We start from the raw sequence: 52581 nt of genomic DNA on the forward strand, positions 1-52581 counted from the left end.
GGTTCACGATCAGGGGAGGTGCTTCGGATGTTCTACTTTCGATCGTCGCAAAGAGCGAGAGCAAGCCATGAGTGAATTTGCCCGCGAATTGACCGACCTCATCCGGAATCTCGCTGAAGACGCCGGGAAGAAACTCGACGACTACACCGATTCGGTGTGGGCTCAGGTCCGCGAGCTAGGCCTCGCCGGAATTGGCATGTCCGAGGAACAAGGTGGTTCGGGCGGGAGCCTGGTCGATCTGATGGTCGTTATTCAGGAATTGGCGCGTGCGGGGGTGAGCACCCCGATCGTCGAGGCATCCACGGCCGCATACGCCATTGGCGCCACGCCGCGTGAGGGTTTCGAAACGATCGTCGTGATGCCTGATTGGGATGTCCTATCGAACGCCGTCACCGCTAGCTTCGCGGGAGTGCCATTCGCGGACACGGCCAGCGGGCTCGTCATTGTCACCGCCTCCTCGGTCGTGACGGTCCCGCTGGCGGGGGAGACGGTCACCGTGGAGCCAGGCCACGACATCGCGGGCTTGCCCTATGGATGTGTGCGCCTCGACGACGCATCTGTCGCGCACATACCGCTGGGATCCGCCCCCCACGTGATCGACCGTCTGGCTCTTGCAAGGTCGGCTGCGTTGCTCGGCAGTGCCTGGGGTGCATACGAACTCACCCGGAGGTACGTGACGGAGCGCGAGCAATTCGGTGCGCCCTTGATCAAGATTCCCGCGGTGTCGACGGCTCTGGCGCAGATGGCGGTGCAGATCAGGTCCGCCCAGTCGGCACTGGGCCGAGCGACCACGGCGTGCGCGGACGTCCAGACACCCGCGCTGCGCCGATTCGGCGCCGTGTCGGCGGCACGCATCAGCACGGCCACTACGGCGAGCCTGGTGGCACGCACCTCCCACCAACTGCACGGCGCCGTCGGCATCACGGCCGAGTATGGCCTGCACCGCTACACCAGCACATTGTGGGCCTTGAGAGACGCCGACGAATCTCAATCGGCCTATTGCCGGCGGCTCGGGGCCCGGACCCGCTCGGAAGGCGAAATTCAACTGTGGGAGAACATCTCGGCTTAGCCGCCGGCAACACTGGCAAAAACTCAGGAGGCAGACAGTGACTGACACCGTCATCGTCGACACAGCGGACCGAATCATGGTGATCACGATCAACCGCCCAGAAGTCAAGAACGCGGTCGACATCTCGGTCGCCACCCGTATTGCCGCGGCGATCGACGACCTGGAGGCCCGCGACGACCTCACCGCTGCGATCCTGACGGGTGCTGGCGGAACATTCTGTGCCGGTATGGATCTCAAGGCCTTCCTGCGGGGCGAGTCACCGTCTATCCCGGGCCGCGGCTTTGCCGGGCTTACCGAAAGTCCCCCGACAAAGCCGTTGATCGCGGCGGTGGAGGGCTGGGCGCTCGCCGGTGGCTGCGAACTGGTCTTGAGCGCGGACATCGTGGTGGCGAGCACGGAGGCCAAATTCGGTTTGCCCGAAGTCAAACGAGGGCTGGTTGCCGCCGCCGGCGGGCTGCTGAGGCTTCCGAAAGCCCTGCCGTACTCGCTGGCGATGTTAACCGCGTTGACGGGCGAACCGATCACTGCCCAAGATGCCGAGCGTCACGGACTTGTCTCGGTGCTCGCTGAACCGGGCCAGGCATTGGCAACGGCGCGTGAGGTCGCGACCAAGATCGCCGCGAACGGACCGCTTGCCGTCAAGGCCACGAAGGAGATTCTCTCCCATCAGAGCAACTGGACCGACCTCCCGGCGTTTGAATGGCAGCGTGAGATCACGGCTCGGGTAAGGGAATCGGCCGACGCCAAGGAAGGCGCGTCCGCGTTTGCAGAGAAACGCCCACCACGTTGGCAGGCCAGGTAGGCAGCCGAAAGACATCCCGCAGCGAGAGTGATGTGCCGGCTGTGGTGGCGACCGGATCCTAGCCGCCCCTATGGACGGCACCGGGCTGATCGGCGGCGCTCTGCCCGTCCCCCCCAACTGTCAGTCCGCTGGGATCCTGTGTGAGATCAATATCGTGGTCGAGGTCAGGCGCAATCGGGATCATGTGGCAGATGAATATGGGAAGAGTGCCACATGGGTCGGGGTCGGCGCCGGCGGGAATTGCCAGAGAAAGAACGGTCGTCACGGCGCCCAACGCGACGATCGCGGCCTTTTTCAAGACGGACATCAAGACACTCCCTCCCCTGCCGCTAGCGCCCTAGTCTTGCCGTTAGCGCCCTAGTGGCCGTACCTGTGAGACCCCGCTAGCTTATTGAGACGCACAATGTCACACAAGCCCGATGTAGACCTTGACCTCTAGGTGGAGCTGGTTTCGCGACTCAGCAGCACTTGGCCGTCGGTCGCCCCGGCAGCAAGTGTTTCCTCGGCTTCGGAGTTGATGGCCTTGAGAACCCATATCGAGTTGACGATGAATGTGGCGCCGAACACCACGGCCGGTATCCAGAAGACGAACAACCCATTCCAGGCGAACGGACCGGATTTGAAGAACGGCAAAACGATTGCCGGCGTGAACATCAACTCGGCCCAGATGTTGAAATACGCCAGCCAGCGCGGAAACAACGGCTGGGGCCTCGGGTCGGAGAGAATCGCAAAGGCGAACGAAAAGTACTGTGCCATGAAGGGCGCCCAGGGCATTACCAAAATGATCCAGCTCATGTCGTTGAGGAGCAGGGTCGAATCGGGTGAACGGTCGGGACGGAACGCCGTGACGACGAACAGCAGCGCCGGCACCAAAAACGTCAGACACCCGAACGCCCCACCGGCCAGCACCGCGTTGACGACGGTGGGATGCACGCCGGGGATGCGCCGCGTCTGCCCCGCGATGACCGCGGTGAACCACACGTAGAACGTTGAGCTGAGAAAGATCAGCCCGGCGCCGAACCGGATTCCGCTGGTGTGAGCCTGGTAATGCGCCGCGACTTGTGCCGCTGACATGGACGGGGACAGCGGCGGCAGAAAGCCGGCGGCGACAAAACCGCCGAAGAACAGCAGCACGCAGACGATGCCGCTGTATGCGCAAAATCGCTGGAAAGTCGCTTGCGCGTTCATGTTACTGGCCTCGATTCCCGATAAAGCTGGTCGCGATTCCGGTGGGTGCCGGCAGGTCAAGGAGCTTCGCGACGAGTTGGCTTGCCGGATTGCTTTGCGCCATCGGGGAGTCCGCCGGCATCATTCCGGCGGCGATCATCATGTGCGCGGCGCGGACCATCAGGATCGCCAGCCGGGTGCCGGCCAGGATCTCGTAGTAGTCGAGGTTGCGCAGTTTGTGGCCCGTCGCCCGTTCGTAATAGTCGATGGTTTCGCCGTGGTCGGGGATACCCGCCGGCAAGGGAAGGCCGACCCCCTCGGTGTGGTGTCGCATCAGGAACAGCCACCAGCCGAGGTCTTGTTCGCGGCTGGCCAGCACCACCATCTCCCAGTCGAGCACACCCGCCGGGGCAAGGTCGTCGGAGAAGATGATGTTGCCCACCCGTGCATCGCCCCAATTGAGGACATTGGGTTCATCTTGCTCTGGACGGTGCTCGTCCAACCAGCGCAGCGCCGCCTCGATCGTCGGGTTCGGCTCGCCCTCGGCCGCCCACTCGAAGGTGCGTCGCCATTTGGCCAGACCCGCGTCGAGACCGCTGTGGTTCTCGGGTGTATCGAGGAACTCCAGTCCCAGTGCGCGCCAGTCGACGCTGTGGATCTGCGCGAGTACGTCAATGGTGTTGTGCCACATTCGGCGTCGCTCATCCGGCGTCAGGTCCAGCACCCACCCGGCCGCGGTGAACGGCGGATCGTCGGCAGGAATTCGACCGTCGATCCGCTGCATTGCCAGAAATGGCGCACCGAGGACGGATCGGTCCTCTTCGAAGAAGTACACCGGGGGCACCGGGACCGGCGAGTGCTCACCGAGCGCCCTGATGACGTTGGCTTCCTTAGCCAGGTCGTAGTCGGGAAACACACCGGGGCTGTCGGGTTGCACGCGGGCAGCCATGCCCTGGGTCTGCTCACCGTCAGCATCACGCCAGTTCGCCGTAAAGAGAACTGTTTCATTGGAGAGCCCACCCGCGCCGGGCACTTGCACGTCAGTCACGGTTATGCCCTGCGCGTCAGGCCATTTCGACGCCAACCAATTTGCGAGCCGCTTGGCGGCCAGCTCTGTGTCGATAGTGTTCTTCAAGGCCATCGTTTGCTCCTTTTGCACCAATATGCCAACGAGACAAGGCTTTCGACTCTTATAAGTGCGAAGATGCCAACGTCCGGCGTTTCATCATCTGCTGGTATTCGTCGAACCACAGCTCTTGATACGTCGCGTAAGTGGTTCGACCCTGTTCGTCGGTCCAGCGGTACACGCTGTCGTGAAACGAGGTGTTGGGCCACGCCGGCAGCGACGCGCAGGCGATTGCCTCACCCTGGAACCGGTAAAGCTCCCCGTTTTCGTCCTCAGCGGTGATCTCCTGGCGGATCGGCAGATGAATGCGCGGGTGGTACTCGAGGACGTTGCGGCGCACCCACTTGATCGACCGGGTCTCGTCGCCGCGCTGAATCCAGGCGAAATGATGTGATGGACGGTCCCCGACGTTGTACAGCCCGGCCCAGGCTGGGTTGGTGTCCAGCGGCTCGAAACTGATTTGGTTGAAGATGAGATCGGGGCCGAAATACATCGGTGACCAGCCGACCGGCGGAACCGGGACCGCGCCGCGGCGTTCCACCCGGATCTGGCGCCAGGAGCGGTCCCGCGGGGCATAGCAGTCGACCGGATACGTCGTGCCGTCCAGCAGCAACTCGCCGGTCATGCGCATGAACTGCTCGGTGCCGCCCGGTTCGCGGGCCACATCGTGGTGGTCTTCCTCGCCCGGCATGACATGCCCGCGGGCCAGTAGCGGGGTCACACCCTCGGCGAGGACGTCGATGGCGGTGTTCCCGTCACTGCTGCGGTAGGTGATGCGCGCGGTCTGGCCGGGCTCGAGGAACTCGATCTTCAGGCCGTTGTCGGTGGTGATCGTGCTGCCCTCGACCCGCGGCCAGGGCATCGTGATCTCGTAATCGAGGAACGCCATGTCGGTGTACTCGACATTGTCGGTGCCCTGGAAGATGCACACACCGCCCTGCGACAGCGGGAACGCCGGCTGGTAGCGCACGTACAGGAAGGCGCCGATCGCCGCTTCGGGAACGGAGAAGCCGAAGTAGTGGGTGTGGATCAGGTGCGGATCCCACTGCTCCCCGGCCGCAGGCAGCGGCAGTAACAGATCGGTGTCACCGGAATGCGTTGCTATTGCCATGCCCGCTCCTAAGCGGTGACCGGGTCAAGAACCGCGGACTGCGAGGGTGGCGCTGCGATCGCTTTCAGCTTCTGCCACAACGTCTCCGACTCCGGGTGGGCCACCTCGCCGCGACCGACAACGGACAGCCCGATGATCCACACCGAGAACAGCGCCAGGCCGAGGGTGACGAAGGATGCCAGGTAAGTCCAGACGTAGGACACATTCGCTTGGTTGAGTGACGCCCACATCGGCCAGGCGGTGGCGCCGTTGGCGATGCCGTCGGCCATTGGGACGCACGCGATCACCGCGGGCAGCTTCCACGCGGTGTTGAGATGCGGGCGGATGTGGAAGATCAACGCGCCGGCCACCATTGGCATCACCGGGTTGACGAATCCCCACCACAGCGGAAATCCCCAGAAATTGAACGGTTGATGGCCGTAATACAGATAGGTGCCCGCCAGGATGCCTGGGCTTTCCAGCACCACGTCGACCAGGAAGTCGCACGCCCACAACAGGAACATATCCCGCATCGTGACGCCGCGTTTGAACAGCTTGTAGGCGAAGTAGCCCAGCCCGCCGACATACCAGGGGTAGACGAAACAGATATAGAGCGGCATCGTGCGATCCAGGATCGTGAACGTGCCCAGCGCACCCCGCTCCTTCAAAAACACCAAACCGAGCACGTCGACGATCGGCTCGAAGGAGGCCGCCAACGCCCCGCCAAGGATGCAGTACAGCAGCAGCGGTCCCTGTCCCTTGAGCAGCTTGCGCAGTGCCAGCGCCAACGCGATGCCCAGTGGAATGAAGATGAAGACGTTGAAGATCGTCTCCGCCGTTTTGGGCATCACCGCGTCGACCGGCGGCTGTGGAATCGTCGCCGCCAAGACCATCGTTACCATTGCCGCGCCCTCCCTATTTGTGAGCCAGTTCACGTCGGCATGGCCAAACTAGCATCGGATGAATATAGTTTCAAGAGTGAAAATCTATTCATCGGGGAAGAATCCGGGTGTGACGTCCGAAACCGATGGCAAGGCGACGCGCACCGAACGTCAGCGGCTGCGCACCCGGCGGTTGCTGCTGGACGCCGGCCGAACGCTGATCGCCGCCAAAGGGGTGGCCGGCCTGCGCATCCAGGACATCACCGAAGAGGCCGACGTGGCGCTGGGCTCCTTTTACAACTATTTCCAGTCCAAGGAGGAGCTCCTGGAGGCGGTGATCACCGAAAGTCTTGCCGACTTGACGTCCGCGATCATCGCCAATGTCGACGACGACACCGACCCTGCCGAGGTCGTGGCCCTGGCCAACCTTCAAGTCATTCGGCTCGCTTACGACGAACCCGACTTCGCCCGCCTGATCGTCAACATCGGCCACTCCGAAGCGCTGTTCGGCGACGCCGTCCACCCGTATGCGCGCATCGCCGTGGAACGCGGAATCCAAAGTGGGCGCTTCGTTGTCGGCGATATCGAGGTCCTGCTGACGGCGGTGATCGGCGGCGCGTTCGCGCTGATCCGAGAAATCCTTGACGGTCGTCACGGCGGGGGTGCCCACCACGCTTTCGCCCGCCACGTGCTCGCATCACTCGGGCTTCCGCCGGACGAGGCTGAAGCGATCGTTCGCGCGGCAGTCGGTCGAGAGCGAGGAGGACGAACCAACTAGGCCGTCGTCAATCGCGCCTCGCTGCTGTCAGCGCTTCTTCTGGTCGCGAATGGCGGTCTGGGCGGCGAGCTTGCCCGGCAATGCGCACACACCGCCGACGGGGTGGGTGCCTGCGCCACTGAGGTACAGGCCCTCGACCGGTGTCCGATAGCCGGCCAGCCCGGCTGCCGGCTTGAGTGGCCCGAACCGTGAGATCAGCGGGTCGACGTGGTAGACGTTGCCCGCAGGGGCGTTGAACCTGGTTTCGAGATCAGGTCCGCCGAGTACGGCCCTATCGATCTCGAGTCGGTCGAGTCCTTCGTAATACTGGGCGGAGTCACGTAATACGGCGTCGCCGACCTTGTCACGCACGTCGTCCCATGGCTCTTCCGGTGTCACCGGGATGACACCCGACCACAGCCACAGGTTGTCGCGGCCCTCGGGGGCTTGGGTGGGATCGACCGCGGTGGGGATGATGGCGCAGCTCACCGGAACCGGGTCGGGCCACTGTCCGCGCACCACGGCATTCCATGCGGTGTCCTGTTCTTCCAGGGTGTGCCAGGCGATGAGGTACTTGCGCAGGTCCAGACCGTCGCCGCGCCAGTCCTCGTGCTTCTTCATCGTCACGCGGCCCTCGAGGGCGACGTTGATCTTGAGCGATGTGGCGTGCGTCTTGCGGATCGGAATGTCCTTGGCGCGCACCGATAATTTGGTATCCAGCGTGCCAGCCGGCAGCAGCTCGTTGAGCGTCACGACGGGGTTACAGGTGGTCAGGACGCCATTGCGGGCAGTGACGAGTTGGCCGGATTCGAGACGCACCCCCGTCACGCGGTCGTTGGATACCACGAGCTCCTGCACCCGGCTGTTGGTGTGCACCGTGCCGCCGAGCGCGCTGAGGCAGCGATGCAGTGCGGCGGGTAGCGCGCCGGTGCCGCCGACCGGCATCGCATTCGAAACCTTCTGTACGACACCGAGATAAATCATTGCCCAGGCGGTTGCATCCAAGCGCATTTGCGAAAACGCTGCCATGGCTGCCAGCGCGCCCTTGGGTAACTCGGTCTCGAAGGTCTCTTCGAGGAACTCGGTGTGCGACGCGGTCACCATATTCCGCAGGCTCCACGCACCCTTGAGATGACGCGCGGCGCCCAGCAGCGAGCTGGCCATCTCGCGGTTGAACGGTCGCAGCGGGTGCGATTTCATGTAGGCCACCACCAGGTCCATGATCGGATCCAGCGCATTGGCCAGGTCCAGCCAGGCCCGAGCGTCCTTGGGTGAGAACCGTCGCAGCTCATCAGCGGTGCGACTGGCATCCTTCCAGATCGCCAAGGAGCTTCCGTCCGGAGCCAACTGGATGTGTGCGGGATCCACCGAAATCTGCTGCAGCCCGTACTTGTGCAGTTCGAGGTCCTCGGCGACCCCAGAAAGCCGGAAGATTCCGGTCAGTTGGATCGCGCCCTCATTGAAGTAGTGGCCCGGCGCCTTCGACAGGATGGCGTTGGTGGAGGTCATGCCGCCCACGGTGGGCGATGCCTCCAGGACGGCTACGCGGTGTCCGGCGCGGGCCAGATAACACGCGGCGGTCAGCCCGTTGTGCCCGGCCCCGATGACCAGGTAGTCGGCTTCGGTGGGGAGAGTGGTTTCCGTCATATCTGCAATCTTCATCGAACTCGATTACAAAATCAAGATTGAGATGTCGATCGAATGCGATACTGCTCTCGTGAGTGTGTCTCCTGCCCCGATGGGACGCCGCGATCGCCGTAAGGCCGAGGCCCGGCAACGGCTCCTGGCCGCAGCCCACCAGCTGATCGCCGAGAACGGCGTGTCAGACCTTCGAATTGGCGATGTCACCGACCTGGCCGACCTCGGCTTCGGCACCTTCTACACGTATTTCCCGTCAAAGGAGGCGCTCATCGAGGCGGTGGTGGCCGACGTGCTTGCCGGACTCGCGGCAAGGATCGGCGGGGACGCCCTCGAATTCACCGATCCCGCCGAGGCGGCCTCGGCGTCTTACCGGCGTTTCCTCCGCTTCAGCCGCGACGAACCCGAAGTGGCGCGGGTTCTCGTCGAACTCGATCGCGTCAACGCGATTTTCGAGGACGCCGTGACGCCCTGGGCCATGGAGACTCTGTCCCGTGGCCGGAAATCGGGTCGATTCGCCGTTGACGATCTACACCTGGCGCTTACGTCGGTCACGGGTGCCGCGCTGGCCGCCATTCGGGCGATTTTGGCCGGCCGCATCCCAGCGGGTCCAAAGACCGAGTCGCGAGGCGCGGAGATGATGCTGCGCGGCTTCGGCCTCGATGCGGCTTCCGCGAAAGAGATTGCCCGCCGCCGACTACCGTAGCTGCACCCGGGCCGAGCCCGCGCCGCCATCGATGGTCCCCGATCCCCGGTGCGCCGTCTGCGGCTGCCATCCACAGTATGGATGACACAAGGGATTACGAGTTCATCGGCATCTTGTGCGGGTCTGACGTTCTTGACGATCGGCCTGCTCGTTACCGGTCATGGCCGGTACGATATGGGACCCATTGAATCTCGGCTCACCATTGAAAGTCATTTCACCGTAGGTTAGTTTGGCCAATATCTGGGTGATCCGGGTGCCCAGACTCGGAAAGTGGGCGGTGTTGACAATTGTTCAGTGCCCGCGCGTGCGGCAGGTCTTGCGGGGCCGCGTCATTGGGCACGGGCAAGGCTTTGCCGGCCATCGCCGCTCATTGAGCGCTCCGACATCTGGTTTCGAGCTGCCCGACCTGTCAGCCCAATCGTAGGGAGTAATCGTCATGGCACTGCAGCACGACATCGGTGGCGGGACTGACTTTGAAGGCGGGACGACGGCGATGTCCGTCGAGGCAGCCGGTGCTTCGGGATCTTCGGCGATCAGGGTTCAGCAAACCTTCCAGCGGCTATGTGCGATTAGCGGTGTGGTGTGTCCCTTGTTGTTCTTCGGGGGCCTGCTGTTTTGTGGGTTCTTGCCGCCGTTGCGGCCCGGTGCGTCGGCGATCCAGATCGCTGCGCACTATCAGCAGCACGCGACCGGTATCCGGTTCGGTGCGGCCTTGATCCTTCTCGCGTCGATGTTCTACATCGTCTACTCGGGAGCGATTTACGGTCAGATCCGCCGCATTCCGGGGTCTGGACACACCGCCGCGGGGGTTGCGCTAGCCGGCGGTGCGGTGGCCGCGGTGACGTTCATGATGCCGGCGATGCTGTGGGCGGTGACCGCGTTTCGCCCTGAGCGGTCACCGGAGACCACCCAGACGCTCAATGACATGGCGTGGTTCATCGTGGTGATGCCATGGGCGCCGTTTATGGCCCAGAACTTCGCGTTCGCCTTTGCGATCCTCACCGATTCCCGGCGCAGACCCCTGTTTCCGCGATGGCTTGGGTACCTCAACATCTGGGCGACGATTGTCTACACCCCAGCGATCGTGTTGCAGTTCTTCAAAGATGGGCCGTTCGCATGGAACGGAGTCTTCGTGTTCTGGTTGCCTGCGGTGGTCTTCGGCATCCAGTTCGTCGCAAACACTGTCTGGCTGGTCAAAGCGGTGAAGTACCCGACCTCACCGGAAAGCGATCACCTCGACCGCCATATCACCTGACTGCAGCCGGACCGAGCCCGCGCCGCAGTCGACGGTCACTCGATCGCCGATGGGCAGCCTGCGCCTGCCGTCCCCAGTGGTTATGACACTAAGGATTCCGAGTTCACTGGCAACGATTTCGCCGTGAGACAAAGACCCGCCGATGTCGATGACGACCGGGGGAACCGAGCGGATGAGGGTCGGACGCCTTCTGCAGAAGTCGCTATATGATAGATTGATTTTTGACGGTGACTACCCAGCAGAGCGGTATCGAATTGAGTTCGGCGACAACGGATATGACCGCCCTGGCCGCCCCGCTGGGCATGCCGGCCGACGGGCACTGACGGCACGACAGAACGGATCCAGATGCGGTTCACGCTCGAGTACCCGGTCGCCCATCCCTCGTACAACGAGGAATTCCTCGACCCCGACGTGGTGAGCGCCGTCGCGCAAAGCGCCGAGAAGGCCGGGTTCGCCGCCGTCGGCTTCACCGAACATCCCGCTCCGTCCGACAAGTGGATGAACGCTGGTGGACACGACGCGTTGGACCCATTCTCGGCACTGGCATTCTGCGCCGCGGTCACCACCAGGCTGCGCCTGATGACGTTGCTGCTCGTCGCCCCCTATCGCAACCCGCTGCTGACCGCCAAGTCCGCGGCGACGGTCGATGTGCTGTCCAAGGGCAGGCTCGTGCTCGCGCTCGGGGCGGGCTACCTGCGATCGGAGTTCGCCGCGCTCGGGGTGGAGTTCTCCGAACGCAACGAAATACTCGACGAGGCCGTCGCGGCGATGACCGGCATCTGGTCGAACAACGCGTTCAGCTTTGCGGGCAAACACTTCACGGCGATCGCGCAGACTGCGCGGCCCCGGCCGGTTCAGCAGCCGGTGCCGATCTGGTTCGGCGGTAACAGCGAGCACGCCCGCCGGCGGGTGGCCCGCAGCGGGCAGGGCTGGGCGCCGCTGATGAACGACCCGACGTCGGCCAAAACCAACCGCACCGCGCTGCTGGACACTCCCGAAAAGCTCGGCGTCGCAATCGGGCAGCTACGTGATTTCGTGGCCGCCGAGGGCCGCGACCCCGCCGGGGTCGACGTCCAGGTCGCGACACCGCAGGCCGGCACGTGGGCGTGCGAGCCCAGTCTCGAACAGCACCGCGACCACCTCGGCGAATTGGGCGCCGTCGGCGTCACGTCGTTCGTGGTCAAGATTCCCGGCGAGGACTCGCGGCTCGCGCTGGATCAACTGAACCGCTACGGAAGCGAGATCATCGCCGGCTGCTGAGCGCACCGCGGCATCAGCGGATGGCCACGGCGTCGAACCGCTGCGTCGGGTAGTGCGCGACCATCTTGGACCCGACCGGGCCCAGCAGCGCGTGACGGCGAAGGTTGCGCCGGTGAAACAGCCACACCAGTTCCTCATCGTGCACGCCCACGCCGGCGTCGGCCAGCACGAAACGTTCCAGCGCCGCATCGCTGTCCCACCAGGTGTCCGGCCGGTAACCCAGCACCCGCGCGACATCGTCAAGCTCCGCCTCGGCGCAATCGTCGCCGATCTCGTTGAGCCGCTGCAGATGTCGCGCCATCCGGAAGCACAGCCTCAACTGATGACCCACCAGATCGTCGTCGGCGCCCACCGAGAGTGCCCGCAGGCTGTGCACCAGATGCCCGTAGGTGTGGTCGTGGCGCGTGCGCCGCGGTTCGGCGGGCTCGACTGCGGGCAGCTCGATATCGAGCAGCTCCCCGAGAGCCTCGGTGGCATGCAGGTTGGTCTCGCTGGTCCACTGCATGTTGTTCATCAGGTCCGTCTCGTCCACCGGGTCGGAGACCGCGGGGCCGAAGATGAGCTGGTTGTCCAGCGTCGCCGCGAAGTGGTGACGTTTTATCGCCTCCAGGTCGACCTCACGGCCGGTCAGCTCGGCGTACCGTGCGTACAGCGACCGAAAGTCGCCGTACGGGATGAGGGTGTCGCGCATCCGCCACTCGGCCAGGTCCAGCATCGGGTCTGCGACGCAACCGAACTCGAGGTCGAGCACCGCAACCAGGTGTCCGTCGCTGTGGTGAAACTGCCCGGTGTCCCACAGGATCGGCGTCAGCCTGCCTTGGCTGCGCGGCGGGTGGCGGTGCATCCATCCCAGACAAAACTCGAGGAACGCGTCTGGGTGCTGCTTGCGTGAGCGCCACCGCTGCTCCAGATGCGCGTGGGGCCAGATCCCGGACTGCTCGGGCGCGGGTGGTCGGGCGATTCCGGCGTCCAGAAACGGTGCCGGGTCCAGGGCATGCAGACGCGCGAGGACGTGCAGGTACTCGTCGACCACGGCATCACGCTGGCCTGTGGGCACGCCTTCGAAATCGGGCTTGCCTCCCACCATCTCCATGACGACGGCGCCCAGGTCTTCGATCCAGCCGTGATGCCGGGCGACCGGGATTCCCTGCTCTTCGAGCATCCGGTGAAACGTCATCTCGTGCCGCAGCGGGAACACCTCCGTGTCGACCCTGGCACCGCGGACCACCACGCCGAAGGGCACACCGTCTCGCTCACCACGCACGAACCACGTTGGGCGCCAGCGTGTTTGCCTGCGCACCTCGGTGATTGTCATACCCAAATGCCTGGCGGTGGCGTCCGCGACCTCGGCGACCGACGGGATCGACATGGGCCTCCGTTCCAAACGCGGCGCAATAATTCGATATATGTTAAGTCGGTTTATCGTCTGAGGCAATGGCTAGGAGACACTTTCAGCTCGTCGTCACCCGGACGCGGCGTGGCCTGAGCGGCTGGCCCAGTTCGCGGCGCCACACGGCAGACACGTAACTACCGCATGCAGCACCCCTGTGTAGGACCTTCCACGTCGTTGACCCTGCTACGGCAGCTCTCTATATTGATATAGCTAGGCTCAATAATAGGTGGCTGCAGCGAAGGCAGGCGATGCCGACCATAGGTGGAACGGCCTTACTCAACGCCAACCGGGTTGGCGAACGTGAGGCGATCGTCACCGCCGAGCAACGGTGGACCTGGCGAGAACTGGAGACCGACATCTCCAATGCCGCGGCGGCGCTGGCCGCGTTCGGGGTGCGGCAACATGACCGAATCGCCATCCTGTCGGCAAACTCGGCCGAATTCATCATCGCCTCCCACGCCGCGTCGCGGCTCGGCGCGATCGTCGTGCCGGTAAACACCAGATTGGCCGCACCGGAGCTGGTCTACATCCTGGACGATTCCACCAGCACCGTATTGGCTTTCGGCGCCGGTGAAGCCCACCTTGCCGAGGCCGCAGCTCGCACCGCGGCACCCATCACATTGCTCTCGCTTGGCGCGTCGACACGCTATCCCGATCTGCTCGCCGGCGGCTACGGCGATGCCGTACATGAAGATCGCGCCGTCGAGCAAGACGACGCGTTCATTCTGTACACCTCCGGGACCACCGGAAAACCCAAGGGTGTGCTGCTGGATCACCACCGTGCAGTGTGGGCGGCGATGGCACAGATCATCTCGCTGGGCCTGCGTGACGGCGATCGCTACCTGCACTTGGCGCCGATGTACCACTCGGGTGGAATGACCTTCTTGAATGCGACGACGCTGCTGGGCGGAACCCACATCGTCGTTCCGAGGTTTGATTCGACGACAGTCCTGGAGATGGTCGAGAGATACAGGGCAACATGGCTTTTCGCTGTCCCGACCATGTATCAGCAGATCCTCGGCTGTTATAAGGCGAACCATTGTGACCTGACATCGTGGCGAATTGGAATATTCGGTGCCGCGCCGATGCCGGCGGCCGCCATCGAGCGGCTGCTGGCCACGTTTCCGCACGTCGCCTTCTTCCAGCAATGTGGCCAGACCGAAGCCGGACCCACCGGGATCTACTCGACGATGGAGCAGGTGCGGAGTCAACCGCAGTCATCTGGCCACCTCGCACAGCCCTTTATCGAGGCTCGTGTTGTCGACGAGGACGGTAACGACACGCCTCCCGGCCAGGTTGGCGAACTCGTATTTCGTGGCGAGGCCATCACCAAGGGTTACTGGAACCAACCGCAAGCCACGCTGGAGGTTATCCGCGACGGGTGGTTGCACACAGGTGACTTGATGCAGGTGTGCGACGACGGTGCCATGCGTCTGGTCGACAGACTGAAAGACGTCATCATCACCGGAGGGCGCAACGTGTACTCGGCAGAAGTCGAACAGGCAATCGCCGACCATCCGGAGGTAATCGATGTCGCCGTGGTGGGCCGCCCAGACCCTGAATGGGGCGAAACGATCGTGGCGTTCCTCACCGCGGTCGATGGGTCTGATCTCACGCCCGCCTCGATACGACAGTACTGCACCTCTCGCATCGCCGGTTACAAGATCCCGCGCGAGTTCATTTTCGCGCTCATCCCGCGCAATGGCGCCGGAAAGGCCCAAAAACACTTGCTGAGAAACAGATTGGCTTCGAAGCGTGCTTAGCTCGGGTGCTCGCGGTTGAGCCCTGATTCGTGTTACTGAATTGGCGAAGTCAGTCGGTTTCTTTGGTGATGTGTTCCCAGTCGGCGTACTCGGCGAGTCGGGCGGCCTGGGTATCGCGCACCCACTTCAGCCCGTCGGTGTTGATGGCGAGATGCTGTGGCGGCTGGTCGGTTCCGGTGATATCTGCGACAGCGCCCATGGACTTGGGGATGTCGCCGAAGTGTGCGGTGTCGAAGATATGCTGCATGCTGGCGTAAGTCTCGTTGTAGGCGTCCATGCGGGTAGCGTTCTTGACGTTCTCGAAGAATTTCGTCATGTAACCGGCGGGCTCAACGAGTGTGATCTTGACGCCAAGTGGTTCGCATTCCATTTGCAGGCCTTCGACGAGACTGCGCACGGCCGCCTTGGACGACGCGTAGACGGTCATGGTCGGGAAGCTCAGGTGCGCGCTCATCGAGCCGACGACCAAGATGTGACCACCCCGGCGTGCACGGAACTGGGGCAAAACCGCCTGCACGACGTTGAGCACGCCGACCACATTCGTCTCGTACTCAGCGCGCAACTCTGCCGGAGTCACCTCTTCGATCGCGCCCACCTGTCCGTATCCGGCGACATTCAACAGGGCGTCGAGCTGGCCGAACTTCTCGCCGGCAAACGCCAGCGCCGCATCGATCGACGGTCGGTCGGTCACGTCTATGTGCGTGACCGCGGTATTTTTCAGCTCTGCGAATCGCGGATTGGCGGCAGCCACGTTGCGCATGGCGGCCACAACGTTCCATCCGCGTCGCGCGTACTCAAAGACAGCGGCCTCACCCAAACCGGAGCTGGTGCCTGAAATCAAGATGGTCTTACTCACGGATTAACGCCTTCCAGATCGATGACCTTAAATGTCTGCGTCTCATAGTGGCTATGACATCGGTCGGCCGTCGATGTGCCAGCGGATACCGTTGATGCATCGCCGGTGTCCTTGCAGACACTTCTTTTGATGCCGGCGCTACCGACACATGGTTCCCCAGGCGATGTTCGTGTGGCTCGGCACACGCCTGCGCGGACCTCGAGGCGTCCGCAGCGCTGGGCATGTGACCGCGGCGGTAGGTGCCGCTTGTTGCGCCAATTGAGTCACTTCCGCCTATTCTTGGCGGCCGGTTTGACCGCCCGCACTTCTGTTGGCCGGCGCGCCACGCCACAGCCGCTGAGATACACCACCCGCCAAACGATCTCGACGAGCGCATCGAGCTGACGCTCGACCTCGCCGTCGTCGGCGGTTCCGACCAGTTGATAGAGCCCGCGTTCGATCATCGCGATGAGCCATTGCGCGGTGCGTGCGGCGTCCAGATCGGCATCGGCCACTCCGGCACGCTGCGCGTCGCCGATATAGCTTGTCAGCGCGGACACCACTTGGTTGATCAGGTTCTGCTGCTGTTCTTGCGCCCGCGGGTCATACGCCGCGGTCTCGGCTACGGTTCCCAGAATTGTTCGGTGTTTACGGTAGGTGTCGATCGGCACACGCAAGGCCTTGCGCAGATCGTCGCGCGTTCCGTCGACGGGAAGCTCCCACCACGACGCGCCATCGGCGAGCAGGTCGCCGATTACGTCCTGCGCCATTGCGACAAGCAGATCACCCTTGTCATCAAAGTAGACATAGAACGTGGAGCGTGAAATGCCACCCGCGGTGATAATCGCCTCGACGCTCAGGTCGGCGTACCTCACCCCGTTCTCGACCAGATTTTCGACGACGCTTACGAAATGCCGACTGAGCATGCCGCGGCGCTGAGGCCTTGACAGTTGCAAAGGTCGAGGGCGTGACGCGTTCACGCGACGAGTATACGCAGTGTGCAGATGATCATACAGACTGTCTTTTTATCAAACTCTCTGTTTGATAAGGTGCACGGCATGTCTGACCTGTCGAAGGTGTACGTCGTCGGCGCAGGTCCGTCGGGGCTGGCAGCGGCATGGCGGTTACAAGAGGCCGGTCGCGACGTCGTAGTGCTGGAATCCCGGGATCGTGTTGGTGGACAACTGTTGTCGATCAAACGCGACGGCTATCTGATGGAAGCCGGAACGACGATCCTGCCCGCCGCCTACGACAGCGTGATGCAGCTGGTCGAGGACATCGGCATGACCGATGAGTTGATACCGGCGAACTCGTTGATGGGGTTCATGCGCGGCAGTCAGATGCATTACCTGCGGGCGAACCGGCTCGTGATCGACGCGGCGCGCACAAAGCTGTTGTCGGCGCGCTCCAAGTTGAAGGTTGCCAGGCTCGCTGCAGACTCGTTCAAGCTGCGCAAACTGCTCAGCTACGAAGACTTGTCCGTCGCGGGCGCCTACGACACCGAGACGCCCGAACAATATTGCCTGCGGCGCGGCCTCGACGGCGAGCTGTACGACTATCTGATAGAGCCCACCGTGCGTGGTGGAGCCGGCGTGCCGGCCAACGTGATCTCGGTGGTGGAGTTCTTCTTCCTTTGGCAGAAGGTGCTTGGCACCAAGCTGTATGCGTTCCGCGACGGCTATTCCTCGTTCCCCAACCGGCTGGCCGCCGCCATACCCGACGTGCGGCTGGACACCGAAGTTGTCGAAGTCGTCGAAGACGCCAAGGGCGTGACGATCACCTGCGTCGGGGCTGACGGCAAGCAATACACAGAACGCGGTGCCGGAGCCATCGTCAGTTCCATGGGCAACAGAATCCCTGAGATCGTGCCGCAGCTCGAACCCGAACGCGCAAAGTTCTTACGGGACTTGAATTACACCTCGACGATGTCGATCAACCTCGCGCTCAATCGGATTCCGGACTGCCCGGCGTCGTTCATCGTCGTTCCCCGGCCGGTGTCCGAGGGTCTGTTCGCGATCATTCTGGAACACAACAAGGCACCGGGGCGCGCGCCGGCAGGCAAAGGCCTGGTGTCGCTGTTCATGATGAACCAGTGGGCTGTCGATCACATGGATGCCACCGACGACGACATCCTGGCCGACGTGTTGCCCGACGCGGAGAAGGCGATTCCCTGCTTAGGCAATGCGATCGAATTCGTGCGGGTCAACCGGTGGTACCCGGTGCTCGTCTACAGCCATCCCGGGTTGTACCGCGACCTAGGCCGTTTCCATGCTGCCCGGAATCTGAAAAGCCGTATCCACCTCGCCGGGTCTTACACCTCGTCGGGCAACGTCAACACAGCCACCACCGCCGGCGAACGGGCCGCACGTGAGCTGTTGCAAGCACTTTCACCCGTAGTCGCATTGACCGCGTAATCATCATGGCCCAATTCAACATTCCGACGCCGCCGTCCATGGTATTCCCGCGGATACCGCAGACGATCGCCGAGATTGTCCTGTGGATCGTGGTGGTCGCGTTCGTGGCCTTCGCGGTGCATCAGTGGCGGCGAACGGCTTCGCCGCTGGGCCTGGTGCTGCTGGCGGGCGGCGGGATTGCGCTATTCAACGAACCGCTCGACGACATCTTGGGTCTGGTGCACCACCCCAGGGCGGGTCAGGATGTGGTCTTCGAGACGATGGGCCCGATTCCGCACTGGGGGCTACCCACCTACATCCTCTTCTTCGGAGGCATCGCATACGTATTGCTACTCGAACTGCGTAAATTGACCTTCACTCCGCGCGCGTTCTGGACCGGCATCGCCATCACCTTTGTCGCTGACCTACTCATCGAGTTGCCGCTGCTGCACTTTCGGCTCTACACATACTTCGGCTACGGGCAGGTGCCGATGAGCATCGGTGGATTTCCGTTGTACTGGCTGTTCATCAACACCACGGGCCCAATCCTCTGTGCGGCCATCCTGTTCGCGGTGCCGGGCTACTTCACGGGCTGGCGGGCTCCGCTGGTGCTGTTTCTGCCACTGGTCACCGACGCTGGCTGCAGCGCGGCCGTGGGTCTGCCCGTGTACAACGCACTGCACGTGCCGGGCGCCTCGGCATGGGTGACCTGGGTCGGCGCAGTCCTTTCCTGCGCAATCGGTTTGGCGATCCTCGACGCGCTGGCACGCTGGATCTACACCCACACCCTCAGGATGCACAAGGCCGCGGAACCGGCCGAACAACTGCAGCCGCAGTCATGAGTTGGGCCAGCGGACATTTCGAACTGCCGGCGACCCCCGACGGCACGGAGATGCCGCAAACCGCTCAGCTCGTGGCAACCGTGGCCATGGCCGTGCTGGTGGCCGGCTTCGCCGTGTACGCGCTACGAGAGATCACCCGGAGGCGTTCGGTCACCCTGGTGCTACTACTTGTCGGCGGGGCGATCTCATACTTCAACGAACCCATCGACGATGTGTTGGGATTGGCGTGGCACCCGGTCGTGGGGCAGTGGACGGCACTGGACACCTTCTCACGTGTTCCGTTGTGGGGCTTGGGTATCTATATCGTTTTCTTCGGTGGCATGCCCTATCTGATCCTGCAGAATCTGCTCCGTGGCATGACCCGTCGGCAGCTGTGGGGCTGGGTGGGTGTGCTAGCGGTACTCGACGTTGCCGTCGAGTTGCCGATTTTGGCCAGTGGCATCTACAGCTACTACGGCGGCGCGCCGTTGCAGGTTGGTGGCTTTCCGGTGTATTGGATCGTCATCAACACGGTGGGACCGCTGGCCCTTGCCGTGTTGCTGCTCGCAGCGGGGGAGTCCTTCACCGGCTGGCGTGCGGTGTATCTGCTTGTTCTTCCGATGGTGTGCGATGCGGCGGGCAGTGTCGCGGTTGGATGGCCGATCTTCAGCGCCCTGAATGCCCAAGCTTCCGCGCCCGTGCAATGGCTGGCTGCTGGCCTGACCATTACTATCGGCCTCGCCGCGCTGGACCTGCTGATCGTCTACGCGGCGCGGACGTCGGCAGCGCTGGGGCACGCGAAAACGGTTGGCGCCGTTGGCGTGTGAACCGCCATCCGAGCCTGTCGTTCAGCGAAACGGGTATTGCGTGGGCAATGTGGTGTGAGGCGGTATGACGGCCTTGCCGTCAGGTGTGATGTATGCAGAGCCCTTGCCGGAGTCGCTGTTATCGTTGCGGCTCAATGGGACACCCGGGCCGGGACAGGCGCGATCGGTGCCCTGTCCGCATAATCCGTCGGTGAGGTACGACCGGTCAATAAGGTCGCGCTGCCATTCCTTGGAGTGGGTTCCGATCCAGTAGTTCGGCACGTTATAGGTGAGGAACAGTGCCACGTGCACTCCGGCCAACACCGCTAGCGCCCGCACCACCATCTGTGTGCGATCGGACATCCGAAGATTTTCAGCGCCGCGCTCGACCAGCGTCTGGCCTCTGTCGTTACGGAAGTATCGCAGGCAGGCGACCGCGGTGAAAGTCGCGGAGACGGTGACGATTTCATTGAGCGGGAAGGCGTGGTAGGACCCGCTGAAGATGGCGAAGCCGCGGCCGCCCGGGTACTCCCAGATACCGAGCGGCATGAAGATAACGGCCTCGAGGATGATGTCGAAAGCGACCATGCCGACGAAACAGACACCGATCAGGCCGAGAGTGCCGATTTGTGGCCACTTGGCCTTGGCCCGTCGCATGACCGCGCAACCGAGGAACATCGTGATGACGAAAACGTAGACGTACAACCCCGGCATGATCAGGATCGGCTCGACCAGCATCGCGCCCGGTTTCCCGTTGGATAGCCAACCCGGGACACCGTGTACCCACGAGCCGTAATTGATGGCCCACGAGTTGTAGCTGAACCAGTGCCCGCCGTAGGCCGACAACGGGTCCTGGAACCACAGCGTCGAAAAGGCAATCACTAGCATGCCGTCGAGAGTCAATCGGCGCTGACGGATGATCGGGCGCACCACGAACCAGCCCATGAGGCCGATGCCGATGGGAATCGACACGGCCTGGAAGACCACCATCGCCACCTTCATGAACATCGGTGGGTCGGTGGGACCGGTCGGCACCCGCTCGAAGAACGGACCAGTTACCCAGTTGATCAACACATAGGCGATGAAGGCCAGGATTACCGTGCCCAGGCCAGCCCACCACTTCACCGGAACCAACCGGTGTGGTTCCTGTGCAACCGCATTGGGCGGAGAGGCGACGCCGGTTGAACGTGAACTGTGCAACTCGGTGGTAGGAGTCGTTGCCATGGGACACCTTTCGTCGTCTAGCGGAAGTCCATCCAGTGGCCGTGCGGGGTCCAGCCCATGTGGAAGGGCAGCTCGATCTTGCAGATAGGTCCGGCGGTGATGTCGTCGGTGTCAAAGATCTGAAACTCGCCCCGACGCTCGTGCCACCACGACACCGGCACGATGATGTACCCGTCGCCCTCGGCGGCGTCGGTGGTGCGTGGTGCGAAGGACGCCTCGAGCACCGCGGCCAATTCCCCTTCGCCCCGGATCTGGTAGACCTGTTCGGTCACCTTGTCCACGTCGTTGCGAATGAGGCTGTCCATCCTCATCCCGCGTTTCTTGGGCTGCCCGCCGATCTGAAAGCCGTAGCGGTGACCTCTCCCGTAGAAGCGCTGGTCAACCTTGCAGATCTCGGACGGCAGCTCCGAAAGCTGTTCTGCCGTGGTGTCGCCGGTGGTGAGGTTGACGGACCACCGTCCCAGGTAACTGGCGGCGTTACTGAAGAACAGTGCGGCCTGGTCGCCTTCCTTGAAGTCCTGCTCCATCGGGAACGGCGGCGTGTTGAAGATCGGCGCGTCGAGGATCAGCTGGTCGCCCCGGACGTTGGCCGTCATTGTGTGCATCACATATTGGGCAGGCAGATCAGTTTGGATCCAACGGATCTCGCCCTGCAAGTTGTGCCGCGGGATCAGCGCGAGGGTGATCGGCAGTTCGGGTTCCCAGCCGAAGACAGTGAGCCCCTTGCTATTACGCTGCAGATCGATAATGAACGGCTGGAACGGCATGACAACCCAGTCCGGTGTAAGCCAAATATCATGTGCCACAGTGTTGTACGGGGCATCCCACAGGTCGCGGGACTCCACCGTGCCATCCGGATGCACGTACTTCATCGACACATACGGCGCGGTGTCGCTGTATGACCAACCGTAGAGGACGCCGGTGTCCTCATCCCACTTCGGGTGTGCACAGAACGTCCCGTCGCCGAAGCACACCAGATCATGCGGTCCCTTGGACAAGGCCGGCGCCCACGGCACGATGCCCTTGGTCTCCAAGGTGATCGGGTCGATGACCTGTGGGGCACCACCCAATTCGCCGGACACCACGAGGTCGCCCGCGAACGGGAAGATGTTGATGCTGCTGGTGCCCTGCGGGGTGTACGAGTTCTGCGGGGTGCGCACCACCTCGCCGTAGCCGTAGTCCCGATAGTCGCCGAACCCACCGTCGGCGTAGTCGAACATGCCGCGACCGTATTTGTCTTCCAGCACATACTTCGGAGTGCGCACCCAGCGGTTGCGGAAATCGGCGCGGCCGTTGTCGAAGACCAGGCCCTGGACCATGCCGTCCATTGCCAGCAGCGGTGTCGTCCCCTGATTGGTCGGCCGCTTCCAGCACGGTCCGGTGCGGTAGAAGCCACCCGCGAGATCTTTGGGGATCTCGCCGTGGGAGACGATGCACTCCTCGACGGTGGCTTCGAACCGCATCGGCTGGAACGGTCCCCTGGTGGTCACCGTGTCGGGAATGGAGTAGCTCATGTTCTGCTCTCTGGTCCGTGTTTCTTAGCGGCGGCGCGCGCACGAACCGACGCCGCTACCAGCGATGCTAGCGCCGAAACCACGTTCTGTAAACGATCACTTACAGAATATGTAGGCAGGAGTTCGATCGGAAATGTTGCTAGCCCCCCGTAGAATTGGTAAAGGTCGCGCTGGCGGACACGCCGCTGCTATGTTAGGCAGCGAGGCGTCGGAGCATCGGAGGTAGCTATCGTGTAAGCGATCGTTATCTATTGGCGAGATCGCGCAGTCATTGGAGCAGCTCTCGAACATGGAAACATCCCGACCTTGCCAACGGTCCTGGTGCAACGGTAATGCTGCCCGGCCGGCCGAACCTTACCGATCCCAACGCGAGAAGCCGCGACAGTTCGTATCGTTGACAAATCCATTGATTCATTTTTGGGACACTGTGTGCCATATCTGGCGAAGGGTCCGTGATGCTGAACTCGACGACAAAGGCTCTCCGAACTTGGCGGTGGTCCTGAGATGCCATTGCAGACCCATCCAGCAGACACCGACCTGATCGGCGTCGAACCTGGCGCGGGCCCGTGGGAGCCCTCCACAGTGCACACGCACTACTTCGGTTTCCAAGTTCCCGAGGCCGCTATCGGTGGGTTTCTCTACATCCGCTATCAACCCTTCTTCCCGCTCTCGCAGGGCAGCGTGATCATCTTCGAGGGGCTGGACAACCCCACGCATCTGGACGCAGCGTTCTTGGATTGGCAAATGGCCATGCCCTACCCGCAAGTGACCGGGCAGGCCATTACCACCGCCAACGGCTTCCGGATCGACTTTTTGGAGTTGGGCCGTTCCGCGCGCACCACGTATACCAGCAGCGACGGGACGACCTCGTTCGACCTCGTGCACACCGCCGTGACCCCGTTGGTTGCCCGATCGGCAGTGATTCCCGGGGAGAACATCCACGAGTCTGACGGACCGGGCGGCACCGAACAGTTCATGCACTGTGTGGGCGAGGTGACGTTACGGAGGCGACATTATTCGGTTGACTGCTACATGCCGCGAGACCGCTCGTGGCGGCAAAGCCGAACCGAGCAACGCGGTGGGCGCCACGACCCGCCGGTAGCTTGGACACCGATCTACTTCCCGGACACGCGCCTGGCCTTCAATCAAGTCGGCTTTGAATCACCGGAGACCGAACCGGTTTGGGCGGGCGCGCTGGCGATCCCCCCAGGTGCCCCCGAGTACCACTTCGCGTGGATCTGCGCCGATGGCGAGCTACGCGAGGTGACTGAGGTCTGCCGCTCTGTGGACGAGCTGCACCCCCAGGTGCCGGCGCCATTACGACAGACCATCGAGGCCCGCGATAACACCGGTGCGCGTTATCGCTTTACCGGTGAGGCGGTAGCGCTCGCCGCGATTCCCTCTTGGCCGAACGCTGCCACCTTCGACAGCGTAGTCCGCTGGACCGACGCGGACGGGCAGCTCGGATATGGTCCCTGCCAAGGCATCTGGTACGACGGGTTTGCCCAGTTGATGAAGATGAAGAGGCTGACCGGTGCCCGGTGAAGGTTGGGACGTCCTGCACGACCCGGGACCAGGAGACTCGCATTGGTCCACCGACAACGTGGGCGAGGCCGCGCCCGGAGTGCTAAGCCCGTTGAGCTGGAGCATGTGGGGTGCCATCGGCGACCGGATGCCTCGCGAGGTGGCTTACCGGATGGGCATCTTCTCCGCCGCGGATCGACGCGGATTTCCGCCGATTGTGCGGCCCTTTTATGGGCGGATCGCGTTGCGTATGGAATACCTGGCGACCATGGGCGACCGGATGCCCGGTGTCGACGGCGCGGATCTCGTGGCGAACATGTTCGGCAGGGTCCCTGAGACCATGATCTTCGCCCCCACCAGGCGTCGTTATCCGATCATCGCCTTCAAACTTCCCCGGGCGATGATCGTGGCACCCGGAGAGGTCCGACGACGCGCGGGGGTCATCGACGCTTGGTGGCGCTCGACTATTCCCACGATTTCTGGGCTGTCCCGATCAGAGACTGTCTCGACGCTGCGCGATGCCGTACGACGATTCGACGAGTCGTTGATTTGGCACTCCTTGGCCCTACTGGCGGTGGTACAGCCACTCCTGGTGGAGTTGACCAAGCTGGTCGAGCGGGCTGGTGTGGGTGACGTCGGGGCGCTGAGCGGAACCGGTGGAGCCGAAATGGCCATCATCTCCGATATCTGGCTGGCCTCCAGAGGCGTGCTGACAATCGGCGACGTCGTCGCGAGCCACGGATTCCACGGTCCATTTGAAGGCGAGGTCTCCAGCCGCGTTTGGCGGGAGGACCCCGCACCACTGGAGCGGATGATTCGTGGCTACGCCGACCGCCCGGATGCGGAGGATCCGGTGCAACGCGAGCGCGTGGCCCGGGAGCGTCTTCCTGAGCTGCAGCGACTCCTGTTGGCGGAACTCCCAGTCACCCAGCGGCCCATGGCGCGACTGGTTCTCACCCTTGCCGAACGATTGCTGCCCCTGCGCGGAGTGGGCAAGCGCGCGTTTCTGCAGTCGCTCGACGTCGCGCGTGGGGCTGCGCGGCGTCTCGGCGAGCACCTGGTTGTGGAAGGCCGGCTCATCTCGGCCGAGGACGTCTTTCAGCTGACGGTCGATGAGCTGACCGATGTCCTGCCAGCCGACGCGGCCGCTTTAGCGCAACTTCGGCGAGAACGGGGGCGTGAGTACGAAGCAATGCGATTGCCGGGCAACTGGCGCGGACGACCCGACCCGACTGTCATTGCAGCCGACTCTCGCCGAGCGGGGGGATCCATGACCACGGCGATCGAGGCGATCAGTGGCCTTGGGGTCAGCGCCGGCGTGGTGGAGGGGCGAGTGCGGGTCGTGGTCGATCCCTCCTTCGCCGAGGTAGAACCCGGCGAGGTGCTCGTCACTGCGACCACCGATCCGAGCTGGGCGTCGATCATGTTCCTGTCCAGCGCGCTGGTCGTCGACATCGGCGGCCAGCTGAGCCACGCGGCCGTCGTCGCGCGAGAACTCGGTGTTCCCTGTGTGGTCAACACCCGCACCGCGAGCAGCGTTCTACGCACCGGCGACCTCGTCCGCGTCGACGGCAACACCGGCTGCGTCGAGGTCCTCGATCGCGTTGAGAACAACCCGTCCGGCCAGTAAGCCGCTTGACGGTTAATACCGTACATAGTACGGTCTTTATATGACGAGCACCGAGCTGGCCCCCGTGGCCGATGACATGAGCGCGTTCATCATCGCCGGAGCGGTCAGCTCGAACCCGGAGCGATATGAGCGCGAGACGGAGGGCCGCACGCCGGCCCAGGGCGTCCAGGACGGCGTCGATGCCGAGGCGCTCGGATACCGGCGCGTGTGGCTCTCGGAGCGATGGGACATCAAGCAGGCAGACGTGATCCTGTCGGCGATTGGCGCACGGACGACGCGGCTCGAGATCGGGACGGGGATTGTGGTGCCGAGCACGCGGCACGCGTGGTCGACGGCGGCGCTCGGCGCGACGTTCCACGCCGTGCACGGTGAGCGGTTCATCCTCGGACTCGGGCGCGGTGAGAAGGGGGCGTTCAAGGGGATGGGGATCAAGGTCACGACCTTTGAGGCGATGGCCGACTACATCGACATCTACCGCCGGCTGTGGGCCGGAGAGGCCGTCAACTACGACGGCCCGGCGGGACGGTTCGAGCACCTGAAATTCGCGGAGACCTACGAAGGGCGCCCGCCGGAGATCTGGCTGGCCGGGTTCGCGCACGAGGCGGGCGCGCAGCTGCTCGCCGAGTCAGGGCTGGATGGAGTGATCCTGCCTCCGATCGTCACGCCGGTGATGGTTGCCGCGGCCAAGGAGCGCATTCGTGTGGCGTGCGAGCGCGTCGATCGCGACCCGAGCGAGATCAGGATCGTGGTGCCGGTGGTGACCGCGCCGGACATGGAAGAGGTCGAGGCGATGTCGATCAGCGCCGGCCGCTTGGTGACCTATCTGCAGTACCCGTATTACGGTGACGCTCTCGCGACTGCGAACGGCTGGGATCTCGGTCCGGTCAACGAGATGCGCAACCATCCGCAGTTCCAGGGCCTCACGCGCGCGGCGGACCTGACCTTCCATCGGCACGAGATGCTGGGCCCGGCCTCGCTGCTGCCTCAAGAGTGGATCTTCGACAGCTGCGCGATCGGGACGGTCGATGAGTGCGTGACCAACCTCGCGCGCTTCATCGATGCCGGGGCGGACGAGATTGCTACATACGGCAGCACTCCCCGTCAGAACGCCAAGCTGATCGCAGCCTGGCGTGAGAGGAAGAGAGAGACTGAACGGTGCGCGATCGCGCGTCGGGCGACCGCTGCGTGCGTGCCGCCTAGGATGCCCGGATGGGAAAACGCGGCATCCAACCCCGATACACCCAGGCCGAAATCGTTGCCGCCGCGATCGAGCTCATCGACCGAGACCCCGGAACCGAGCTGACGATCCGCGCTCTTGCCCAGCATCTCGGCTTGGGCACGATGAGCCTCTACGGCTACTTTCCCAACAAGGACGAACTTCTCGAGGCGATCGCCGCATCCTTGTTCGAATCACTCGACGGGGCCGACCATCTCGACGGGCCGTGGCAGGACCGCCTCCGCGAACAGGCGGTGACGATTCACGACATCGTCGTGCGCCATCCCAACATCGGCCGAATCCTGCGGGCGCACGCCACCCCGCACCCCACGCTGTTCCGCGTCCGCGAGCAGATGGTCAGCGTGCTCACCGAGGCCGGCTTCGAACTCCCCGCCGCCCTCGAAGCAATGGGAATCATCGCCAGCTATGCGCAAGGATTCGCCTCCATTCAAGCCGCCACACTCGACAGTGAGCCACTCAAGGACCGGATCCGCCAACTGCCCGCCGACGAGTTCCCGCTGTTGAATGCGGGCATCGAGCACTACCCCAACCACATCTCCGATGCCTCGTTTCGGCACGGACTGGACCTGCTCATCTCCGGCTTCGGCGCCGAGCTCGCCAACAGATGAACTGCGTTGCGGCACAAGGAATTTCCCAGAGGACACGAGGGTAGGCCAATGACCGAGAACGATATCGTCAACTCTTCCGCCGCCGGCCGCGCGAGCGCGGCAAACCAGCGGTTGATGGCGTACTGTGGCGTCGCCAGTTTGGTGGTCCTGTTGGTCGGTATGTGGGTCATCGCCGGCTTCGTCCCGCCGCCGGGACCCAACCAGTCGCTCCAACAAATCGTTGCGCTGTACTCCAACCACGGTGTGCGGATCAGATTCGGCCTGATTGTCGCCTGCGCCGGCGTCACACTGCTGGGGCCGTGGACAGCTGCCATCGCCGTCCAAATGCGGCGCATCGAAGGCGAATTCGCGCCGTTGGCGTTGACACAGGTAATGCTCGGCGCGGTTCTCATCATCGAGTTCTACGTACCGACCGTCATGTGGATGGTCGCCGCCTTCCGGCCCGAGGTCGATCCCGGCTTCACCTACCGCCTACACGATCTGGCATCCATAACCTTCGTCTCGCTGCCGTTCAGCGCCGCACTGCAGGCAGTTCTCCTGGCCATCGCGATCTTCCAGGACAGGCACGATCAACCGGTGTTCCCGCGCTGGCTGGGCTATTTGAGCGTGTGGGCGGCCATCAGCTATCTGCCAGGAGCCTTCAACTGTCTGTTCAAGACGGGCGTCATCGCGTGGAATGGCGTGCTGGCCTGGTGGCTTGGTTTGACCGCGTTCGGTATCTGGATCCTTGCTGTTTCGTTCTGCCTTTTGCGCTACGCGATCCCGCACCAGGAAGCGACGTACGCGCAGCCCGGTTCGTAAGCCGATACCGGCGCGCGATAATCGAGCATGGCCTCGCAGCATCCACCGGCCCGTACGATCACCGTCGAGGATTACCGGGAGCTGTTGGCACGGCGCCTGCAGGCAGACGGCATCGTCGACCGCGACGCGGCTGAGCATGCTGAGCTGGTGTTCAACCTGACCCGACTGCAGCACCGGCTGTCCCGCGATTTCGAGGCCATGCACCGGCGGCGTGGCTGGACATGGGCGGGCTTTCGCATCATGAACGTCTTGTGGGCGGTCGGCGCCGCCGAGCTGCGCGACGTCGCACGACTCTCGGGGGCGTCGCGCGCGGCCGTCTCCAGCGCGCTGAACACCCTCGAGCGTGACGGTCTGGTATCGCGGATCCGCGATAGCGCCGACCGCCGACTGGTCCGGCTCCAGCTGACCGAACACGGTCGTTCTGCGCTTCACGAGGCGATGCGCGAGCAGGCCGGCCGCGAGCGTGAGTGGCTGCTGGCGCTAGCCCCCGCTGAACAGCACCAGCTGAGCATGCTGCTCGCCGCGCTGGCCGATCAAAAAGTGCCATGAACCGGTAGTGGGTCAGTTTGAAGCGATGAGATCTGGGGCAGATCGCCCAACCCGACTAATCAGAGGGCGTCGGTCACGACGGGCACCCTCTTCCTGCGTCGTTATCTACTCGGCCGCAGCGGCTTCCGGGTGTGCGGGGCGCTCGGCCTCGGCGAGATGGACAACTGCCTCGTTGACCTTGTCCTTGCCCATGATCTCAATGTATGCGCGGGCTGCGGCGCGCTGGGCCGGAGTGACCGTCACCACGCGAGTAGTAGCCATCCGTCGCACCTTTCTCTGCAGACCTGCGCCCTCAGTGTAATTGGTACAACACGTAAGCGTCGACAACTATGCCTGCAACCGGCGCGGCTATGGGGTGCCCTGTGGAGGGTCCTCCACAACGAAACGTACATCGCTTTCACCAGGTTTGGCGGGTTCGTCGACACCGGCATCCTTGAGCGCTGGTTCCATAATTCGCTCAAGCACAGTTATCGCGAGCTTTCTCTCCTCGGCAGTGGCCAGGGTGCTTGACGCGAGCTGGCCCACCATTGTCCTCCCGACGACGCCCTGGGCTTCGTCCTTGCTGAATGTGAAGTCCAACATCTCCTTGAACCTTCGGAACCATTCGCTTCTGGCGTCGTTCTCACGTTCCGTTGCCGCCGTCTCGCGGGCAGTTTTGGCAGCCTTATCCGCCGCCAATATGACTCCTCCCAGCGCGACGAGGGAGACCAGTAGCGCACTGATCGGCGGTACCCACGTAGAGGCCCACGAGGGCGAAGGAGGACGCAACGTTCGTGCAAGCTTCTCAAGTTCCGCGTCAGGAACCTTGATGCTGCCCTTGTGGCCGGTCTCTATATGCCCGGTTTGATCAGAGCCGACCTGTACGGTCTCGTCACCAATCGTGACTGTGATCGTCTCAGCAGAAGGCGTCCGCGTCGGCGGAGATGAGCTCATCTCTGACGTGGTACAGCTCTTCAAAATCCAACCTCCGCCGACACCGACGGTCAGAAGCACCAAGCCCAGGAGTACCCACGGCCACTTTCTTCGTGACACGCGCAAACTCCCTCCGGCCTGTTTGACCAGGAGATTAACGCATCACAGCTTGTTTTAGGTGCGGGCCACACCGGCAGCACTTTGGCCTTTCGGCGCACCTCCTATGGATGTGGCCCGCTTCAACCAACCCTGCCACCGGGCGCCGCGCATCGCCGCCCTACTTGGCTGATGAGGCCCGCTTGTCAGCGATGACGGCCACGCACTCGTCGACGCATTGGTCACAAACTGACCCACTACCCATGAACCGAACACGTTTGCTGTGGCGCGTTCTGTCAACACCACCCTCGATCAGTCAAGGTCGCACGGGAGCAAGCGTCACGGAGACGACTCGGTCGATGGCTCGCATCGTCCGTTGGGTCCGCTGTTCGTCGGAATAAAAGCCGATATCCATTGCCAGACCCCACAGCAGATCCATGCAGACCTGGGTGGTGGCCTCGGTGTCCATCTCGGTGTCGATCTCACCAGCGTGCACAGCGGTGTCGAGCAGGTTGCCGACGTATTCACGCACCGAGTCGATTGGCAGGAGCGCCTTCTCACGCAGCTCCGGGTGGGTGATCGCATCGACGGTGGATATTACGAAGAACCGGACGAACGTCTCGTCGGTCTGGCTGAATGCGACTGCGCTTTCGAACACCGCTATGACGCGACGGTGGACAGAGCCGGTCACATTCTTGGCGTCGTCGAGGATTTGGCCGGCCACGACAGCCTGGACCGACGCCAGCGCAGCGCCGTAGAGCTCAATTTTGCTCGCGTAGTAGTTCGTGATCGCGTTCCGGGTGATTCCCGCGTCTTCGGCGATCTGTTTGAGGCTCGCCCGCTCGTAACCGGTTGAGGCAAACACCTGCCGGGCGCTGTGCAGGATCTTGAGCCGCGTCTCGGCGCCGTCCGCGCCCAACGGGCGGCCTGGCCGGCGGCGAGTGACGGGAGAGCTCACCGGAATGACTTTACGAGTCACGCGTGCCATGCCGCATGACCGTATTTCGTGGCCCCTTTACTGCAGGCCGTTGGTGCCGATGTCAAGCAAGCGGGCGACCAGTTCGTCGGGCACCGAGAGAAACGGCGAATGATCCCCGCCCAGGTCGAACAGGCTGGCTTCGGCCGCCGCGCTCATTTTCTGCTGGAACCACCACGGCATCACCTGATCGTGACGCCCGCCCAGATATGTCTTCGGGACTGATCCGAAGCCCTCGCTGGTGATTCGTAGCGGCGCGGTAACCAGACCCAGCGGCTCGGGACAGAGTTGGGCGGCGGCCCACTCGGCGTCCTGAGGGTCGCAGCGGTTGTAGAACCCCTCAATGACAAGCTCGGACGCCGGGGCGAATGTGCTGCCGTCTTCTGAGAAGGTGAGCGCTCCCGGGCGCCTGAATAACCAGTCGTCGCCGATGCTCTGCATTTTCGGCAGCGCGGCCTCGCCGTCCTCGACAAGCAGCGCATTGATCAACACGAGACCCGCGACGGCGTCGGGCTTTTGCTCCACGAACTGGCTGACGATGAGTCCGCCGAGGCTGTGACCGACCAGCACCACCGGGGGCTCGGCGTTGTCCACCGCCGCGGCAACAGTGTCGAGGTAGGCCGAGAGTTCGGGCCGGTCCCCTCGGCCGCGCCCTGGCAGGTCGACAGCCTCGACCGCGTGGCTCTTGCTGAGCGGGCCGATGATGCGCTTCCAGCACCACGCGCCGTGGAAGCCGCCATGGACAAGGACGAATGTGGTCATGGGAAGACGACCTTTGATGCAGATGGCGAGGATTCGTGCCGTAGCCGGTCCCTATTCATGGGTCCGACAGGAAAAATGATCACTACGGTCCACCCATGGTCAAACGGTGTTTGGTTATCTGGTGATACGGTGCCACGTGACGGGCACCCACGTCAAGAAGGTGTGCGTCTAACTGGTCGAGGAGATGCACCCTGACCGTTTAGCATTTCTTGAACAACGTTAGGTGAACCTGATGATCGGAGCGCCAATTCGTGTTTCACGCAACTGATTGGGTGGCCTACCACGCGCAGCATCGCGGAGATTCCCTAGCCCTCGGATGCGCCGAGGACGGGCGGCGAACAACCTGGACACAACTGGAAGACCGGGTCGCCGGTGTCGCCGCCACGCTGCGCGATTTGGGGGTCGGATCCGGCGATCGGGTGGCGTTGATCAGCGAGAACGACCCGCGCGTGTTCGAGGTGCAGTTCGCCTGCATGCGACTTGGCGCACTGTTCGTGCCGCTCAATTGGAGGTTGCACGCCAGCGAGATCCAGGAGATCTGCCTGGACGCCCGGCCCAACGTCATCGTCCACGATGATCAATGGGCAGAGGTCGCCGTCACCGTTGCCGAGAAAGCCGATATCGCCCAACGCCTTTCCTTCAACCGGCCGCACGACGAGACCGAGTACGAGTCCGCTATCGCGGCGGCCACCCCGTTGCGCGCAACGGGCGCGATCTCGATGGACCAGCCCACTCACATTCTGTACACGTCGGGGACCACCGGGCGGCCAAAAGGCGCCCTGTCCACCAATGCCAACTTGGTGTGGCAGGCCCTCAACACCGCCCACACCACCGGATACTCCCAGTCCGGGTGCCACCAACTCAATCCGATGCCGCTGTTCCACGCGGGCGGCCTGACCGTGATGGCCAATCCGATTCTCTACTTCGGCGGCGCGGTGACGACGATGACCCGCTTCGACCCTGAAAACGTCCTTCGGCATCTGGTCAGCCACGACCCGCCAATCACCCACATCGCCGCAATTCCGTTGCTCTATCAGCGCATGGCCGAGACTCCCGGTTTCGCCGCGGCGGATTTGTCGCACCTACGCCACGGGATCATCGCCGGAGCGATCGCCTCGCCGGAACTCCTCCAGGCGTGGGCCGACCGCGGATTCCCGCTGCAGCCGCAGTACGGCGGGACCGAGATGGGCCCGATGGCAACGGCTCTCGACGACGAGGCGGCGAACCTCGACCATGCCAAGAGGGGGTCGACGGGTCGCGCCGCGCTGCACACGCAGATAAGGCTGGTCGATGCAACTGGCCGCGACGTCGAGGATGGCGTTACGGGTGAAATCTGGTTGCGAGGCCCGAGCATCACCGTCGGGTATTGGGATCGGGACAACGGCGACTACTTCACCGGGGACGGCTGGTTTCGAACCGGCGATTCGGCCTACCGCGACCAGGACGGCTTCTATTATCCGGTTGGCCGTGTCAAAGAGATGTTCAAGTCCGGCGGGGAAAATATCTACCCAGCCGAAATCGAGCAGGTGCTCTCGCTGCATCCGGACGTGCGTGACGTCGGCATCGTCGGCATCGCCGACGAGGAATGGGGTGAGGTCGGCTTGGCGGTCGTGGTGGCGGAACCCGGGGTCACCATCACCCTCGACGAACTGAATACCTTTGCGGCGCAACGGCTAGCGCGCTACAAGCTGCCCAGACGGCTGGCCTTGGTCGACGACCTTCCTCGTAACGTCACCGGCAAGTTGTCCCGCGAGCAACTCAGGTCGAACCACCAGGGTGTTTGACCGTCCGCTCCGCCGGTGCATCGGGCAGCCGGGCACGTGGCGCGACGAACACCATCTCCTGGGCTACGCTCGCCACGAGTTGTCCTGAACGGGAGCGTAATTCACCGCGGCAGAACGCTCGGTATCCGTGTGCGATGGGTGCGATCTGCTCGAGCAGCAGCCAGTCATCAAGGCGTGCCGGACGGTGCAGCCAAACCGAATGATTCAGCGTAGCCCCGAGCAGGGCCGTGTGGCCGATCATGTCATGCCACGCTATTCCGGTGGGAAAGTACACGGGTTCGAACATCGGCATGTCCGTCGCGAAGGCCAGCGCCGCGGCATCGGCGCCCGCGATCTCACGAGGATAGCCAATAGCTTTCAGCCAGAGCCGGTTTCGTGGCGGGGCCGCCGAATCGTTCCAGGGCACTTGGTCGACGTACCGCAAGTCGACGGGCCATCGTCGGGCGGCTCCGCTCGGAATGTCGTCACCGTATCGATCTGACAACGATGCCAAGCGCGATGGCAGTGTGTCGGGGTCGGGCAGCGGTTGGGTGGGTTCACCGTCGGCCGGTGGCCATTCATGTTCTATCGAGGGTGCGCGGTCTTGGCTTGGCGCAGTGTGAAACGACGCGACGCTGGTGGCCAGCATTCGTCCGTTTTGCTGCGCGGTAACGACACGCGTTGACATCGAACGGGAATCACGCACCGAGTCGACGTCGTAGGTGACGGCATGGGTGTCGTCGCCCGGGTGCAAGAACGAGGTGTGCAACGAGTGCGCGACACGGTCGGTATCGACCGTCGCTGCCGCGGCCAGCAGGCTCTGCGCCCCAACCTGGCCACCGTAGAGACGTGGCAGACCCGAGCGTATGGGATCGGTCTCGTAGGTGTTGGCAGCGATCTCCCGCAGGGTGAAGATCTTTTGCCACCAACGCACGGATTGGGCGCTCTCGGGGGGGTCAACCACTGCCGTCGGGTGGTGCGTCAGCGTGCGGTCGCACCGGCGTCAACGGGCATCGCCGCGCCGGTGATGTATCGGGCTTCGTCGGAGACCAACCACGCGACCGCGTTGGAGATGTCTTCAGCCTGGATGAGCTGCACGGGAAGGATATTGGTCATCGCTTCGAACAGCTCGGGCACATCGGGCGCGGCACCCAAAAACGACTCGTTGTTGACCATGGGAGTGTCGGCACCGGTGGGGTGAATCGAGTTCACCCGAATGTTATAGCTGCCCAGTGCATTTGCGTAGGCCCTCATCAGTCCCACGACGCCGTGCTTTGCGGCGGTATAGCCCAACATCCCGTACGTCTTGGACCGCAGGCTGCGGGTCGTTCCCTTCAGGCCGGCCGCCGAACTGGTGATGACGATGGCGCCGCCCTGGTTCTGTTCGACGAGCGTGGGGATGGCCGCCTCGATCGTGTAGACAACGCCGGTGAGCATGACGTCGATGCAGTCGTGCCACGCCTGGACAACGGTGGATGTGGGGCCCAGCACGGGCATGATGCCGGCGTTGGCGATCACGATGTCCAGCCGGCCGAACTCCGCCAGCCCCTCGTCGACAACCTTGTTGACCGCAGCCTCGTCGCGCACATCGGCTCTGGCTGCCACGATCCGACGGCCCAGCGCCTCGACAGCTTCGACGGTCTGCGCGAGTTCCTCCTCGGTTCCCAGCGGGTAGGGAACCGAGTCGATCTGCTCGCAGATGTCGAACGTGACGATGTCGGCACCGTCTCGGGCAAGCCGTAGCGCATGGGAGCGGCCCTGGCCGCGCGCTCCACCGCTGATGAAGGCGACCTTGCCGTCCAACGCTCCCATGCGGACCTCCCGTTCAGCGGCGTCGCCGCGCCACACAGCCGTATCTAACCGATCGTTGTTCGATAACGTAGCGCGTGGCGGATCCCCTTGTACATCCCAAAACGTTGACTAACCAAACAGCGCTGGATTAGCGTGATGCGTCATGGGTAAAGCGCAGGCCGAATCCGACATCTCGGCCGCGGCGATGCTGCCGCATTACAACATGTGGGATCCCCAACACGAGAAGGCCAAATGGGATGTCTTCTCGTACGCACGGCGACATTGCCCGGTGGCCCACACGGATGCCGAAGGCGGCGGTCAATATGTCGTCACCCGGTACGACGACGTCCGCCGGGTTCTCGAAGATCCGCAGACCTTCTCGTCGGCCGGCGTTGCGCCCCGCCCGTCGCCGGTGCGACTCAATCCGCTCGATGCCGATCCGCCCTACCAGGTTGACCTGCGCAAAATCCTCAATCCGTTGTTCACCCGCAGCTTCCTGCTGCGGTTCGAGCCCGAACTGCGAAAAAATGCCACCGACCTCATCGGCCGCTTCATCGACAACGGGCGTTTCGAATTCGTCCGCGAGTTCGCGGGTCCGTTCGTGGGCAATGCCTTGTCGAGGGTCGTGTTCAACGAGGACGACCCGAAGAAGATGGACCATGCGGCCGAAGTCGTGATCCGGCTGGCGGTCGACGTCACCGACGAAGCGTTTTTCGAACTCGCCGTCCTGGCCGGGCAGTACATCGCCGAGCGCGAGGCGAACCCGGTTGCGCGAGACGATGTGTTGAACGCCATCGCCACCGGCACGGTGGAGGGGGGCAGGCCGCTGACGGACGAGGAACGACTCGGCGTCGTCACCGTCCTGTTCCTGGGTGGTCTCGACACCACCCGGGGGGCGATGGGTTCGATCGCCTACCACCTAGCCAGAGGGCCCGAACTCGAACAACGGCTACGTGATCCCGCCTGGATTCGTCAGGACATGGATGAATTCATCCGGCTGGAGTCGCCCGTCGGCTGTCTCGGCCGAACCGCCACCAGGGATGTCGAACTCGGTGGGGTGACGATCAAGCAAGGCCAGCAGTTGCTGATTCGCTTCGATTCGGCCAATCGCGATGAGGCTCGCTTCGAGGATGCGTCGTGCTTGAATTTCGATGGGCGGCGCAGTAGTTCGGCCGGTTTCGGACTGGGAATCCATCGTTGTCTGGGTTCGCACTTCGCCCGGATTCAGATTGCGATCGCTTTCGACGAGCTGTTCAACCGGGTGACAAATCTGCGCTTCGCCGACCCGGCCGCCGAAGTGCACTGGGCGCCTGGCATCGCCAACGGCCCAGAGGAGCTGGATCTCCTTTTCGACGTGATCGATTGAGACGACGGTGCCGGTAACCCACTTTTCGGGCATCGCGGGCGGCCCAGAACCAAACGGCGTATGGTTATACTCGACGGGAGACCGGCGGGATCCAGACCTGGCTAATTCGATCGAGGGAGGTAACTCCGAAATGATGCCCTGGCGGGAGATGCGCTGCTGATGACTTCGAATATCGAAAAGCCGACTAGTACCACGCCGGCCGTCGCGCGGAGCAAGTACCGGCGCAGCCCCTACCTGGTTGTGTCGCAAGAACATTCGGTGCGCAAGGACGTCTACGGCACCGTCGAAGACCATGTGGTGCGCTACGCGCAGTTGCTACGCGGCGACCGCGACTCCGACACGGTGATCGTGGCATCTCATCCGATCGGATCGCCTGCCTACCTCCCGCTGTTCTCCGAACTGGCACGCACCGGGCTGCACGTGATCGGCTACGCCAACCGGTATTCGGTTGGCGACTCGGCGCTGCAAATGGAAAACCATTTGATCGACCTCGGTGCCTGCGTCCGCGACGCGCGAGAACGGCTCGGCTATGAGCGCATCGTGCTTGCCGGCTGGAGCGGCGGGGGATCGCCGATGATGGGTTACCAGGCCGAGGCCGAGAAGCCCACGATTACCCAGACCGCCGCCGGGGAGCCGTCGTCGCTAGCCGAAACCGCGCTACCGCCTGCCGACGCGGTGATGCAACTGGCGGCTCCGCGCAGCCGTCACCGGCTGCTGACCGAGTTCCTCGATGCCTCGATCACCGACGAGCTGCAGCCGGACCGCGATCGCGACGCCGAGTTTGATCTCTATGACCCCGCGAACCCGAATCAGCCGCCGTATTCCGCCGACTTCCTCGCCGCCTACCGCGAACGACAACGCGAGCGCAACCGCCGCATCACTGCTTACGCGCAGCAGAAACTGCAAGACTTCCGCAACGCCGGTAAGCCGCACGCTGAGCACTCGTTCGTCGTCCATGGGACGATGGCCGACCCGCGCTGGCTGGATCCCACCATCGAACCAAACGGACGCCGGCCGCGGTGGAGCTATCTGGGCGACCCCGAGGTCGCCAACACCAGCCCGGGAGCGTTGATGCGGTTTACCACCACGCGCAGCTGGTTGTCGCAATGGGGCCTGGACACCGCCCAGGTGGACGCGGGGGATGCCGCACCGAGGGTTTCGGTGCCGGTGCTCATGGTCGTCAACGGCTGCGACGACGCCGTGCCCACCAGTCATCAGGCACAGGTGTTCGATGCGATCGGTCACCAGGACAAAGAGCGGGTGGACCTGCCGGAAGCCAATCACTACTTCACTGGCCAAGACCAACAATCGCATCTGTCACGGGCGGCCGACCACGTTCATGATTGGCTGCGCCGCCACGGCTTCAACGTGAATTGACAACGCCCGCAGCGGAAATGGCCGGCCCCGCACGGCCATCGATAACCTAACAAAGATTGATATCCGGCACGGTAAGGAGCCGACATGAAGTTGAGTCTGATGACCCTGGGTGACGTGGTGGCCGATCCAGTCACCGGACTCGCTCCCACAGCCGCCGAACGGCACCGCGCTATTGTCGAGGCAGCCGCCGTCGCCGACGAAGCAGGCTTCGAGGGCGTGCACATCGGCGAGCATCACGGGCTGGAATACACCACATCGGCGCCGCCGGTGATCCTGGCGGCCATCGGGGAACGCACGTCCAGACTGCGGCTGTCCACGGCTGTGACGCTGGCCGCGAACCTGGACCCGATCCGGGTGGCCGAGGACTACGCGACAGTCGACGCCCTGTCGGGTGGACGCTGCGAGGTCGTCGTGGGCCGGGGCAACTTCTTCGTGTCCACCTACACGCTCTTCGGGCAGCGGTTGGAGGACTCGCACGAGTTGTTCGCGCAGAACGTCGAACTGCTGACGCAGTTGTGGGCCGGGAAGGAAGTGAACTGGGCGGGCTCGCGCCATCGCGCCCCGATCAATGAGTTCGTGCTGCAGCCCGTGCCGGTCGGCGCGATGCCGCTGTGGGTCGGCGGCGGCGCCTCGGAATCGTCGACGGAATTGGCGGCGCGCCTGGGTCTCGACTTGATGCTGCCCTCGGCCTTCGGCAACCCGCAGATGTTCAAGCCGGTAGTCGAGAGCTATCGGGAAAAGTTCGCGTCCTACGGGCATCCGCGCGAGCCGCGCGTCGGCGCCTGCTGGCACGTCAACGTCGCCAAGACGAGCCAGGCGGCCCGCGAGCGGTGGGAACCCCGTTACCGGGCCTACTTCGAGCTGATGAGTACCGTGATTCCCCGGGTCAACCCCGACCCGCCGGCGTTCGTCACCAAGCCGTTCGACTTCGGGTTCCTCACCACCAGGGGACCCGCGATCGTCGGAAGCGCGGCGGAGGTGGCCGAACGGCTCAAAGCCTGGTCGGAAGTGCTCACCAGCGACACGAACCTGATCTACATCGACATGGGTGGCCAACCCGCTGACGAATACCGCGACATGGTCGAACTCATCGGCTCCGACGTTCTACCGCAACTGAACTGATCCCCGGTAGCCGCCTGGTGCGGCGCCCCACGACGTCATTGCGACCCTCGACGACTAAGGGGTTTAATCTGCATTCAAAGCAGGAGAGGTGATTGTCGTGGTGTCCGAATCGACGCTTCACAGAAGCGGGCCGCAGGGCGGTGCGACTACTACAGAACCGTCCCGCTCGGGTGCGGTCACGGTGTGGGCGGCAATCGCTGTGGTATGGCTGGTGATCGCCGCCCAGGCACTAGTGAGATGGGTGGCTTCCGGTGATTTCGGCCCGGCTCCACTGATCGGTCCCGATCGGATGCCGCTGTGGAATTTGGTGGCATTGCGGATCTTCGAGGGACTCAGCGTGGCGTTGCTGGCGTATTTGGTCTGGGCTTATGTGGTGCTGCCAAGGCGTCGTACCGGCGCTTTGACCCTCGACGGCAAGTTCGTCCTCGGCGGGATGGCGGCTTTCGTCGCTGACGCCTTCTTGAACTGCTACACCTATCTGTTCGCATGGAACGCCCACAACATCAACATGGGCGTCTGGACGGCGTATCTGCCATTCCACAATAAGGCGGCCTCATCGCGTTACGCGGAGTCATTGCTGTGGGGGCCACCGATGTACGTGTATTTCTGCGCTGGTGTGGCCATCGTCGGCTGCCCGGCCTATTTCGCGCTGCGATCGCACTGGCCACGGCTGTCCAACGTGTCGTTGCTGGCGATCATCTTCGTCGGGGAGTTCGCTTTCGACTTCGTGGTGGAGAACCTGGCAATCCGATTGACCCACGGCTACGCCTACGCCCAAACCTATGGTCCGCTGACGCTGTGGGCGGGAAGCCAATTCCAGTTCCCGCTGTACGAGTCATTCCTCGTGGCCGCGCTGGGACTGCTCTACACCTGGATGCGGCTGCAGGCCGTTTCCTCCGATCACGGACTGTCTCCCGTCGAGCGCGGATTCGACCGGTGGAGCCCCGCTCTTCGGTCGACGCTTCGCACCCTGGCGGTGATCGGATTCTGCTGCGCGGCAACGATATTGATCTATCACCTGCCATTCAACTGGCTGGGCATTGTCGGATCGTCGACGGCGAACCTGCCGACCTACATGTGGCCGGGCTGACGTTCGCGCTTCAGTCTCCTTAGGTCAGGTCTTCGTGCTCAAGACGACGCAGCGCACGGAAGGCATAGGGCGTCACGATGGCGACAAGCACGAAGAACAGGCCGAACACCGCCCAAAAGTTGAGCAGCCCGTGCCAGGCGAATGGGCCGGTGCGGACAAACGGCACCAGGATCAGCGGAACATAGATTGCTGCGGTCAGGAAGCACATATAGCCGACCCACCGCGGAAAAAGGGGCTGTGCGCGACGGTCGAGCAGGATGGCGAGACCCAGTGCCACACTCTGTAACAGCGAGAACATGAAGGTGAGGTCAAAGAACAGCCATCCGAAGTCGTACAACGACTGCACGGTCTCGGGCGAGCGGGCTTCGGCGCGGAATGCCGCGGTCTGCCACACTACGGCCGGCACAGTGGTTGCGACGGCCGTCATCAGGCCACCGAGAAGCTCTGTTGTCGAGAGGACACCCATCGGGCCTTCCATCCGGCCGATGACCTTGGAGATGGCAGCACTCCAGGTGTAGTAGCAGGGTGCACCAACAACCATCAGAACCATCCCCACTTGGATGCTGGTGTGGTGAGTCTGGAAAAACCGGGTGATTGCCGATGCGTCGAGGTCTTGTCCCGGGGGTGGCCAAAAGCCGGCGAACACCGCGAAGCCCAGCAGACCTAGGCCCGCGTACACGCAGACGGACAATAACGCGAGGCGAAGCGTTGTGTAATCGGTGCTCGTGTTCTGCGCACTCGGCACCGTGGTGTCTCGTGTTGTCGTTGTCACAGTTCCTCCCAGCGTCCGAGGTCGGCTCGATTCCAGGCGCACTTGACGCGGTTCACGCTCGGCGCATCTACGACGGTTAGGCGTGCGGCGTTGTCCATCTTGCGGGCCCCTATCGACGACAAAGATAATTTAACAGGTACTAGAAAATTTTGGTAGAGTGTGGACGAATAGGTTCTGATCAGGTCCGATGCTTGCCTAACGAGTATTAAAAACTGCCGTTCCTGTTGCTCTTGCGACGCAAACGCAAAAGGGGGTGTCAGCGGCCATGTCGCCTGACGCATCGCCGCCTTGGGAGACCAAGGTCGCTGCCGTTCGGAGCCTTTACCGCGCATTGGCCGACGGCGACCGGGAAACCCTCGGAAAGCTGCTGCACCCGGATTTCATCGGACACGCCACCGAGGGGCTGCCGTTGGGGGCGGGAGGTGAGCACGTCGGCCCCGAGGCGATGCGCCGTGAGCTGTGGTGGCAACTCGGCCGCCACTACCTGGTCGCGGCTCATCCCGACGAATTCCACGCTCTCGACGACGGCCGCTTGTTGGTCATCGGCCACTACCGGGGCGAGGCTCGGCGGTCCGGCAAGAAGCTCGAAGCGGCATTTCATCATGTGATCGGCTTCGCCGACGACGGTCGGATGACATCGCTGAATCAGCTGACCGACACCGCCGCATGGGTTGAAGCGCTGGACGATCAGGCTCGGTTTGAAACGATCGACTATTCCGTGGTCGACGGACTCGCGACCGTGTGCCTGAACCGGCCCGAGGCGCGCAACGCAATCGACCCAGGCATGGCCTTCGAATCCCTCGCCGTCGCCCGCCGCATCGCCGATGACCGGTCCATTCGCGCCGTCCTCATTTGCAGCGACGGGCCGTCATTTTCGGTCGGCGGGGACATTGATTCGTTTCCGTCGGATGCGTCGACACCGTTTGGCGAAGTCCTGGAGTGGATGACCACGCCATTTCATGAGGCCTTTCGCGTGCTCAGCCGCATCGATGCACCGATCGTCGCCGCCGCGCATGGCGCAATCGCCGGTGGTGGGCTCGGCTATATCTACGCGGCCGACCTGGTGGTAGCGGCCGAAGGCACGAAATTCGTGACAGCGTTTGCAGCACTTGGCCTTTCGGGAGACGGCGGCGGGACCTGGCATCTGCCACGCCTGATCGGCGCGCGCCGTGCGGCCCACGCTTATCTACGGAATGCACCCATCGAGGCGACCGAGGCCCTGGAGTGGGGGCTGATCAATGAGATCGTGCCCGCCGACGAGCTGCGAGCACGGGCCGTGGCGCTGGCGACCGACTTGGCGCGGGGGCCCACCCGAGCTTTCGCCAGGATGCGGGCGCTTTTGCGCGACGCGTGGCACAACGACCTGGCCACGCAACTGCAGTCAGAAATCGAGGCGCTGAAGGCCACCGCCGACACCGCCGATGCCGCAGAAGCGCTTTCGGCGTTCAGAGCGAAGCGCACACCCCGCTTCACCGGAGGGTAGGACATGGGACTGATCAACGATTCGCCCGAGCACAAGGCGATACGCGACAGCGTCGCCGGAATCGCCAAGAGATACGGACCCGAGTATTTCCTGGAGCGGGGACGCACGGGCGGGGGGATCGGGGAGTTGTGGAATGACCTCGGGGCGGCCGGCCTGTTGGGTCTGCACCTGCCCGAGGACTACGGTGGCGGCGGGGGAGGGATGGCTGATGCCGTCGTTGTAGTGGAAGAGCTTGCTGCGCAAGGGATGCCGCTGCTGATCTGGGTGATCTCGCCGGCCATCTGCGGCAGCATCCTGGCGTGTCACGCGTCGGAGAAAATGAAGCAGCAATGGCTGCCGCGCATCGCGGACGGAACGAGAAAGATGGCGTTCGGGCTGACCGAACCCGACGCCGGATCCAACAGCCACAACATCAAAACAACCGCGAAACGCAACGGAACCGGCTGGACGATTTCCGGATCCAAGTACTACATCTCCGCGGTCGACCAATCCGACGCGGTACTGCTCGTCACCCGCGACGCCGATCATTCGACAGCGGAGCGCAATCGGTTGTCCTTGTTCGCGGTTCCAACCGACAGCCCGGGATTGACGTTTGCGCCCATTGCCACGTCGATCGTGTCACCGGACAAGCAGTTCACGGTGTTCCTCGACGACGTCGCAGTTGGCGAAGATGCGCTGATCGGGGTCGCCGGCGACGGTCTTCGGCAGGTTTTCGACGGCCTGAACCCCGAACGGATCTTGGTCGGCGCGCTGTCCAGTGGCATCGGACGCTACGCGATCGGTAAGGCCGTGGATTACGCGCGACACCGGAGCGTCTGGTCGACGCCGATCGGCGCCCACCAAGGCGTTGCTCACCCGCTCGCCGAATGTCACATCGAGGTCGAACTGGGCCGGCTCGCGACCCTGCGCAGCGCCGAACTCTTCGATGCCGGAGAACCGGCGGGTGAAGCCGCGAACATCGCCAAATACGCCGCCTCCGAAGCCGCGTTGAAGGCGCTCGACCAGGCGATTCAAATCCATGGCGGCAACGGACTGTCCCACGAATACGGGCTCTCCGAGCTGTGGTTCGTCACCAGGCTGATGCGCACCGCGCCGGTGAGCCGCGAAATGGTGCTCAACTTCGTTGCGCAAACGTCGCTGGGCCTGCCCCGGTCCTATTAGAAAGCGAGACCCGAGTGCACAGAACGCAATTCGATGCGGTTGTAATCGGAGCCGGCGCGGGCGGCTTGTTCACCGCCGCCCGGCTGGCCCGCAACGGCTATCACACCCTCGTCGTGGAACGCCTCGACAAGGTCGGTGGACGCGCCTCTACCGACGACATCGACGGTTTCAAGGTCAATACGGGCGCCATCGTGATCGAGGTCGGCGGCATTACCCAACAGACCTGTGAGGAGGTCGGCGCACCGTTCGACATCCGCGAACCCAAGCCAGCGCTGCTGTACCGGATCGGCGGCAAAAACGTCGACGTGACCGGCGGCGGGTGGGGTTTTCTACTGAGCAAGCTCACCCGCCAAGGGGCCAAGTTGGTCGCAGGCATCGGAGCCGCGCGCAGTGACTCCGGCCTGCCGGAAGACCAGATCAGTACCGCCGAATGGGTGTCCCGATACACCAAAAGCGAACGCGTGCACGGCATATTCCGCAATATGTGCGCCTCGATCTTCGCAGTAGGTTCAGAGGACCTTCCGGCGCGGGTATTCCTTACCTACTTCACTCGCAAGAGCGCGTTCAAACGGTTCGGTTTTCACCCCGAAGGCACCATCGGGCTGTGGCGTGGTCTGGCTGACGTCGTCGAGTCGCACGGCGGCGAAGTGTGGCTTTCCACAACGGTCAACAAGATCATCTGCGACGGCGACAAGGTGACCGGCGTGTCAGTGAACCGCGCCGGCGAGAACGTCAGCGTCGCAACGTCAGTCGTGGTCAGCGACGTCGGACCCGCCGCCACCGTCGAGCTTCTCGGCGAGGAGAATGTGCCAGCCGACTACCAGGACCTGGTCAAGAAGGGCGACCGCCCGACCGCAATGATCTCGGTGAACTTCGCGAGCCGCCACCGCCTCGTCGACGTTCCCGGCATGCTCAGCTTCGCCACGTCACGCCGGCTGGCCTACATCGCGAATTTCACCGATACCTGCCCGGAGATGGCGCCGCAGGGATGGCATCTCTACGTCGGGACGTCGGTGCCCAAGCCTTCCATTGGTGACTTCGACGAGGCCGCCGAAACCGAGCTCCTGCTGGCGGATCTGCGCGACAATATCGACCAGTTCGATGATCGTGCACGGATACTGAGCATTGCGGTCACCCGTGACGGCTGGCCGCCGCAACGGGCAGTGGCGGGTTTCGATCTGCCGCACGACACACCGTTCGCCGGTCTGTGGAATGTCGGCGATGCGGTCAAGGAATACGCCAACGGGGGCACGACGGCGTGCGCAGAGACGGCGCAGCTCGTGGCGGATAAAATCCTCGCTGCGCTAACCGACCGTCGGCTCCGCTAATCCATGCCGGACGAACGACTGCGCATTGGCGACCACGGTTTCCAAAGAGCCGCGCCGAGGATCCCACCACTCGACCGCCCAATTCAGCGCTCCCAAGACCAGCATCTGCGCCATGTACAAGTCCAGATCGGCGCGCAGTTCACCAGATCGTGCCATGTCGTTGATCAGTCGCCGCCACACTTCGCCGTAGCGCTGCTCCTCGAGAACCTGGCGCTTTCGAATTCGCGGCGGCACCTGGCCGGCGTTGCGGATGGCTGCGGTCGTGTAGTCCGATATCTCTAGTTCGTGTCCCAGATGAGCGCTGACCGCGGCGAGCAGGCGATCCAGCGCAGAGACGTCCCCAGGTAAGTCGTCGAGTATTGCGACGACATGTAAGCGCATGTCGGCGATGCCGGCCCACATCACCTCCTCGATGAGGTCATCGCGCGACGGGTAGTAGTAGTAGATCGCCGGCGCCTGCAGCTCGGCCTGTGCCGCGACGTCGGTGAGGCGCAGCCCGGCATATCCCTTGGCGCTCAACACCTGGGCGGCCGCGTCCAAGATCCGCCGTCTTGTCTGGGCCGATTTGGACTCCGCGATGTCGGCGGACGCCGGACCCGTCACAGAAGCCACATCAGTCCGCCTGCTCATTGACCGATTCTAGCCAGTACACCGACCAAGCCCCCGGGTGCGGCCATAATTTTTATCCCACATTCGAGGCTGCAACCGCGTCGAGTGACACCGCACAAAACCGATGTGACACAGGCCGAAACCCTGATCTTCTATCTCCGATCGTGATTTGCCGTGGCGGGGATATATTCACCCGCCACGGCAAAGTCCGGGCCGCCGGCTTGCCCTGCAGAAAATCCGATGGACTAGGCAGGATATTCGGCGGCATGTCCGGCAGCCCTCCTCGTCCGCGCGCTACCACATCTTAATATAGATTAGATTAAGGACCCGGATCCTTAATCATTACGCTGAGAAGTCTGGTTTGAGCCGGCGATCTCGCGGCCGATGAGCTCCTTCATGACCTCCGTTGTGCCGCCGTAGATCGTCTGGGCGCGGGTATCGAGATACGCTCGGGCGACTGGGTACTCGACCATGTACCCATACCCTCCGTGAAGTTGTAGGCAGCTATCGATGAGCCGGCGTTGCAGCTCGCTGACGTACCACTTACCCTTGGCGGCGTCGACGGGGGAGAGCTCGCCTGCATTGAACGCCTGAACCGATTTGTCGACGTATGCCTCGGCGATGTCGAGCTCGGTAGCCATCTCGGCGAGCTGGAAACGGATGTGTTGCAGCGCGGTTAGCGGTCGGCCGAATGCATTGCGCTGTTGGCAGTACTGGACGGTCTGGTCGAAGATCGCGCGTGTGGTCGCGATGGCCTGGGCAGTGACTCCCAGTCGCTCTCGGGGCAGATGACCCATCAGGTATTGCAGTCCCCGGCCTTCCTCTCCCAACAGATTGTCGGCGGGAACCACCGCGTCATCGAAAAACAACTCGGCGGTGTCTTGAGCCGGCAGCCCGATTTTTTCCAGCTGGCGTCCGCGCCTGAATCCGGGTGTGTCGCGTTCCACGGCGAACAAGCTGAACCCCTGTGAGCCGCCTTCCTGCTGGGACCGCGCGGCGACCACGACGAGGTCGGCCATGATGCCACTCGAAATGAATGTCTTCTGGCCAGTGAGGATCCAGCTGTCGCCGTCGCGGCGAGCGCTGGTGCGGATCCCTCGGAGATCGCTGCCGGTGCCGGGTTCGGTCATCGCGAGGGCACCGATCAGTTCGCCGGAGGCGAAGCCTGGCAGCCATCGCTGTTTCTGATCCTCGGTGGTGAGATCGAGTAGGTAGTGCAGCACCAGATCGTCCTGCAGGCTGACAGTCAGGCCGAAGGACAGCGCGTTGACCTTGGCGATCTCCTCGCAGACCACCATCCGGTAGCGGTAGTCATGTTCACCGGCACCGCCGTAGCGCTCGTCGATCTCTAATGCATATATTCCCGCTTTCGCGGCGCTGATGAACACCTCACGGTCGATCCGGTGGTTACGCTCCCAGTCAGGGTGGTGCGGAACCACTTCGCGAGCCAGGAACTCCCGAACCGTTTCTCGGTATGCCTCGTGATCGGGGCTATACAGCGTCCGGCGCACCGGTTAGAGCCTTTCGATGATCGTCACATTGGCCTGGCCGCCGCCCTCGCACATGGTCTGCAGACCGTAACGGCCGCCAGTGCGTTCCAGTTCGTGCAGCAGTGAGGTCATCAAGCGCGCGCCAGTGCAGCCGATCGGGTGCCCCAGAGCGATTGCCCCGCCGTTGACGTTGACGCGGTCAGGGTCGGCGTCGAGCTCAGCCAGCCAGGCGAGGACCACGGGAGCGAATGCCTCGTTGATTTCGACCAAGTCGATCTCGTCGATCGACAACCCCGTCCGCTTGAGTGCATGCCGGGTGGCCGCGATCGGGGCGGTCAGCATGATCACTGGATCAGCGCCTCGCACCGACATGTGGTGGATCCGCGCTCGCGGTGTCAACCGGAACCGATCGACCGCGTCCTGTGATGCGATCAGCAGTGCCGCGGCTCCGTCGGAGATTTGACTGGCCACCGCTGCGGTCAACACGCCACCCTCGACCAGGGTCGGCAGCTTGGCCATTTTTTCCAATGAGGTGTCCGGACGCGGCCCCTCATCTTGCGCGACGCCGGCGTAAGGGATGATTTCGCGGGTGAATCGACCTTCGGCGATCGCGGCCACCGCGCGCTGGTGGCTGCTCAGCGCGAAGTTCTCGTTGTCTTCGCGGCTGAGTTTCCACTGGCTGGCGATCATCTCCGCGCCGCGGAATTGGGAGATTTCCTGGGTGCCATAGCGGGCTTCCCATCCGCGGCATCCAGCCCACGGATCGCTCGCGCCAAAAGGCTCACCCGCGGCGAACGCGCTCAGGATTGGGTACTGACTCATCTTTTGCACGCCGCCCGCGACGATGAGGTCCGCGGTGCCGCTCATCACGGCTTGGGCGGCGAAATGTACTGCCTGTTGCGCCGATCCACACTGTCTGTCCACCGTAACGCCCGGCACCGACTCAGGCAGGCCGGCTGCAAGCGCCGCCGTGCGGGCGATGTCCCCGGCCTGAGAACCGATGTTGTCCAGGCAGCCGAGAATCACATCGTCTACTGCCTCAGGATCCAGGTCGTGCCGATCGACCACGCTGCGAATGACATGGGCGGCCATGTCTGCCGGGTGCTCGTGGCTCAGTCCGCCACCGCGCTTGCCGACCGCTGTGCGAACGGCGTCAACAATATAAGCCACAGTCACTCTGTGAATTTAACATAGAATAAAAAGCTAAGCCACCCGCCCCGCAGTGGCCATTCGTTCAACGTTTGCGAGCTGCTGTGCGCGCTTTCCCGGTGCCGCGGGCCCGGGTTTCGCTATGCGCGCACAGCCCGTGGCGGACCAACGATTGGGCGTTAGCGACGATGCCGTCGACGGAATCGTGGCGCGGGTCGCGCCATTCGGCTGCCCAGTTCAGCGCCCCGAGGACCAGCAGCTGCGCGTAACGGGGGTCGAGGCCGGTCCGGATCTGCCCGTCGGCCAGTGCATTGTCGAACAGCCGGCGCCACACCCGCCCGTAGGCCCTTTCCTCTTTGAGCTGTCGGGTGCGGAGGCGCTGTGGGATCTGCCCGGAATTGCGGATCGAGGCGGTGGCGTAGTCGGAAATCTCCAATTCATGCCTCAGGTGGGCCTCAACAGCGACCATGATCCGCTCCAGAGGCGAGGTCTCCGGCGGCAGATCATCGAGGGCATCTTGCACGTGCTTGCGCAGATCGGCGATGCCGCAGTACATCACCTCTTCGATCAGCTCTTCGCGGGACCCGAAGTAGTAGTAGATCGCCGGCGCTTGAAGTTCGGCGTATTCGGCGACATCCGAGAGCCTCGTCCCGGCGAACCCTTTCGAGCTCAAGACGTGCGCAGCCGCATCGAGGATGCGGGCACGGGTGCGGGCGGACTTGGACTCGGCGTCCGCCGATATCTTGCCGTTAGGCACCGCCGCAACTTTTCTAGGCACGGTTACAGGATATTCCAGGCACCGATAGGGATGTCGTATACGTGGATCTACCCTGTTGATGACGCGGTGGCGCTCTCACCGCAACGCCCTCGGTTGGTGCTGGTGGGATAGGCAGCGGGAACGGCATCATGGCGTCGAATGCGCCAGCCGCACAATCACTCTCGCACATACCGGTACCAATAGCGCCGCTACGCAGCGCGACCGTGTCAGCCGCACCTCATACCTGCATCAGCACGACCAGGGTGAAGATTCTTGTAGATCATGGCCACATCGATGTCGGACGGGTCAGTCCGGGGTCGCCCGAGGGCAGTCGGCGACCGCGCCGGGCCTCATCGCGGCTTCCATGGCATCGGGGCGCTGGTAGCCATTCCGGCGGTCACTCCCGAGCCGTGGGAACGGCTGCCCCCTCTTGCCGCAAATCGACGGGCTGCACGGCTGGGCGTCTGCGCCTCGATGACCCAGGCGACGCATGACACGGATCCGCGCAGCGCATTGCGGTCAGTCGACTCGCGCTATTGACGAAACCATGCGAACGATCGTTATCATGTAAGCCATCCGGTGAGACCGGCGTCACACGAGAGTTGCGCGATCAGGAGAGTCGCCATGGGACCCAGGCAACTGGAACCTGGCGCCTCAATGGGCGCTAATTGAGCAACCTCAGCGACCGAAAGGAAATCCATGTCTGAAGGCCGGAGCGTGTTTTCCGAACGCAGCCAGCGCGCCATCATGTGGTGGGGAATCGGCCTCGCCATCGTCTATTTCATTGCGTTTCTTTTCCTGCTGCAGCAGGTTCCGCTGAAGGATCCCAAATGGAGCGCCGACCAGGTGGCCTCGTGGTACGTGCACAACCAAGGCAAGATCAAGCTCGGCGCCGTCCTATGCAGCTGGACAGGCGCGTTCATGATGCCGATCTTGGCGGTGCTTGCCGTTCAGATGGCCCGGGTCGAGACTGGCGGATGGAAGATCTGGAGTGCGCTGTCGCTGGTCAGCGGTGCAATGATGTCGCTGTTTTTGATGCTCCCGCCGATGTTCTGGGGTGTCGCGGCATACACCGCGCCGCGCAAGGACTCCGAGGTCACCACTCTCATGCACGAACTGGCGTCGCTGACGATGACGACGACCGACCAGTTCTATGTTTTTGCATGGGTCGCCGTCACGGTCATCGCGCTGCGCCCGGCCACCCAACTGGTCAAGAACAACCCATTTCCGCGATGGTGGGGCTACATGTCGCTGTGGATAACGATCATGTTCGAGGCAGGCGCGATCGCCTTCATACCGCGTAGCGGCCCATTTGCCTGGAACGGGCTGCTCGTGTTCTGGTCGCCGCTGATTCTGTTCTCGGTATGGATCACCATCCAGAGCTGGCTGATTTTCCGCGCACTGCGTGCCCAAAGAGCTGAACCCGACCCCCTGCCCTTGCGCGCGGCAGAGGCCGCCACGGTTTTCTGACGGTCGATGACAGAGCCTTACTGTGTCTGTCAAAGGTCGGCTACCTGCCGGAAAGGGCGACGTCAACGCCCAAGTTGACTCGGCGTGCGTGAGCCGAGCCGGCCGCTTCGTCTCGTCATCGCACTGAACAGTCGAAGACGCCGGGCATCCATTTTCGAACCCATACGCGACCGCCGACATTCGGGCCTCGGGTAAGTGGCGGCCGCGTGCGAAAATGACGGGGTGCCTACTAAGCCAACGGTCAACTGCCAGCCAGCGGCGCGCGGTGATGGGAGGCGCTTGCTCCTGGAATCGGCTCGCGCCTTGTTCGAGGAGCGCGGCTACGCCGGCACGAGTACGCGGGAAATCGCACGCGCTGCCGCGGTGACGGAGCCGATGATCTTCCGGCATTTCGGATCCAAGGCGAAGCTCTTCGAAGAGGCCGTGCTGGCTCCGTTCAACACCTTCGTTTCCGAATACATAGCGGACTGGGCCACACGCCCCCGCGGCGCGAAAACCTCCTATGTGGAGACGTATGAGTTCTACCGTGGTGTCTACAACGTCTTGTCGGCCAATCGGCGATTGATCCACGAGATGATCGGCGGCCGGGCAACCGGATCATTGACCGCCGACACCGTCTCGACGCCGCAGCTCGGTGCCCTCCTTGAACGGTTAGAGGAGATCATCGAGCGTGAGCGCGAATATCGCGGATTCCGCCACTTTGACCCTGTGGTGATGACGCGGCTGTTGTTCGGGCTCGTCTTTTCGCTCGCGGTACACGGGGACTGGATGTTTGAGGGCGCAAGTCACCCCCAGCCAAGCGTCGAGGCGTTCATCGACGAAATGGTTCGTCTCACTATCTACGGTGCCTATCCGGAAGGTGCCCGGCCAGCTGCGGCACCGTGACCGGCGACCGGCGTCGAAAGACAACGGGCATCAACAGGCCCTCAGCGGGAAGGCCCGCCGAGGGCCACACGGTCGCGTCCCCGCCACGCCTCAATCAACCCCGCATTCTGCCCGGGCGTGCTGCCGTAGGTGGCGATCTCGTCTGCCCCCGCATCGCGGAAGCGCTGCAATTGGGTGACGCATTGGTCGACCGAGCCAAGAGCGCAGGTCTCCGCCATCCACGCATCAGGTATCAGCCGCGCCGGCTCCATCAATTGGACCCGATGGTAGCTCACATCGGCCATCTCCTTATTGCCCTGAAATTGGCTGTGCGCACGCAGCTTTTCGACCGGCGCGGTATTCCAATTATTGGCCCGGACCAGCGCGTCACCGTACTCGGGCGCCTGTAGGTAAGTGACGGCTCGCGCGTGGGCAAGTGCGCGAGTCTCGTCATCGGACAGGCCGGGCGCGGTTATCACGCATTGGCAGATCCGCACGGTCGCCGGGTCGCGGTCGATACGCTCACACGCCTGCTGGATTCGCGTCACCGCTGCCGCTGTCGCGGCTGGGGTGAGAACCGGCGGCAGCAGAACGCCGTCGAAGGAGCGGGCGATCGCGGTGGCGGCCTTGGGTAAGGCGAACGTGCCGTACCAGACCTTTGGTTGATCGCCCTCGTATACGTCACCGAGTTTTATGCCGTCGAATTGCCCGGCTGGACCGTCGTAGGTCACCGTCTCGCCGGCCCAGAGCCTGCGAACAATGCCTACGTAGTCGCACAACCCATCGAAACCCTGTGTTCGCAGGCCTTCGCTACGCAAGTAGCTATGGTCGCCGCGACCCAGCCCCAGCACGAACCGGGGGCCGAAGCACGCATGCATGGTGGCACCGAAGGCGGCCATGTGCAGGACATTACGACGCGCCGGCGAGACCAATCCGGTGGCCAACTCGACACGCGGTGCGCGCGCGGCCACCGCGGACAGTAGCACCGCGACCTCTTTGAGGTTCCACCGCTCCGAGATGAAGATGCGACGAAAACCCAAGCGGTCAGCGGATACTCCGTCTTCTATGCCGTCGACCGGTGTGCGCTCGCCGGTCTCGTCACGGGCATCGACGGGACGTCGTGAAACGACTCTGCCCGAGATCAGAAATGCGCTCAGGTCGTTGACGACGGAGGCGTTATCTGTCATGGCTTTGTACCTTCTTAAGCCGGGCGCAGATATCGATGTTGCGCGCGAGGCCCGCCTGCGCGTCGACGGGGTCGAGGAGCAGCGGCAAGATGTCGCAGACGCTCACCCACGTGGCTCCCGCGTCGACGTACTGTTGTACCTGCCTCGCAACGGATTCGGGTGTGCCCCAGACGAACGATTTCCCAGCCATTTCGTGCGTGGTACGGC

At 63.3% G+C, this 52581-nt stretch carries 50 protein-coding genes and 1 pseudogene; 26 read left to right on the forward strand and 25 right to left on the reverse strand.

Annotated elements, in window-relative coordinates:
* Positions 1 to 67 precede the first annotated feature (67 nt).
* Complete coding sequence (locus WAN02_RS07590; RefSeq protein WP_422263549.1) at positions 68 to 1069, forward strand: acyl-CoA dehydrogenase family protein; 1002 nt, start codon at positions 68 to 70, stop codon at positions 1067 to 1069.
* Positions 1070 to 1145: 76 nt separating this feature from the next.
* Positions 1146 to 1871 (forward strand): crotonase/enoyl-CoA hydratase family protein, encoded by a 726-nt coding sequence (locus WAN02_RS07595; protein ID WP_422263596.1) that lies wholly within the window; start codon positions 1146 to 1148, stop codon positions 1869 to 1871.
* 58 nt (positions 1872 to 1929) lie between these two features.
* Here WAN02_RS07595 and WAN02_RS07600 read toward each other — a convergent pair whose 3' ends face one another.
* The 5 genes from WAN02_RS07600 to WAN02_RS07620 form a co-directional block, all read right to left on the reverse strand.
* Complete coding sequence (locus WAN02_RS07600; protein WP_422263550.1) at positions 1930 to 2178, reverse strand: fibronectin-binding protein; 249 nt, start codon at positions 2176 to 2178, stop codon at positions 1930 to 1932.
* Positions 2179 to 2306: 128 nt separating this feature from the next.
* Positions 2307 to 3059: a hypothetical protein gene (locus tag WAN02_RS07605; RefSeq protein WP_422263551.1), complete on the reverse strand. Its 753-nt coding sequence runs from the start codon at positions 3057 to 3059 to the stop codon at positions 2307 to 2309.
* A 1-nt stretch (position 3060) separates the two neighbouring features.
* Positions 3061 to 4179 (reverse strand): phosphotransferase family protein, encoded by a 1119-nt coding sequence (locus tag WAN02_RS07610; protein WP_422263552.1) that lies wholly within the window; start codon positions 4177 to 4179, stop codon positions 3061 to 3063.
* A gap of 49 nt (positions 4180 to 4228) precedes the next feature.
* Complete coding sequence (locus WAN02_RS07615; RefSeq protein WP_422263553.1) at positions 4229 to 5275, reverse strand: DUF4124 domain-containing protein; 1047 nt, start codon at positions 5273 to 5275, stop codon at positions 4229 to 4231.
* A gap of 8 nt (positions 5276 to 5283) precedes the next feature.
* Complete coding sequence (locus tag WAN02_RS07620) at positions 5284 to 6156, reverse strand: hypothetical protein (protein ID WP_422263554.1); 873 nt, start codon at positions 6154 to 6156, stop codon at positions 5284 to 5286.
* Positions 6157 to 6265: 109 nt separating this feature from the next.
* Here WAN02_RS07620 and WAN02_RS07625 point away from each other — a divergent pair, with 109 nt between their 5' ends.
* Positions 6266 to 6913 (forward strand): TetR/AcrR family transcriptional regulator, encoded by a 648-nt coding sequence (locus WAN02_RS07625; protein ID WP_422263555.1) that lies wholly within the window; start codon positions 6266 to 6268, stop codon positions 6911 to 6913.
* Between the two features lie 27 nt (positions 6914 to 6940).
* Here WAN02_RS07625 and WAN02_RS07630 read toward each other — a convergent pair whose 3' ends face one another.
* A complete protein-coding gene (locus tag WAN02_RS07630; protein WP_422263556.1) occupies positions 6941 to 8539 on the reverse strand; it encodes a phytoene desaturase family protein in 1599 nt (532 codons plus the stop codon).
* Positions 8540 to 8609: 70 nt separating this feature from the next.
* Here WAN02_RS07630 and WAN02_RS07635 point away from each other — a divergent pair, with 70 nt between their 5' ends.
* Both WAN02_RS07635 and WAN02_RS07640 read left to right on the forward strand, forming a co-directional pair.
* Positions 8610 to 9236, forward strand: a complete 627-nt coding sequence (locus tag WAN02_RS07635; RefSeq protein ID WP_422263557.1) for a TetR/AcrR family transcriptional regulator — start codon at positions 8610 to 8612, stop codon at positions 9234 to 9236.
* Between the two features lie 436 nt (positions 9237 to 9672).
* Positions 9673 to 10491: a hypothetical protein gene (locus WAN02_RS07640; RefSeq protein ID WP_422263558.1), complete on the forward strand. Its 819-nt coding sequence runs from the start codon at positions 9673 to 9675 to the stop codon at positions 10489 to 10491.
* Here WAN02_RS07640 and WAN02_RS07645 read toward each other — a convergent pair.
* The gene (locus WAN02_RS07645; protein ID WP_422263597.1) at positions 10453 to 10710 is read right to left on the reverse strand and encodes a PEP-utilizing enzyme; all 258 of its coding nucleotides are present in this window, start codon (positions 10708 to 10710) and stop codon (positions 10453 to 10455) included. The genes WAN02_RS07640 and WAN02_RS07645 overlap by 39 nt on opposite strands.
* Positions 10711 to 10836: 126 nt before the next feature.
* On the opposite strand from WAN02_RS07645, the gene WAN02_RS07650 reads away from it, so the two are divergent.
* On the forward strand, positions 10837 to 11751 hold the full coding sequence (locus WAN02_RS07650) for an LLM class F420-dependent oxidoreductase (RefSeq protein ID WP_422263559.1): 915 nt from the start codon (positions 10837 to 10839) through the stop codon (positions 11749 to 11751).
* A 13-nt stretch (positions 11752 to 11764) separates the two neighbouring features.
* Here WAN02_RS07650 and WAN02_RS07655 read toward each other — a convergent pair whose 3' ends face one another.
* Positions 11765 to 13120 carry a phosphotransferase gene (locus WAN02_RS07655; protein WP_422263560.1) on the reverse strand — a complete coding sequence of 452 codons (1356 nt, stop codon included), beginning with the start codon at positions 13118 to 13120 and terminating at the stop codon, positions 11765 to 11767.
* Positions 13121 to 13392: 272 nt separating this feature from the next.
* Between WAN02_RS07655 and WAN02_RS07660 the strand changes: the two genes are divergently transcribed.
* Positions 13393 to 14907 (forward strand): class I adenylate-forming enzyme family protein, encoded by a 1515-nt coding sequence (locus WAN02_RS07660; RefSeq protein WP_422263561.1) that lies wholly within the window; start codon positions 13393 to 13395, stop codon positions 14905 to 14907.
* A 49-nt stretch (positions 14908 to 14956) separates the two neighbouring features.
* Here WAN02_RS07660 and WAN02_RS07665 read toward each other — a convergent pair whose 3' ends face one another.
* Both WAN02_RS07665 and WAN02_RS07670 read right to left on the reverse strand, forming a co-directional pair.
* Positions 14957 to 15763: an SDR family NAD(P)-dependent oxidoreductase gene (locus WAN02_RS07665; RefSeq protein WP_422263562.1), complete on the reverse strand. Its 807-nt coding sequence runs from the start codon at positions 15761 to 15763 to the stop codon at positions 14957 to 14959.
* 263 nt (positions 15764 to 16026) lie between these two features.
* Positions 16027 to 16668, reverse strand: coding sequence for a TetR/AcrR family transcriptional regulator (locus WAN02_RS07670; RefSeq protein WP_422263563.1), 642 nt, complete (start codon positions 16666 to 16668; stop codon positions 16027 to 16029).
* 132 nt (positions 16669 to 16800) lie between these two features.
* Here WAN02_RS07670 and WAN02_RS07675 point away from each other — a divergent pair, with 132 nt between their 5' ends.
* From WAN02_RS07675 to WAN02_RS07685, 3 genes are read left to right on the forward strand one after another with little or no spacing between them, the layout of a single operon-like run.
* Positions 16801 to 18156 carry a protoporphyrinogen/coproporphyrinogen oxidase gene (locus WAN02_RS07675; RefSeq protein WP_422263564.1) on the forward strand — a complete coding sequence of 452 codons (1356 nt, stop codon included), beginning with the start codon at positions 16801 to 16803 and terminating at the stop codon, positions 18154 to 18156.
* A 5-nt stretch (positions 18157 to 18161) separates the two neighbouring features.
* Positions 18162 to 18977, forward strand: coding sequence for a hypothetical protein (locus WAN02_RS07680; RefSeq protein WP_422263565.1), 816 nt, complete (start codon positions 18162 to 18164; stop codon positions 18975 to 18977).
* Complete coding sequence (locus WAN02_RS07685; protein ID WP_422263566.1) at positions 18974 to 19783, forward strand: hypothetical protein; 810 nt, start codon at positions 18974 to 18976, stop codon at positions 19781 to 19783. The genes WAN02_RS07680 and WAN02_RS07685 overlap by 4 nt, the downstream gene beginning before the upstream one ends.
* Before the next feature lie 21 nt (positions 19784 to 19804).
* Here WAN02_RS07685 and WAN02_RS07690 read toward each other — a convergent pair whose 3' ends face one another.
* A complete protein-coding gene (locus tag WAN02_RS07690) occupies positions 19805 to 20986 on the reverse strand; it encodes a spirocyclase AveC family protein (protein ID WP_422263567.1) in 1182 nt (393 codons plus the stop codon).
* Between the two features lie 17 nt (positions 20987 to 21003).
* The gene (locus WAN02_RS07695; protein WP_422263568.1) at positions 21004 to 22500 is read right to left on the reverse strand and encodes a carotenoid oxygenase family protein; all 1497 of its coding nucleotides are present in this window, start codon (positions 22498 to 22500) and stop codon (positions 21004 to 21006) included.
* Positions 22501 to 23004: 504 nt separating this feature from the next.
* Here WAN02_RS07695 and WAN02_RS07700 point away from each other — a divergent pair.
* Genes WAN02_RS07700 through WAN02_RS07725 form a run of 6 tightly spaced genes read left to right on the forward strand, consistent with a single transcriptional unit; the run spans position 23005 to position 28849 of the window.
* Positions 23005 to 24045, forward strand: coding sequence for a tyrosine protein kinase (locus WAN02_RS07700; RefSeq protein WP_422263569.1), 1041 nt, complete (start codon positions 23005 to 23007; stop codon positions 24043 to 24045).
* Positions 24035 to 25654, forward strand: coding sequence for a PEP-utilizing enzyme (locus WAN02_RS07705; protein WP_422263570.1), 1620 nt, complete (start codon positions 24035 to 24037; stop codon positions 25652 to 25654). Before WAN02_RS07700 ends, WAN02_RS07705 begins: the two co-directional genes overlap by 11 nt.
* 40 nt (positions 25655 to 25694) lie before the next feature.
* Positions 25695 to 26957, forward strand: coding sequence for a TIGR03857 family LLM class F420-dependent oxidoreductase (locus WAN02_RS07710; RefSeq protein ID WP_422263571.1), 1263 nt, complete (start codon positions 25695 to 25697; stop codon positions 26955 to 26957).
* Complete coding sequence (locus WAN02_RS07715) at positions 26864 to 27499, forward strand: TetR/AcrR family transcriptional regulator C-terminal domain-containing protein (RefSeq protein ID WP_422263572.1); 636 nt, start codon at positions 26864 to 26866, stop codon at positions 27497 to 27499. The genes WAN02_RS07710 and WAN02_RS07715 overlap by 94 nt, the downstream gene beginning before the upstream one ends.
* Positions 27500 to 27547: 48 nt before the next feature.
* Entirely contained in the window at positions 27548 to 28300 is a 753-nt protein-coding gene (locus tag WAN02_RS07720; RefSeq protein WP_422263573.1) for a hypothetical protein, read from the forward strand.
* Between the two features lie 27 nt (positions 28301 to 28327).
* The gene (locus tag WAN02_RS07725) at positions 28328 to 28849 is read left to right on the forward strand and encodes a MarR family winged helix-turn-helix transcriptional regulator (protein WP_422263574.1); all 522 of its coding nucleotides are present in this window, start codon (positions 28328 to 28330) and stop codon (positions 28847 to 28849) included.
* 105 nt (positions 28850 to 28954) lie between these two features.
* Here WAN02_RS07725 and WAN02_RS07730 read toward each other — a convergent pair whose 3' ends face one another.
* The 4 genes from WAN02_RS07730 to WAN02_RS07745 form a co-directional block, all read right to left on the reverse strand.
* A complete protein-coding gene (locus WAN02_RS07730) occupies positions 28955 to 29110 on the reverse strand; it encodes a hypothetical protein (protein ID WP_422263575.1) in 156 nt (51 codons plus the stop codon).
* 87 nt (positions 29111 to 29197) lie between these two features.
* Positions 29198 to 29782, reverse strand: a complete 585-nt coding sequence (locus tag WAN02_RS07735; protein WP_422263576.1) for a hypothetical protein — start codon at positions 29780 to 29782, stop codon at positions 29198 to 29200.
* A 391-nt stretch (positions 29783 to 30173) separates the two neighbouring features.
* The gene (locus WAN02_RS07740; protein ID WP_422263577.1) at positions 30174 to 30815 is read right to left on the reverse strand and encodes a TetR/AcrR family transcriptional regulator; all 642 of its coding nucleotides are present in this window, start codon (positions 30813 to 30815) and stop codon (positions 30174 to 30176) included.
* A gap of 57 nt (positions 30816 to 30872) precedes the next feature.
* Entirely contained in the window at positions 30873 to 31595 is a 723-nt protein-coding gene (locus WAN02_RS07745; RefSeq protein WP_422263578.1) for an alpha/beta fold hydrolase, read from the reverse strand.
* Positions 31596 to 31846: 251 nt separating this feature from the next.
* Between WAN02_RS07745 and WAN02_RS07750 the strand changes: the two genes are divergently transcribed.
* Positions 31847 to 33379 carry an AMP-binding protein gene (locus WAN02_RS07750; protein WP_422263579.1) on the forward strand — a complete coding sequence of 511 codons (1533 nt, stop codon included), beginning with the start codon at positions 31847 to 31849 and terminating at the stop codon, positions 33377 to 33379.
* Here WAN02_RS07750 and WAN02_RS07755 read toward each other — a convergent pair.
* A complete protein-coding gene (locus tag WAN02_RS07755; RefSeq protein ID WP_422263580.1) occupies positions 33354 to 34322 on the reverse strand; it encodes an acyl-CoA thioesterase in 969 nt (322 codons plus the stop codon). The two genes, WAN02_RS07750 and WAN02_RS07755, sit on opposite strands and share 26 nt — an antisense overlap.
* Before the next feature lie 17 nt (positions 34323 to 34339).
* On the reverse strand, positions 34340 to 35170 hold the full coding sequence (locus WAN02_RS07760) for a mycofactocin-coupled SDR family oxidoreductase (RefSeq protein WP_422263581.1): 831 nt from the start codon (positions 35168 to 35170) through the stop codon (positions 34340 to 34342).
* A 142-nt stretch (positions 35171 to 35312) separates the two neighbouring features.
* Between WAN02_RS07760 and WAN02_RS07765 the strand changes: the two genes are divergently transcribed.
* The 4 genes from WAN02_RS07765 to WAN02_RS07780 all read left to right on the forward strand — a co-directional run bounded on the left by WAN02_RS07765 (position 35313) and on the right by WAN02_RS07780 (position 40104).
* Entirely contained in the window at positions 35313 to 36515 is a 1203-nt protein-coding gene (locus WAN02_RS07765; protein WP_422263582.1) for a cytochrome P450, read from the forward strand.
* Between the two features lie 159 nt (positions 36516 to 36674).
* The gene (locus WAN02_RS07770; protein ID WP_422263583.1) at positions 36675 to 37892 is read left to right on the forward strand and encodes an alpha/beta hydrolase; all 1218 of its coding nucleotides are present in this window, start codon (positions 36675 to 36677) and stop codon (positions 37890 to 37892) included.
* Between the two features lie 84 nt (positions 37893 to 37976).
* Positions 37977 to 39014, forward strand: coding sequence for an LLM class flavin-dependent oxidoreductase (locus WAN02_RS07775; RefSeq protein ID WP_422263584.1), 1038 nt, complete (start codon positions 37977 to 37979; stop codon positions 39012 to 39014).
* Positions 39015 to 39111: 97 nt separating this feature from the next.
* On the forward strand, positions 39112 to 40104 hold the full coding sequence (locus WAN02_RS07780; protein ID WP_422263585.1) for a spirocyclase AveC family protein: 993 nt from the start codon (positions 39112 to 39114) through the stop codon (positions 40102 to 40104).
* Positions 40105 to 40123: 19 nt separating this feature from the next.
* On the opposite strand, the gene WAN02_RS07785 is transcribed toward WAN02_RS07780, so the two are convergent.
* On the reverse strand, positions 40124 to 40876 hold the full coding sequence (locus WAN02_RS07785) for a hypothetical protein (RefSeq protein WP_422263586.1): 753 nt from the start codon (positions 40874 to 40876) through the stop codon (positions 40124 to 40126).
* Positions 40877 to 41141: 265 nt separating this feature from the next.
* Here WAN02_RS07785 and WAN02_RS07790 point away from each other — a divergent pair, with 265 nt between their 5' ends.
* From WAN02_RS07790 to WAN02_RS07800, 3 genes are read left to right on the forward strand one after another with little or no spacing between them, the layout of a single operon-like run.
* Positions 41142 to 42359, forward strand: a complete 1218-nt coding sequence (locus WAN02_RS07790; RefSeq protein WP_422263587.1) for an enoyl-CoA hydratase-related protein — start codon at positions 41142 to 41144, stop codon at positions 42357 to 42359.
* 3 nt (positions 42360 to 42362) lie between these two features.
* Entirely contained in the window at positions 42363 to 43520 is a 1158-nt protein-coding gene (locus WAN02_RS07795; protein ID WP_422263588.1) for an acyl-CoA dehydrogenase family protein, read from the forward strand.
* Between the two features lie 14 nt (positions 43521 to 43534).
* Positions 43535 to 44848, forward strand: a complete 1314-nt coding sequence (locus tag WAN02_RS07800) for a phytoene desaturase family protein (RefSeq protein WP_422263589.1) — start codon at positions 43535 to 43537, stop codon at positions 44846 to 44848.
* On the opposite strand, the gene WAN02_RS07805 is transcribed toward WAN02_RS07800, so the two are convergent.
* The 4 genes from WAN02_RS07805 to WAN02_RS07820 all read right to left on the reverse strand — a co-directional run bounded on the left by WAN02_RS07805 (position 44825) and on the right by WAN02_RS07820 (position 48874).
* Entirely contained in the window at positions 44825 to 45478 is a 654-nt protein-coding gene (locus WAN02_RS07805) for a TetR/AcrR family transcriptional regulator (RefSeq protein WP_422263590.1), read from the reverse strand. The two genes, WAN02_RS07800 and WAN02_RS07805, sit on opposite strands and share 24 nt — an antisense overlap.
* 314 nt (positions 45479 to 45792) lie before the next feature.
* Entirely contained in the window at positions 45793 to 46968 is a 1176-nt protein-coding gene (locus tag WAN02_RS07810; RefSeq protein ID WP_422263591.1) for an acyl-CoA dehydrogenase family protein, read from the reverse strand.
* Between the two features lie 3 nt (positions 46969 to 46971).
* Positions 46972 to 48123, reverse strand: coding sequence for an acetyl-CoA C-acetyltransferase (locus tag WAN02_RS07815; RefSeq protein WP_422263592.1), 1152 nt, complete (start codon positions 48121 to 48123; stop codon positions 46972 to 46974).
* Between the two features lie 58 nt (positions 48124 to 48181).
* Complete coding sequence (locus tag WAN02_RS07820) at positions 48182 to 48874, reverse strand: TetR/AcrR family transcriptional regulator (RefSeq protein ID WP_422263593.1); 693 nt, start codon at positions 48872 to 48874, stop codon at positions 48182 to 48184.
* A 678-nt stretch (positions 48875 to 49552) separates the two neighbouring features.
* Between WAN02_RS07820 and WAN02_RS07825 the strand changes: the two genes are divergently transcribed.
* On the forward strand, positions 49553 to 50323 hold the full coding sequence (locus WAN02_RS07825) for a hypothetical protein (RefSeq protein ID WP_422263594.1): 771 nt from the start codon (positions 49553 to 49555) through the stop codon (positions 50321 to 50323).
* Positions 50324 to 50545: 222 nt separating this feature from the next.
* Positions 50546 to 51208 (forward strand): helix-turn-helix domain-containing protein, encoded by a 663-nt coding sequence (locus tag WAN02_RS07830; RefSeq protein WP_422263598.1) that lies wholly within the window; start codon positions 50546 to 50548, stop codon positions 51206 to 51208.
* A gap of 41 nt (positions 51209 to 51249) precedes the next feature.
* Here WAN02_RS07830 and WAN02_RS07835 read toward each other — a convergent pair whose 3' ends face one another.
* Positions 51250 to 52374, reverse strand: a complete 1125-nt coding sequence (locus tag WAN02_RS07835; protein ID WP_422263595.1) for a TIGR03857 family LLM class F420-dependent oxidoreductase — start codon at positions 52372 to 52374, stop codon at positions 51250 to 51252.
* Positions 52364 to 52581 (reverse strand): annotated as a pseudogene (locus tag WAN02_RS07840) (LLM class flavin-dependent oxidoreductase); the annotation flags it as partial. The gene WAN02_RS07835 and the pseudogene WAN02_RS07840, both read right to left, overlap by 11 nt.

The sequence above is a fragment of the Mycobacterium sp. genome (assembly GCF_049281135.1).
Lineage (GTDB): Bacteria > Actinomycetota > Actinomycetes > Mycobacteriales > Mycobacteriaceae > Mycobacterium.

Coding starts and splice junctions, on each gene's coding strand:
- WAN02_RS07590 (WP_422263549.1), top strand. CDS start 68: ATGAGTGAATTTGCCCGCGAATTGACCGACCTCATCCGGAATCTCGCT.
- WAN02_RS07595 (WP_422263596.1), top strand. CDS start 1,146: ATGGTGATCACGATCAACCGCCCAGAAGTCAAGAACGCGGTCGACATC.
- WAN02_RS07600 (WP_422263550.1), bottom strand. CDS start 2,178: ATGTCCGTCTTGAAAAAGGCCGCGATCGTCGCGTTGGGCGCCGTGACG.
- WAN02_RS07605 (WP_422263551.1), bottom strand. CDS start 3,059: ATGAACGCGCAAGCGACTTTCCAGCGATTTTGCGCATACAGCGGCATC.
- WAN02_RS07610 (WP_422263552.1), bottom strand. CDS start 4,179: ATGGCCTTGAAGAACACTATCGACACAGAGCTGGCCGCCAAGCGGCTC.
- WAN02_RS07615 (WP_422263553.1), bottom strand. CDS start 5,275: ATGGCAATAGCAACGCATTCCGGTGACACCGATCTGTTACTGCCGCTG.
- WAN02_RS07620 (WP_422263554.1), bottom strand. CDS start 6,156: ATGGTAACGATGGTCTTGGCGGCGACGATTCCACAGCCGCCGGTCGAC.
- WAN02_RS07630 (WP_422263556.1), bottom strand. CDS start 8,539: ATGACGGAAACCACTCTCCCCACCGAAGCCGACTACCTGGTCATCGGG.
- WAN02_RS07640 (WP_422263558.1), top strand. CDS start 9,673: ATGGCACTGCAGCACGACATCGGTGGCGGGACTGACTTTGAAGGCGGG.
- WAN02_RS07650 (WP_422263559.1), top strand. CDS start 10,837: ATGCGGTTCACGCTCGAGTACCCGGTCGCCCATCCCTCGTACAACGAG.
- WAN02_RS07655 (WP_422263560.1), bottom strand. CDS start 13,120: ATGTCGATCCCGTCGGTCGCCGAGGTCGCGGACGCCACCGCCAGGCAT.
- WAN02_RS07660 (WP_422263561.1), top strand. CDS start 13,393: ATGCCGACCATAGGTGGAACGGCCTTACTCAACGCCAACCGGGTTGGC.
- WAN02_RS07670 (WP_422263563.1), bottom strand. CDS start 16,668: ATGCTCAGTCGGCATTTCGTAAGCGTCGTCGAAAATCTGGTCGAGAAC.
- WAN02_RS07675 (WP_422263564.1), top strand. CDS start 16,801: ATGTCTGACCTGTCGAAGGTGTACGTCGTCGGCGCAGGTCCGTCGGGG.
- WAN02_RS07680 (WP_422263565.1), top strand. CDS start 18,162: ATGGCCCAATTCAACATTCCGACGCCGCCGTCCATGGTATTCCCGCGG.
- WAN02_RS07685 (WP_422263566.1), top strand. CDS start 18,974: ATGAGTTGGGCCAGCGGACATTTCGAACTGCCGGCGACCCCCGACGGC.
- WAN02_RS07690 (WP_422263567.1), bottom strand. CDS start 20,986: ATGGCAACGACTCCTACCACCGAGTTGCACAGTTCACGTTCAACCGGC.
- WAN02_RS07695 (WP_422263568.1), bottom strand. CDS start 22,500: ATGAGCTACTCCATTCCCGACACGGTGACCACCAGGGGACCGTTCCAG.
- WAN02_RS07700 (WP_422263569.1), top strand. CDS start 23,005: ATGCCATTGCAGACCCATCCAGCAGACACCGACCTGATCGGCGTCGAA.
- WAN02_RS07710 (WP_422263571.1), top strand. CDS start 25,695: ATGACGAGCACCGAGCTGGCCCCCGTGGCCGATGACATGAGCGCGTTC.
- WAN02_RS07715 (WP_422263572.1), top strand. CDS start 26,864: ATGGGAAAACGCGGCATCCAACCCCGATACACCCAGGCCGAAATCGTT.
- WAN02_RS07720 (WP_422263573.1), top strand. CDS start 27,548: ATGACCGAGAACGATATCGTCAACTCTTCCGCCGCCGGCCGCGCGAGC.
- WAN02_RS07725 (WP_422263574.1), top strand. CDS start 28,328: ATGGCCTCGCAGCATCCACCGGCCCGTACGATCACCGTCGAGGATTAC.
- WAN02_RS07730 (WP_422263575.1), bottom strand. CDS start 29,110: ATGGCTACTACTCGCGTGGTGACGGTCACTCCGGCCCAGCGCGCCGCA.
- WAN02_RS07735 (WP_422263576.1), bottom strand. CDS start 29,782: ATGAGCTCATCTCCGCCGACGCGGACGCCTTCTGCTGAGACGATCACA.
- WAN02_RS07745 (WP_422263578.1), bottom strand. CDS start 31,595: ATGACCACATTCGTCCTTGTCCATGGCGGCTTCCACGGCGCGTGGTGC.
- WAN02_RS07760 (WP_422263581.1), bottom strand. CDS start 35,170: ATGGGAGCGTTGGACGGCAAGGTCGCCTTCATCAGCGGTGGAGCGCGC.
- WAN02_RS07765 (WP_422263582.1), top strand. CDS start 35,313: ATGGGTAAAGCGCAGGCCGAATCCGACATCTCGGCCGCGGCGATGCTG.
- WAN02_RS07770 (WP_422263583.1), top strand. CDS start 36,675: ATGACTTCGAATATCGAAAAGCCGACTAGTACCACGCCGGCCGTCGCG.
- WAN02_RS07775 (WP_422263584.1), top strand. CDS start 37,977: ATGAAGTTGAGTCTGATGACCCTGGGTGACGTGGTGGCCGATCCAGTC.
- WAN02_RS07790 (WP_422263587.1), top strand. CDS start 41,142: ATGTCGCCTGACGCATCGCCGCCTTGGGAGACCAAGGTCGCTGCCGTT.
- WAN02_RS07795 (WP_422263588.1), top strand. CDS start 42,363: ATGGGACTGATCAACGATTCGCCCGAGCACAAGGCGATACGCGACAGC.
- WAN02_RS07805 (WP_422263590.1), bottom strand. CDS start 45,478: ATGAGCAGGCGGACTGATGTGGCTTCTGTGACGGGTCCGGCGTCCGCC.
- WAN02_RS07825 (WP_422263594.1), top strand. CDS start 49,553: ATGTCTGAAGGCCGGAGCGTGTTTTCCGAACGCAGCCAGCGCGCCATC.
- WAN02_RS07835 (WP_422263595.1), bottom strand. CDS start 52,374: ATGACAGATAACGCCTCCGTCGTCAACGACCTGAGCGCATTTCTGATC.